The following is a 55784-nucleotide window of genomic DNA, read 5'->3' on the forward strand; positions in this document are numbered from 1 at the left end:
CGCATCCATGCGGCTCACGCCCCCGCAACCGGACCCACCCCGCCTTCGACAGATTCTCGCAATCTGTTCGCTCTTCTGTAGAGCCGAGCCATGCTCGGCTCAAATCGTTCCGATATCGAAATATTCGATTCCGATGGAGATTCATCCACGCATGCGTGGATCTACCGTGTCGACCAAGGTCGACAACTACCAACAGCCACCGGAATCTGTCAGAGGTGGGGCGGTGTGGTTGTGCAGGACCGTTGGCGCCATGGATGGCGCCATCGAGCCCCCATGGATGGGTTTACGGCATGTCCTGCCAACCCACATGGCCCCGCCCAACCAGCAGAAAGCCAGCTCCGGCTTTTGACGTTGCCGTTGCCGTTGCATTGAGCAGGTGCAGGGCTGCAAGCCCTGCACACAAAAAACCCCGCTTGCGCGGGGTTCTCTGTGTGTTGCGTGCAGCGGGTGCTTACGGGCGACGGGCCAGGGCCTCGATGTCCTTCGCCTTCGGCAGCAGGTCCTGCTTGCTGACGCGCAGGAAACCGATCGTCAGCATCGGCACCGCCACCAGGATCGAGGACAGCACCACGATCACCGCACCGATCATGTGCGTCTCGGCCAGGCCTTCCATCGAGCTGCCGCCGTACATGTACAGGGCAAGCGCCGACAGGAAGAACATCACCGCGGTGATCACCGTACGCGACAGCGTCTGGTTGATCGAACGGTTCAGCACTTCCATCGAGTCCACGCGCAGGCTGCGGAAGTTCTCACGGACGCGGTCGAAGACCACGATCAGATCGTTGATCGCAAAGCCCATCACCGACAGCAGGCCGGCCAGCACGGTCAGGTCGAACTCACGGCCCAGCAGGGACACGTAAGCGACCGTCACGATCAGATCGAACATCGCCACGATGCTGGCGGTGACCGCGAACTTCCATTCGAAGCGCACCGCGATGTAGATCAGGAAGCCGGCCAGCATGAAGATGGTGGCATACAGGCCGTTCATCGCCAGGTCCTTGCCGATCTGCGGGCCCACGAACTCGTTGCGGAGCACGGTGGCCTGGTTGTCGGCGGTGGACAGTGCCTTCACCACGGCGGCGGCGGTGGCCTTGTCCTCGTGCGCGGCGTCGCCGGTACCGGCAGCGTGCTCACCGTGCGGGGCCAGGCGGATCAGCAGATCGGTGTTGCCACCGACGCTCTGCACCTGGGCACCGTCGAAGCCACTTTCCTCGAGCTTGGTACGGACCTGCTCGACGTCCACGGCCTTGTCGAAGCGGGCTTCGATCAGGGTGCCGCCGGTGAAGTCCAGAGCGTAGTTGAAGCCCTTGAAGCCGATGATGGCAACCGAGGCCAGGAACACGATGACCGTGACGACCATCGCGACATGGCGCCAGCGCATGAAGTCGATCTTGGTGTCGTTCGGGAGGATGTGCAGCGGAAACAGTTTCATGTGCGTGTCGTCCCGTCAGATGGCCACGTTCTGGAGCTTCTTGCGGCGGCCGTAGATCAGCGTCGCCAGCGCACGCGACACGGTGATCGCGGTGAACATGGAGGCGAAAATACCGATGATCATGGTCAGCGCGAAGCCCTTCAGCGGACCGGTACCGAATGCGAACAGCGCCACACCGACGATCAGGCCGGTCAGGTTGGCGTCGAGGATGGTGCCGGAAGCACGCTCGTAACCGGTCACGATCGCGGTCTTGCCCGGCACGCCGGCACGCAGCTCTTCACGGATACGCTCGTTGATCAGCACGTTGGCGTCCACCGACAGGCCGACCGACAACGCCAGGCCGGCGAAGCCCGGCAGGGTCATGGTCGCGCCGAACAGCGACATCACCGCCACCACGATCAGCAGGTTGAACAGCATCGCGATCGAGGTGATCACGCCGAACATGCGGTAGTAGACGCTGAAGAACACCAGGGTGAACAGGAATGCGAACACCACCGCGCGCATACCGTTCTTGACGTTCTCGGCACCCAGGCTCGGGCCCACCACGCGCTCTTCGACGAAGTCCATCGGCGCGGCCAGCGAGCCGGACTTCAGCAGCTTGGCCAGGTCCTCGGCTTCCTTCTTCTGCAGGCCGGTGGTCTGGAAGTTCTTGCCGAACACGCCGTTGATGTTGGCCACCGAGATCACTTCCTCGTTGACCTTGAAGCCACGCACTTCCTGGCCGTCGACGACGGTCACGGTCGGCACGCGCTCGGTATAGACCACCGCCATCGGCTTGTTCACGTTGGCGCTGGTGAAGTCGAACATGCGCTGGCCGCCGACATTGTTCAGCGTCACGCTGACCGCCGGAGAGCCGCTGTTCGAATCGGTCACCGCCTGCGCGCCGACCATCTGGTCACCGGTGACGATCACGCGCTTGTTCAGCAGGACCGGACCACCGCCATCACGACGCTGATAGATCTTCGCCTCCGGCGGAATACGGCCACTCGCAATTTTGTCAGCGACACTTGTCGGATTACCGTCCACCACGGCCCGGTATTCCAGGGTAGCGGTGGCGCCGATCATGCGCTTGGCTTCGGCGGTGTCCTGCACGCCCGGCAGCTGCACCACCACGCGGTCGGCACCCTGGCGCTGGATGATCGGCTCGGCCACGCCGAGCTGGTTCACGCGGTTGCGCAGGGTGTTGATGTTCTGCTCGATGGCGCCGTTGGCGATCTGGGTGATCTCGGTTTCCGGCACGGTCACCGTGATGCGATTGCCACTGACGTCGTAGCCGAGGGTCGGCTGCGCCTTCACCAGGGCAGTGCGGGCACGCTGCGCGGCGTCGTCACCGGCGGACGGGCTCAGGTTCGCCACGATGCTGTTGTCAGCGCGGCGTTCCACCGACTGGTACGGGATGCGGGCGTCACGCAGCGTGCTGCGCACGTCTTCTGTGTAGGCGTCCAGGCGCTTGTCCAGGGCGGCCTTCTGGTCGACCTGCAGCACGAAGTGCACGCCACCCTGAAGGTCCAGGCCCAGCACCATCGGGCGACCGCCGAGGTTGGCCAGCCAGTCCGGCACGGTCGAGGCCAGGTTCAGGGCCACGGTGTACTTTTCACCGACCGTGTCACGCAGGGCGTCGCTGGCAGCGGACTGCGCCTTCAGGTCCGGCAGGCGGACAATCAGGCTTTCCCCTTCCTTCTCGACACCGATGGTGGTGACACCGGCCGTCTTCAGGTCGGCCAGCACACGGTCACGCAGCGCATCGTCGATCTGGCCGCCACGGTTGGCGGTGATCTGGAGGGCCGGGTCCTTCTGGTAGATGTTGGGCAGCGCGTACAGCGCGCTGAGCGCCAGTACGATCAGGATGACGACGTACTTCCAGCGTGGAAATTCGAGCATTGCTTGGGTCCCGCGCGGCGCCATCCCCGGCGCCGCGGTTGTGCATCGGAAAGGGAGTGGCTTACTTGGCCGAATCCAGGGTGCCGGTCGGCAGCACGCTGCCAACAGCGCCCTTCTGCACGCGGATGCGCACGTTCTCGGCCACTTCGATGGTGATGAAGTTGTCGCCGATGTCGGTGACCTTGCCGGCGATGCCGCCATTGGTCAGCACTTCGTCACCACGCTTGATCTTCTCCAGCATGGACTTGTGTTCCTTCTGCCGCTTCATCTGCGGGCGGATCATCAGGAAGTACATGATGGCGATCAGGATGACCGGGAACAGCAGCGTGGTCAGGCCCATGCCCTGCGGTTGGCCGCCGGCGGCCTGGGCGTGGGCGGCGGGAATCAGGAAGGCAAGCAGGTTCATCGTTGGTCCTTTGGTTGGGCGGCGCTCCGGCCCTTTCACGGGCACGGGGTGTCGACCGCGGATCTGGGTCAGCCTTGAAGTATGCCACGGCCCCGGGCGTTCGTCCTTGGGCCGTTTGGCAGGGGGTGTTCGGGTTACAGGGGCGGCGCGACCGCCCCGCGTGCCGCGTAGAAAGACTCACGGAAGGCCAGGAAGGTTCCCGCCTCGATGGCCGCACGGATGTCGGCCATGAGCTTTTCGTAATAGAACAGGTTGTGCAGGGTGCCCAGCATCGGCGCCAGCATCTCGTTGCAGCGGTCCAGGTGGCGCAGGTACGAACGCGTGTAACCGCCGGTGCAGGCCACGCAGCCGCAGCCGGGCTCGATCGGATCCATGTCCCGTGCGTACTGGGAATTGCGGATGCGGACGGTGCCGAACGAGGTGAAATAGTGACCGTTGCGCGCGTTGCGGGTCGGCATCACGCAGTCGAACATGTCCACGCCACGTGCGACACCCTCGACCAGGTCCTCCGGCCGGCCCACACCCATCAGGTAGCGCGGACGGTCGCCCGGCAGTTCCGGGTCCAGGTGGTCGAGCATGGCGTTGCGCTCGTGCTCCGGCTCGCCCACGGCCAGGCCACCGATGGCGTAACCGTCGAAGCCGATCGCCTGCAGGGCCTCGGCCGAGCGGCTGCGCAGGTCGGTGTGCACGCCGCCCTGGACGATGCCGAACAGGGCCGCGTCGTTGCCGAGCTCGTCATGCGCGTTGCGGCTGCGCTGGGCCCAGCGCAGGCTCAGCTCCATCGAGCGGCGCGCCACATCCTCGGTAGCCGGGTACGGGGTGCACTCGTCGAAGATCATCACCACGTCCGAATCGAGCACCTTCTGGATCTTCATGCTCTCTTCCGGGCCCAGGAACACGCGGGCACCGTCGGTGGGCGAGGCGAAGGTCACGCCCTGCTCGGTGATCTTGCGGCGGTGGGCCAGCGAGAACACCTGGAAGCCGCCGGAGTCGGTCAGGATCGGGCCATCCCAGCGGCAGAAGCCGTGCAGGCCGCCGTGGTCGGCGATGATGTCCAGGCCCGGGCGCAGGTACAGGTGGAACGTGTTGCCGAGGATGATCTCGGCGCCCAGCGCACGCACCTGGTCCGGCAGGATGCCCTTGACCGAGCCATAGGTCCCCACCGGCATGAAGGCCGGCGTTTCCACCGTGCCACGCGGGAAGGTCAGGCGGCCACGGCGGGCACGGCCGTCGCGGGTCTTGAGCTGGAACTGCAGTCGGGACATGGAGCGGTCGTTCAGGCAAATAGTCGCCCATTGTCTCCCAAAACCGGGGCGACCGCCCATTCAGGCCTGAACGGAACCAATGACCTGAGCGACGCGGCTGCTGGACTGTCGCATCTGGCCTTGGCCCTGACTGGTCGCCCCTCCAAGATGGGCGGACTACGTACTTCGCCAGGAAATCAGGCCCAAGATGAATAGAAGTGACCGCGAGGTACTAGAAGCAATTCTTGGGGGAAAAATCGAGCAACGAGCCGATCGAATCGCCCCGGGTATAAATCCTGTGGCCGGAGTGGAGTTCATCTATTACGAGGATTTCCATACCAGCAGCGCTTCAAGTCAGTTCCGCAAATTGCTGGCCTCTGCTGGCGAGTTCACCGCGAGCAGCGGTGGCATCGTATCGGACAGCTGCCGGATAACCCTACCCAACGGCCAGCGCTTCCTCGCCCTTTCCTTCCACGGCGATCTGGATGGATGGCGGAAGGCTGTGGAAGCCGGGGCACGCAACCTCGGCCTTAGCCTGGCCCGCATTGAAGATGACCACCTGATCATCTCCGACGGCCAGTCCGTTCCGCTCAGCGAATGCAAGGTGGATGTGGGCTGAGCAGCCCGGCGGAACCCACTTGCGGAAGGAATGATCCACGCATGGCGTGGATTTACTACAGCGCCGAAGACAGTAGAGCCACGCCATGTGTGGCTTCCCTGGCCTTCAGTCATCTGCAAGTGCGCACCAACGGTGCGCACCCACCACAAGCAGGCAGAGGTCAGCGCCCTACCCCGCCTGCGGGAACAGCAGCATCGCGTCGCCGTAGCTGAAGAACCGGTAGCGCTGTTCGATCGCGTGCTGGTAAGCCTCGAACACGCGCTCCTTGCCGGCAAACGCGGAAATCATCATCAGCAGCGTGCTTTCCGGCAGGTGGAAGTTGGTCACCATCGCGTCCACGCTGCGGATGCGGTAGCCCGGGGTGATGAAGATCTGCGTTTCACCCGCGAACGGCAGCAGCTCACCATTGCGCATCGCGCTTTCCAGCGCGCGCACCACAGTGGTGCCGACGCCGATCACCCGGCCGCCGGCGGCGCGCGTGCGCCGCACCTGCTGCACCAGTTCGGCACCGACGTTCAGCCACTCGCGGTGCATCACGTGGTCCTTCAGGTCATCGGCACGCACCGGCTGGAAGGTGCCCGCACCCACGTGCAGGGTGACGTGGCCGAAGTCCACGCCCTTGTCCTTCAATGCGGCCAGCAGCGGTTCGTCGAAATGCAGGCCGGCGGTCGGCGCGGCCACCGCGCCCACTTCGCGCGCGAACACGGTCTGGTAGCGCTCACGGTCGTCCAGGCCCGGCTCACGCTGGATATAGGGCGGCAGCGGCAGGCGGCCGGCATGCAGCAGCCACTGTTCCAGCGATTCCGGCACATGGAACTGCAGCACGTAGAACTCGCCATCGCGGCCCAGCACCTCGGCTTCGCCACCGGCATCCAGCGCGATGCGGCTGCCGGCCTTGGGCGACTTGCTGGCGCCCACCTGCGCGCGGGCCTGCTGGCCACCCAGCAGGCGCTCGATCAGAATCTCCACGCGGCCGCCACTGGCCTTCTGCCCGAACAGGCGCGCCGGGATCACCCGGGTGTCGTTGAACACCAGCAGGTCGCCGGGCTGCAGCAGCGACGGCAGGTCGCGCACCTGCAGGTCGGTGAAGGCATCGGGCGCCGGAGGCACCAGCAGCAGGCGGCTTGCGGAACGTTCGGCCAGGGGCGCCTGCGCGATCAGTTCAGCCGGCAGGTCGTAGTTGAAATCGGACTTCTTCAAGGCAGTAGGCGGCAACAGGTCGACAATGGCGCGCATTGTACGTCCAGCGTCTGCGAGCCGGCGTGCTTCGCGGCGAACGTCGCGCAAAATGCTGCTATGCAGCAGGTTTCTGCGGGGTTATCGCGCAAAAAAACAAGTGCTAGCATCGACTCGGAAGTCCGCTGCACGAGCCTGCCCCAAGCGCGCGTGATGACGCGCGTTTTGCTTTTGAAGACCCGTGCGACCCATTGTTTCAGGAGATCTGCAATGAGCTTCATCGAACGCCTCGCCCCCCTGCGCAACCAGCCCGGCACCCGCCTCACCTCCGGCCTGGACGACGCCACCCTGACCGCCCTGTCCGCCAACCACCCGCAGCTGATCGCCGCGGTGGACGCCGCCGCCGAGGAATTCGCGCGCGTGCAGGCCGACCTGGGGCCGCTGCTGGCGCAGGACGAACAGGCGCAGATCGACGCGATGCAGGACGGTTTCGTCAATTTCTATGCCGATGACGCGGTGACCCCGTATGTGGCCCTGGCTGCGCGCGGCCCGTGGGTGGTCACCCTGAAAGGCGCCGTGCTGTACGACGCCGGCGGCTACGGCATGCTCGGCTTCGGGCACACCCCGGAAGCCGTGCTGGAGGCGATGGCCCGCCCGCAGGTGATGGCCAACATCATGACCCCCAGCCTGTCGCAGCAGCGCTTCATCACCGCCCTGCGCGCCGAGATCGGCCACCGCCGTGGCGGCTGCCCGTTCGCCCGTTTCATGTGCCTGAATTCCGGTTCCGAGGCGGTCGGCCTGGCCGCGCGCATCGCCGACGTCAACGCCAAGCTGCAGACCGACCCGGGCGCACGCCACGCCGGTGCTGCGATCAAGCGCGTGGTGGTCAAGGGCAGCTTCCATGGCCGCACCGACCGCCCTGCCCTCTATTCGGATTCAAGCCGCAAGAGCTACATGCAGCACCTGGCCAGCTACCGTGGCGAGGATTCGGTGATCACCGTGGCGCCGTACGACGAAGCCGGCCTGCGCAAGGTGTTCGAGGATGCCGCGCGCAACCAGTGGTTCATCGAGGCAGTGTTCCTGGAACCGGTGATGGGCGAAGGCGACCCGGGCCGCTCGGTGCCGCCGTCGTTCTATGCCGTTGCCCGCGAACTGACCCGTGCCCATGGCAGCCTGCTGCTGCTCGACTCAATCCAGGCCGGCCTGCGTGCGCATGGCGTGCTCTCGGTGGTCGATTACCCGGGCTTCGAAGGCCTGGACCCGCCGGACATGGAGACCTACTCCAAGGCACTCAACGCCGCGCAGTACCCGCTGTCGGTGCTGGCGGTGACCGAGCATGCCGCGCAGCTGTACCGCAAGGGCATCTATGGCAACACGATGACCAGCAACCCGCGTGCGCTGGACGTGGCCTGCGCCACCCTGGCCCAGCTGACCCCGCAGGTGCGCGCCAACATCGCCGAGCGTGGTGCCGAGGCCGTGCGCAAGCTTGAACAGCTGAAGAACGAGCTGGGCGGACTGATCACCAAGGTGCAGGGCACCGGCCTGCTGTTCTCCTGCGAACTGGCGCCGCAGTTCAAGTGCTACGGCGCCAACTCCACCGAGGAATGGCTGCGCCAGCACGGCATCAACGTGATCCACGGTGGCGAGAACTCGCTGCGTTTCACTCCGCACTTCGGCATGGACAGCGAAGAGCTGGACCTGCTGGTGGGGATGGTCGGCCGCGCGCTGCGTGAAGGCCCGCGCCGCGAGCAGGCAGCGGCGGCGTAAGTCTCGTTCTTTGTAGAGTCGAGCTTGCTCGACTCAGCCGTAGCCGCGATCTGAACGAAGAGCAGCCGAGCATGGCTCGGCTCTACAGGGGCCCACCGCGGTCTGAACGAAGAGCAGCCGAGCGCGGCGCGGCTCTACAGAAGGCCCCTGAAGGCCTCATAATCCTTGGGCACCCCGTCCCTGACCGCCCTGCGGTCGGCGACGGGGCGTTTTCGTTTCCGGCCAAGAGACAGGAAGATCCATGAAATCGATCTGTGTGTACTGTGGTTCCAACGCTGGCAGCAAGCCGGCCTATACCGAGCGCGCCATTGCACTGGGCGACCGCATCGCCCGTGACGGTCTGCGCCTGGTGTACGGCGGCGGCAACGTCGGCCTGATGGGAACCGTGGCCAATGCCGTGCTCGCCGCCGGCGGTGAGGTGACCGGCGTGATCCCGCGCCAGCTGGCCGACTGGGAAGTGGCCCACCGCGGCCTGACCGAGCTGGAGATCGTCGGTTCGATGCATGAGCGCAAGTCGCGCATGTTCGACCTCGCCGATGGCTTCGTCACGCTGCCCGGCGGCTTCGGCACCATGGAAGAGATCTTCGAGATGCTGACCTGGCGCCAGCTTGGCATCGGCAACAAGCCGTGCGCCTTCCTCGACGTGGAAGGTTTCTACGCCCCGCTGATCGGCATGATCGACCGCATGGTGGAAGAGCGCTTCCTGCACCCGGACCAGCGCCAGGACCTGTGGTACGGCTCGGATATCGAAGAGATGCTGGAGTGGATGAAGAACTACAAGCCAGCGCAGGCCTCGAAGTGGATCGACGAAAAGCGTCGCGCCGCCCTGCGCTGATGCTTTCCTGCGCGGCGGCTCAGACCGCCGCGCAGCTCCACGGTGCGGGCCGCCCCAGCAGATAGCCCTGGCCGTAGTCGCAACCCAGTTCGCGCAGGGTCTGCCGCTGCGCCTCGGTTTCGATGCCCTCACCGATGGTCTCGATGCCCAGCGTACGCGCCAACGACAGCACGCCCTCGACCAGCGCCCGCGTGCTCTGCACTTCCGGCCCATGCAGGCCGGCGATGAAGCTCTGGTCGATCTTCAGCGTACTGATCGGGAAACGGTGCAGGTAGGACAGCGCCGAGAAGCCGGTACCGAAATCGTCCAGCTGCACCTGGATGCCGCGCTCGCGCAGGCCCTGCAGGATGCGCAGCGTGTGCGGGCCATCGTCCAGCAGCGCCACCTCGGTGATCTCCAGGCGCAGCCGACGCGGATCGGCACCACATGCATCCAGCAGGCCGAACAGGCGGCCGCTGAACCCGGCGGAGCGGAAATGGCGCGGTGATACGTTCACCGAGACGTAGCTCTGCCCGCCCTCGGCCAGGCCGGCAATCACCTGTTCGTAGATCAGCCAGTCGACCTGCTCGATCAGGCCGCTTTCCTCGCCCAGCTCCAGGAACGCCCCCGGCAGCAGCAGGCCGCGGCGCTCATGCTGCCAGCGCAGCAGCGCTTCGTGGCCCACCACCTCGCCATCGGACAGGCGCACGATCGGCTGGTAGAACGGGACGAAATCGCGGTTGTTGATCGCACGACGCAGGTCGGCTTCCAGATCGAGGCTGCGCATGGCCTGCTCGCGCATGTCTTCGTCGAAGATCGCACAGCGGTCATGGCCCTGCGCCTTGGCCCGGTACATTGCCGCGTCGGCATCACGCAGCAGCTCTTCGCCGGTGCGGTAGCGGGGGTTCCACAGCGCGATGCCCAGGCTGCCGGACGGAAACAGCTCGCGCCCGGCGATCCACATCGACTCCTGCAGCGCCAGCAGCAGGCGCTGGCCAAAGTCCAAGGCCTGGGCCAGGCCCTGCGGGCATTGCAGCAGCACCGCGAATTCGTCACCGCCCAGCCGGGCCACCACGTCCTCGGCGCCAGCCATCGATACGATGCGCTTGGCCACTTCCACCAGCATGCGGTCACCGGCAGCGTGGCCGATACTGTCGTTGACCAGCTTGAAGCGGTCCAGGTCGAGGAACAGCACGGCGAACACCGGGCCGCCCTCTCGCTTGGCCAGCGCCAGCGCATCCTGCAGGCGGTCCAGCAGGTGCAGGCGGTTGGGCAGGCCGGTCAGCGCATCGTGCATGGCCTGGTGGGTCAGGCGTTGCTCGGCCCGCAGGCGTTCACCAATCTGCCCGAGCAACTTCTCGTTGACCTCGGCCAGCTCGCGGGTACGTTCTTCCACGCGCTTTTCCAGCTCGGCATGCGCCGAGCGCAGCCGTTGCTGGTCGCGCTGACGGGCCAGGCCGGTACCGATGTTCTGCGCGACGAAGGTCAGCAGGCGCTGGTCATGCACGCTGAAAATGCTGTTCTCGCTGTAGCTCTGCACCACGATCGCGCCGACCACTTCGTCGTCGCGCAGCAGCGGTACGCCCAGCCAGCAGTGCGAGCGCGCACCGGATTCACGCACTTCGCCACTGGCCAACAGCGCATCGATCTGCGCGCGTGATGCCAACAGTGGCCGCCGGTTGCGCACGACGTACTCGGTCAGGCCCCGGCTGAACGGTCGCGGCGCGCGGCTGGCATTGTGCTCGTCCACCGAATAGACGAAGTCCAGGCCGTTGCCGGCCGGGTTGACCAAAGCGATGTAGAAATTGCGTGCGTCGAGCAGGCGCCCGACCACCCCATGCACCTGTCCGTAGAACTGCGCCAGGCTGTCGGCCGACATCGCCATCTCGGCGATGTTGTACAGGGCGGTCTGCAGCTGTTCGGCGCGTCGACGCTCGGCAACCTCGTCCTGCAGGCTGTGATTGGCGCGCTGCAGTTCCTGGGTGCGCCGCGCCACCTGCTGCTCCAGCCGCACCTGCGCCTGGCGCCGGTCCATCGCGGTCTGCACGTGCTGCGCAACGAAGCCCAGCAATGCGCGCTCGGCCTCGCCATAGCGGGCCGCCTGCTCATAGCTCTGGACCACGATGGCACCGCATACGCGGCCATCGCGCAGCATCGGCACCCCCAGCCAATCCAGGCTTTCGGGCCCGCGTTGCGGGTCGTGCTCCTGCTCCATCACCTGCGCCAGCAGTTCGCGCGAGGGACCACTGAGCGGCTTGCCATGACGCAGCAACGCCACGGTCAGGCTGCGCGGCATCTCGCTGGCGTCATGGCTCTGCGTGGGATCGGCAACGAAATCATCGACCTGATCGGCGAAGTACAGGAAACGGATCTGGTCGCGCACGTCGTCGTACTCCACGATGTAGCAGTTTTCCGCATACATCAGTGTGCCCAGCACGCCATGCACGTGGCGCAGCATCTCGCCCATCTCCAGGTCGGCACCGGCCAGGTCTGCGATCTGGAACAGCGCCTGCTGCAGCCGCTCGGCCTCTTCCAATGCCTTGATCTGCCCAGCCTGGCGGCCACGCTGCAGGGCCAGCTCCATCGCCTGCCGGGCCAGCCCCCACCAGGCCGACGAAGGCGCCGCCCCGGCTACCGACAACAGCAACCGCGCTCCGTCGTATTCCCAGCCATGCTGACCCTCGCCGATTCCCGGCTCCACGGCCACCTGGCCGGCACCCACTGGCGGCGGCCAGCCACCCTGGCCATGGCCCAGCTGCGGATCGTCCCAGCCAACGCGGACCACGGCCGACTCCGGCAACAGCGCATGCAACGCGCGCACCAGCGCCGTGCTCAGCACGGCCTCGTGTGGTGGCTCTTCCGCCGGTTCAGCATGCGTGGACAAATGACAATCTCTTGGCGCCGTCAGTGCGTCGCCTCCCCTGAGCCGCCGAGCATAGCGCGCCACCCGGGGGGCAATGGAAGCCCGTAAACCCCGAATCGTGCGCCCGTACGTTTTTCCTGCTGACCGTAGCCCCTTCCGAGTCATGACCCTCGCCCTGCCCGCCCTCGCCACCGGCTATGCGCCATCGCCTGCAGGCCTTACCCTGTACGCCGTGGAAGCCAGCGCACTGCCAACCGATGAAGCCTTGATGCTGGCCTGGGCCGGTGGCGACCTGCGCGCGTTTGAAAGCCTGTATGCGCGCCATCGCAAGCGCCTGTTCGGCTTCCTGCTGCGGCAACTGCGCGACAACGCGCTGGCCGAGGAGATCTTCCAGGACGTCTGGCAGCGGGTGATCAGCGCCCGTGCGGGGTGGCAACCGGACGCGGCGTTCAGCACCTGGCTGTTCCGCATCGCCCACAACCGCCTGAACGACCATTGGCGCGCCGCCCGCCACCGGCCGGCTGCCCCGGCCGATGCCGATCTGCGCCTGGCCGCGATCGAGGATGGACAGACCCCGGAAGGCGAGCTTTCCGAATTCGAACAACGTCGCCGCATCCAGCTGGCGATGGAACAACTGCCGCCCGAGCAGCGCGAAGTGCTGCAACTGCGGCTGGATCAGGAACTGAGCCTGGAGGAGATCGGCCAGATCACCGGCGTAGGCCGGGAAACCGTGAAATCGCGGCTGCGCTATGCGATGGACAAGCTGCGTGCGGGATTGAACGCATGAACCGAGACGAACCGCTGACGCCGGAAGAACGCGAGCTGGCCCGGCTGCTCGGCCGTCGCGCCGAACAGGCACCGCCCGCCGCACTGGACGCCGCCATCCTGGCCGCGGCCCGCGCTGCCGTGGACGCTCCGGCTGCCGATGCGGTCGCCTCTCCCGAAGCACCACGTACGCAGCGCACACGCCCGCGTTGGCCGGCGGTGTTCGGCATCGCCGCCTCGATGGTGTTCGCCATCGGCATCGCCTGGCAGCTGCGTCCGGAACCGCCACCGATTCCGGCGGGTGAGGCCGCTGTTGCGGCGGCACCGGCTGCGGCAGAAGACGTCGCGGCTGCCGATCAGGCCGCTGAGCGCAGTGCAGCCGACAGCGCGGTGGCGACTGCGGAACCGGCCGCTGCGCCCGCAGCACCCGAGGCAGCCCCGGTTGCCGCTGCCCCGGCACCGGCCATCGCGCGCGCAAGCAAGCCTGCGCCGGCCGGGACCGCTGAAGCGCCGGCCCAGGCTGCACGATCGATGGCTGCGGATGCGGCCGCCGATACCTCCTTTGCGGCCCTGCCGCCCGCTCCGGCCGCAGCGCCGGCAGCAGCCCCCCTTGCGCCTCCGGCTCCCACCGCCTACTCGGCACCCGCGCCGCTGATGGCGCCGGTTGTCGCCAGTGGTTCGCTGAAGGCGCGCTCGGCAGGCACGCCAGAGTCCAACAGCGTGCAGGCCGAACAGGCCCCGGCATTGGACCGGGTAGAAATCACCTCGATGAAGCGCGAGGCTCCCAGCCGTTCCGCACCTGGCATCATGCGCCGCGGCAGCGATGCGGGCCTGAGCGCGGATGCCGTGCAGGCCGAGGTGGACGCTGACGCACGACTGCCGCGCCGGCAGTGGCTGCAGAAGATCCGTACACGACGCGACGAGGGCCAGCGCGATCTGGCCCGTGCCAGCCTGGAGCGCTACATGCAGCAGTACCCGGAAGCACGCCTGCCGCGCGACCTGCGCCCGCTGCTGGACGACTGAAGCGGACGGGAATACCCGGCAACCCCGTAGAATGACGGGAATGCTCGATACTCTCGCCCAGCCGGTCAGCCACACGCTGGAAGTCAAACACAGCCGTTTCATCGCCCATGCCGCGCCGATCGATGGCGCCGCAGCGGCCATGGCGTTCCTGCAGCAGGTTGCGGTGGCCGATGCCACCCACAACTGCTGGGCCTACCGGCATGGGCAGGACTATCGCTCCAGCGACGATGGCGAGCCGGCCGGCACGGCTGGACGTCCGATCCTGGCGGCGATCGACGGCCAGGGTTTCGACCGGGTGATGGTGGTAGTGACGCGCTGGTTCGGCGGTATCAAGCTCGGTGCCGGTGGCCTTGTGCGCGCCTACGGCGGCGCCGCCGCCGAGTGCCTGCGCACCGCCCCGCGCCTGCCGCTGGTGGCGATGGCCCGGCTGCAGCTGCTGGCCGGCTTCGAGGACCTGGGTACCCTGCATGCCACCCTGCCCGCCTTCGGTGCCGAAAAGCGCGATGAACAGTTCGATGCCAATGGCGTGTGCCTGCGGATCGAATTGCCTGCCGATCAGGTCGACGCATTGAAAATCCGCCTGCGCGACGCCACCCGTGACCGTATCCGCATAGAAGACGACGACCAGGATGACTGACAAGGACGACGCCCCCGCTTCGACCCCGCCGCTGCGGCGCCTCGGCAGCCTGCGCACGCTGTGGCCGTTCGTGCGCCGCCACAGCGGCCTGTTCACCGCCTGGCTGCTGGCCCTGGCGGTGTCTTCTGCAGCCACGCTGAGCCTGCCTCCGGCGGTGAAGCAGATGATCGATCACGGTTTCAGCAGCGGCGGCCAGATCAACCGTGCCTTCGCCCTGCTGATGCTGGTGGCGGTCGTCATGGCGTTGGGCACGGCAGCGCGCTTCTACTTCGTATCGTTGCTGGGTGAAAAGGTCGTGGCCGACCTGCGCAGCCAGCTGTATGCCCACCTGATCCAGCTGGGTGCCGGCTTCCACGACCGCAGCCGCAGCGGAGAGCTGGTCTCGCGCCTGACCGCGGACACCGAACTGCTGCGCAGCGTGGTCGGCTCGACCATGTCCGTGGCGCTGCGCAGCACGGTCACCGTCATCGGCAGCCTGGCGATGCTGTTCGTCACCAGCCCACGGCTGGCCGCATGGTCGCTGCTCGGCATTCCGCTGGCGGTGCTGCCGATCATCATCGGCGCGCGCAAGCTGCGCACGGTCGCACGCAACAGCCAGGACCGCATCGCCGATGCCAACAGCCTGGCCAGTGAAACCCTGGGTGCGGTACGCACGGTGCAGGCACATGCACGCGAGCCGTACGAGCGCGGGCGCTTCGACAAGGCACTCGGTGATGCCATCGGCGCCGCCCGTCGCCGCATCGGCGCACAGTCGCTGGTCACCGCCAGCGCCATCCTGCTGGTGTTCGGCGCCATCGTCGGTGTGTTGTGGCTGGGCGCGCACGACGTCATCGACGGCCGCCTCAGCGCCGGTACGCTGGGCCAGTTCGTGCTGTATGCATTGATCGGTGGCGGCTCGGTGGGCGCACTGGCCGAAGTATGGAACGAGCTGCAGCGCGCGGCCGGCGGCATGGGCCGTATCGGCGAACTGCTGCAGGAAGACATCGAGATCCGCGCGCCGGCACAGCCGCACGCGCTGCCGCAGCCGCTGCGTGGCGAGATCCGGTTCGACGACGTGGTGTTCCACTACCCGCAGCGACCGGACCAGGCCGCACTGGACCACTTCAACCTGCACGTGCACCCCGGCGAGACCGTGGCGCTGGTGGGTCCGTCGGGGGCGGGCAAGAGCACGGTGCTTTCGATGCTGCTGCGCTTCCATGATCCAGCCAGCGGCCGCATCGACGTGGACGGCATCGACGTGCGCCAGGCCGACCCGGCCGAGCTGCGTGCGCAGCTGGCGCTGGTGCCGCAGCAGCCGACGCTGTTCGCTGCCAGTGCGCGCGACAACATCCGCTATGGCCGCCTGCAGGCCAGCGACGCCGAAGTCGAGGCTGCCGCCCGTGCCGCCGAGGCCGATGGCTTCCTGCGCGCGTTGCCGCAGGGCTATGACAGTGAGCTGGGCGAGCGCGGTGCCCGCCTGTCCGGTGGCCAGCAGCAGCGTGTGGCGATTGCCCGTGCGCTGCTGAAGGATGCGCCGATCCTGCTGCTGGACGAAGCGACCAGCGCGCTGGACGCGCAGAGCGAGCACAGCGTGCAGCAAGCGCTGGAGCGGCTGATGGCGGGCCGCACCACACTGGTCATTGCCCACCGCCTGGCCACCGTGCTCAAGGCCGACCGCATCGTGGTGATGGACCAGGGCCGCATCGTCGCCGAGGGCACGCACGCACAGCTGCTGGCCGAAGGTGGACTGTACGCTGAACTTGCGCGCCTGCAGTTCATCGATTGATGACGTCCGGCTAACATCGGCGCGGCCAAGCTGGCCGCGCAACAGCCCCATCCGCTGAAGGAGGTGCACGATGTCGTTCCGTCAGTTTCCCGCCGTCGACAGCAACGGCGAAAGCCACATCATCATCGAGTTCAAGCCCGAGGCGAATGGCAGCGGGCATCACTCTGAAGCCACGGCACGCTACGAACTGGATGACGGGCGGCCGCTGGTGCGCGATGGCCGCGAGTTCACCACCAGTGGCGGCGAGCTGCGACTGACGATCTGAGGTTCGCCGGACATGGCCCCGGCGCTACCGGATTTCGTATCGCCCCGCTCTGGCGGATGTCGACCTTGATCGACCCGCTTTCTTGCCTGTGGTAGGTGTCGACCTTGGTCGACACGCCTTTTGCCCAAGGCGGTCGAGCATGGCTCGACTCTACAAAAGGCGTGATCATTTTTTGGCCAGGTATCTTGACAGCCTTTGCTGCCAAGGCCTGAGCGAGGTTATCCACATCTTTGCTCAGAAACCATCCACACCGCCTGTGGATGAATTCAGCCTAGCACCCGCCCGATCCCACTGGCGTCCACGTCGGCTGCTGCCCGGGTGATCGCCGCAGCATCGCTGCCGGCCACGAACCCGATGCGGAAATGCACTTCGCCACCAGGCGTGCGCGAGGAATGGATTGAAGCCAGGCTGATGCGATGCTGCTCGAACACGTTCAGCAGCTCACGCAGCGAGCCGGGCCGGTCCTCCGGCAGGTGCACCGACAACGCATTACGCTCGGTCAGGTCAGCCAGCAGATAACCCACGCGTTCAAAGGTGTAGTTGCCGTCCGCCAGCGCCTGCTCGCCGAAGGCACTGCGGTTGGCCGAAAGCAGCTGCTCGCGGAATTCACCACGCGCACGGTCGTCGCCCTGCCCGACCTGCGCCTGCAGGGCCTGCAGCTGGCCGACCAGCCGTTCCAGCATCGGCGCCACGTACGGGTTACCGAACTGGATGTCTTCGTAGATCGCCGGGTTGAGCGACAGGATGCGCGAGATGATCGCGGTATCCAGCTCGAACGACGCCGAGCGGTACGGCATCATCGCGGCCAGATCACCCAGCTGCGGCTGGTACTGGCGCAGCACGCCGGCCTGGGCCAGGTGGGTGGCATGCACCATCGCCTGTACCAGCGCCATCATCTGGTCGTGATGCTGCGGCGTGGCCCGCACGCACTCGGCCTGCAGCGCCGTGCACAGCGTATCGACCCATGGCTGCCAGTGCTGCAGCCGCGCTTCGCAGACCACCATCACCCGGCCCTTCAGGGTCGGCGCCTTGGGTGGCGCGGTCATCGGGTGCAGGCCGACCACTTCGGCTTGAGAGGCCAGCATCGCCTGCACCGGCGCTTCCTTCACCGAGGTCACGTCCAGCCACAACCGGTCCTGCTCGCGGCCGGCCGACTGCTGGACGTACTGTGCGATCAACGCCGGCGTGTGCCGGATCGGTGCCGAGAACACCAGCACATCGGCCTGCGCCAGCAGCTGTTCCGGCGTGTGCGAGTCCGGATCAGCCGGATCGTGGCCGATCACCTGCAGCTGCATGTGCTGCTGGAAGAAGCGGCTCAGCCAGCGCCCATAGGCGCCGGCACTGCCGACGATGCCGACCGTGCGCGGCGTGCGTTCGAGCAAGCTGCTCATGCCACGCGTTCGGCGCGGAAGCGCGTGCCTTCGGCCAGTGCGGCAGGCGCCGCCGCGATCACGTCGAACTCTTCGAAGCCATTGTCCAGAGTCGCCTCCAGCGCCGCATGGGTACCGGCAATCGCACGCGAAATCGCCTGCTGCATCGATTCACCTCGCAACAGGAACGACACCACCAGCGACATCAGCACGTCACCGGTGCCGGCCACGTCCACCGGCAGCAGCGGCGAAGTCCAGCGCCAGGTTTCCTCACGACCGACCGCCAGGGTCACCAGCTCACCCGGGTTACCGCCCACGCTGTGCGCGATCACCCAGTGCGGGCCGCGATCCAGCAGCGTGCGCGCGGCAGCGATGGCATCAGCCTCGGCCAGTGCCGGCATGCCGGTCAGACGATTCAGTTCGAAGGCGTTCGGGGTCACCAACCAGGCATGCGGCAGCAATCGCTCGGCGAAGATCGCCTCCAGGCCCGGTTCCACGTAGGGGCCGGTGTGGGTGTCACCAATCACCGGATCCAGGCAGTAACGCAGCTGCGGACAGACCGGCAGGATGTTGTCCAGCCAGTCGGCGAAGGCGGCACCGTTGGCGGTGCTGCCGAAGTAGCCGGAAACCAGCATTTTCGCCCGCTGCGGCAGGCCGCGCTCGTGGGTGCCCAGCAGCAGGTCGGCGAACCAGTCGGCGGGCAGCACCCGACCGCGCGTGGTGTCGTAGAACGGCGCATTGCTCAGCAACACGGTCGGAATTTCCGCGACGCGCACACCGAGCGCACGCATCGGCGGTACGGCGGCGCTGTTGCCGGCGTGGCCGTAGACAAGTTGCGACTGGACCGAGATGACATCGATCGGCGACGGACCATCCGGCCGCTGGCGGCGGCCGTGGACCAGGTGGTTATCAAGGGATTCGCTCATGCCCGCATTCTACGCCCAAGGGAGTTTTCGGCAGGGCTTGCAGCCCTGCACCTGCTCAATGCAACGGCAACCGCAACGGCCGAAGCCAAAGCGGCATTCCGTGGGGTGGCGGGGCGGTGTCGGAGTGCGGGGACGCCGCAAGTACGTCCTTGTAGGCTTGGCAGCGGCATCCATGCCGCTGACACCCCGCAATCCGACACCGCCCCACCTTCGACAGGTTCACGCGGCTGTTGGTAACTGCGGCTGTTGTTCCGCGCGGCTGTTGGTAGGTGTCGACCTTGGTCGACACATCTGTCAGATATCGAACGAATTCATCCGTGTCGACCAAGGTCGACACCTACCAGGGCCGGACGCTGTTCCGACAGATCGCGGCCAACTGTCGAAGGCGGGGTGGGTCCGGTTGAGGGGGCGTGAGCCGCATGGGCCCGAGGCATGCCTCGGGCGGGTTGGGCAGGACGCCCAACCCCGGTCTTGCCGTGTGCGCAGGACTGCGCACACGAGCAAGCGGCGACCGAGCTTACATGGGTGAGGGCGCTTTGCTTGCGAAGCACTACTTCGCAAGCGCCCGAACGCACAGCCGCCAGCGGCTGGGCCGGGCCCCGGAGGGGGACTTGCAGCGTCCCCCTCAACCGGACCCACCCCGCCAACCCGCAGAATGCAGGCTTTTGACGTTGACGTTGCCTCTGCAGGTGCAGGGCTGCAAGCCCTGCAAACCCTGCAAACCCAAACCCCTCAGTGAGCAGCAGGCCGCGACGGTGGCAGCCACGCCGCCACGATACCCAACAGCGGCAGGAACGCGGTCAACTGGTAGACGTACTCAATGCTGGTCTTGTCCGCCAGCAGGCCCAGCACAGCCGCCCCAAGCCCGCCCATGCCGAAGGCGAAGCCGAAGAACAGGCCGGACACCATGCCGATGCGGTGCGGCATCATCTCCTGCGCATAGACCACGATCGCCGAGAACGCCGAGGACAGCACGAAGCCGATCAGCACCGCCAGCACGGTCGTCCACAGCAGATCAGCATGCGGCAGCATCAGCGCAAACGGCGCCACGCCCAGGATCGAGGTCCAGATGATCGGCTTGCGGCCGATGCGATCACCCAGCGGGCCGCCGAGGAAGCCGCCGGCGGCGGACGCCACCAGGAACGCGAACAGGTGCAGCTGGGCCTGCGCTACCGGAATGCCGAAGTGGTGGATCAGGTAGAAGGTGAAGTAGCTGCCGATGCTGGCCATGTAGAAGTACTTGCTGAAGATCAGCACCAGCAGGATCGCCAGTACCTTGGCCACAGTGCGCGGCGGATGCCGCGGCGCCATCGTAGCCGTACTGACCGGTCGTGGCGTGCCCAGATGCAACGCGTACCAGCGGCCGACATAGGTCAGCAGAGCGATGCCGATCAGAGCGGCGCCGGCAAACCACGATGCGGCGTGCTGGCCATACGGCACGATCACTGCGGCAGCGATCAACGGGCCCAGCGCTGTTCCGAAATTGCCACCCACCTGGAACACCGACTGCGCGAAACCATGACGACCGCCCGAGGCCAGTCGCGCGATGCGCGAGGCTTCCGGATGGAAGATGGCCGAGCCAATGCCGACCATCGCCGCAGCCATCAGCACCACCGCGTAGTTCGGTGCGAAGCCGAGCAGCAGCATGCCGCACAGGGTCGAGGCCATGCCGATCGGCAGCGAGTACGGGGCTGGGCGACGGTCGGTGGCCATGCCGATCAAGGGCTGGAAGATCGAGGCGGTGAGCTGGTAGGTCAGCGTGATCAGGCCGATCTGGGTGAAGCTGAGATTGAAGCAGCCCTTGATCACCGGATAGATGGCCAGGATCAGCGACTGCATCATGTCGTTGACGACATGCGAGGTGGAAATGGCGGCCAGCACGCCGGGGGCCACCGGGCGTGAGGTCGTTGCGGGAGAAGCCAGGGTCGACATGGACACAGTCAGGTTGGGGGCGAGCCACGCATGCTACGGTGGCCTCCCCCTCCCTTCTGCCGCGTTCGGGTCATGGCATATCGCAAAAAGGACACTCCCTGCCCGGTCCGCGAGACTGCACCGTGGAACGAGGTTCCGGTACACCGCCCGGTGACCTGCCGCGCCCGCCACTACAAACCCGGCACCCACATCGCGCCCCACCGGCATCGCCGTCACCAGCTGGTGTTCGCCATGTCCGGACTGATGGTGGTGCGTGCGGACGGCGGCCGCTGGGTGGTGCCCTCGACCCGCGCGATCTGGGTGCCGGCCGGCATGGCCCATGCGGTGGACTGCATCGCTGAGGTGCATATGCGCAGCCTGTATGTGGAACCGGACTTCGCGCCGCAGCTGCCGGACGAGGCGTTCGCGGTACAGGTAGCGCCGTTGCTGCGCGAGCTGCTGCTCGCCGCCAGCCTGATCGAGACCGCGCATGTGGATGACAGCCGCGACGGCCGCGTGGTGCGCCTGCTGCTGGACGAGCTGCACCGCATGGACGTGCTGCCGCTACACCTGCCCTCGCCCTCCGACCCGCGCCTGCAGCGGATCTGCCAGCACATCCAGAAACATCCCGGCGACGACGCCACCCTGCAGGACTGGGCGCAGGCGCTGCAGGTGGACGTGAAAACCATCCAGCGTCATTTCGCCAGTGAACTGGGCATGACCTTCGGGCAGTGGCGGCAGCAGGCGCGGCTGCTGGCCGCCCTGGAGCGACTGGCGATCGGCGACAAGGTCATCGATGTCGCGCTGGCGATGGGCTACGACAGCCCGAGTGCATTCACCAGCATGTTCAAGCGCCAGCTCGGGCAGACGCCGGCGGCGTTTTTCCGGTAGCGCCGGGCCATGCCCGGCGGCGGCAGTGCGGCACCACAAACGAAAACGCCGGGCATTGCCCGGCGCTGTCGTTCAACACATGCGTCGATGGATCAGGACGTCATCCGGTCCCAGAAGCCCTTCACGCCATCCATGAAGGTGGCCGACTTCGGCGAATGCTTGCGCGCTTCCTCACCGACGAAGGTGGCTTCGAACTGCTCCAGCAGCTTGCGCTGTTCGTTGGTGAGGTTGACCGGGGTCTCCACCACCACGCGGCAGTACAGGTCGCCTTCGCTGCGGCTGCGCACCGAACGCACGCCCTTGCCGCGCAGGCGGAACAGCTTGCCGGTCTGGGTCTCGGCCGGAATGCGGATCTCCGCTTCGCCGCCCAGGGTGGCCACGCGCACGGTGTCACCCAGTGCCGCCTGCGAGATGCGGATCGGCACTTCGCAGTGCAGGTCGTCGCCATCGCGCTGGAAGATCGCATGCTCGCGCACGCGCACTTCCACGTACAGGTCGCCCGGCGGCGTACCGGCCGGGCCGGCCTCGCCCTCGCCCTGCAGGCGGATGCGGTCGCCGGTATCGACGCCCGCCGGCACCTTCACCGACAGCACCTTGTCTTCCTCGACACGGCCATTGCCGTGGCAGGTCTTGCAGGGCTTGGCGATGATCTGGCCGCGGCCGCCGCAGTTGTGGCAGGCCTGCTGCATGGCGAAGATGCCGCGCTGGATGCGCACCTGGCCGCGGCCATGACACACATTGCAGGTCTCGACCTTGCCGTCTTCGGAGCCACTGCCATCGCAGTCGCCGCACTCGGCCAGGGTCGGGATCTCGATCCGGCGCTCGACGCCGCGCACGGCCTCTTCCAGGTCCAGTTCCATCACGTAGCCGATGTCGGCGCCGCGACGGGCCTGGCGCGGACCACCGCCACCACCGCCAAAGATGTTGCCGAAGATATCGCCGAAGATATCGTTCATGTCCGGGCCGCCCGGACCGCCACCGCCCATGCCGTGCTCGAACGCGGCGTGGCCATGGCTGTCGTACATGCGGCGCTTGTTGCCGTCGGACAGCACTTCGTAGGCTTCCTTGCACTCCTTGAAGGAGGCTTCGGCCGCCGCATCACCCGGGTTGCGGTCCGGGTGGAACTTCATCGCGCAGCGACGGTAGGCCTTCTTCAGCTCTTCGTCGTTGGCGGTGCGGGCAACGCCCAGCACTTCGTAGTAATCGCGCTTGCTCATATCGTGAATCGGGTTCCGGAAAGTCGGGATTCGTCAAAGCGGAAGAGCGGAACCAGGTCCGCTCTTGCGTCGGGCGCCCCGACACGCCGGTGGGCGGTCAGGACCCTGATGCGACAACGGGACGCTGATGGCCAGCGTCCCGTGTCGGTCCGGATCAGGACTTCTTGTCGTCCTTGACTTCGGTGAACTCGGCGTCCACCACGTCATCCTGCGGCTTGCCCGCATTGCCAGCGTCGGCACCCGGGGCGGCACCGCCCTGGTCGGCCGATGCGGCGGCGAACAGCGACTGGCCGGCTTCTTCCAGTGCCTTCGACTTGGCTTCGATCTGTGCCTTGTCGTCACCCTTCATCGCGGTTTCCAGGTCGGCCAGCGCCGCCTCGACCTTGCCGATGACATCGCCGCCGACCTTGCTGCCGTGCTCGGTGATGGCGCTGCGGGTGCCGTGGATCAGGGCGTCGGCCTGGTTGCGGGCCTGCACCAGCTCCTGGAACTTCTTGTCTTCTTCGCGGTTGGCTTCCGCGTCGGCGACCATGCGTGCGATCTCCTCCTCGGACAGGCCCGAACCGGCCTTGATCTCGACCTTCTGTTCCTTGTTGGTCTTCTTGTCCTTGGCCGACACGTGCAGGATGCCGTTGGCGTCGATGTCGAAGGACACTTCCACCTGCGGCAGGCCGCGCGGGGCCGGCTCGATGCCGGACAGGTCGAACTTGGCCAGCGACTTGTTGAAGCGGGCCTGTTCGCGCTCACCCTGCAGCACGTGCACGGTCACGGCCGACTGGTTGTCCTCGGCGGTGGAGAACACCTGCGAAGCCTTGGTCGGGATGGTGGTGTTCTTCTCGATGATCTTGGTGAACACGCCGCCCATGGTTTCGATACCCAGCGACAGCGGGGTCACGTCCAGCAGCAGCACGTCCTTGACGTCGCCGCCCAGCACGCCGCCCTGGATCGCAGCACCCAGTGCCACGGCTTCGTCCGGGTTGACGTCCTTGCGCGGTTCCTTGCCGAAGAACTCGGTCACCGCCTGCTGCACCTTCGGCATGCGGGTCTGGCCACCGACCAGGATCACTTCGCTGATGTCGCTCGAACGCAGGCCGGCATCGTTCAGGGCGACGCGGCACGGCTCGATCGACTTCTTGATCAGGTCTTCCACCAGCGCTTCCAGCTTGGCGCGGGTCAGCTTGATGTTCAGGTGCTTCGGACCCGAGGCGTCAGCGGTGACGTACGGCAGGTTCACTTCGGTCTGCTGGGCGCTGGACAGCTCGATCTTGGCGCGCTCGGCGGCGTCCTTCAGGCGCTGCAGGGCCAGCGGATCCTTGCGCAGGTCGATGCCCTGGTCCTTGTTGAACTCTTCAACCAGGTACTCGATGACGCGGTTGTCGAAGTCTTCGCCGCCCAGGAAGGTGTCGCCGTTGGTGGCCAGCACTTCGAACTGCTTCTCGCCGTCGACGTTGGCGATCTCGATCACCGAGACGTCGAAGGTGCCGCCGCCCAGGTCGTACACCACGATCTTGCGATCCTTGTTGTCACCCTTGTCCAGGCCATAGGCCAGCGCAGCCGCAGTCGGCTCGTTGATGATGCGCTTGACGTCCAGGCCGGCAATGCGGCCGGCGTCCTTGGTCGCCTGGCGCTGGCTGTCGTTGAAGTAGGCCGGCACGGTGATGACCGCTTCGGTGACCTTCTCACCGAGGAAGTCCTCGGCGGTCTTCTTCATCTTTTCCAGCACCTTGGCCGAGATTTCCTGCGGGGCCATCTTCTTGCCGTCGCTGGTCGACACCCAGGCGTCGCCATTGTCATGGGCCAGGATGCCGTACGGGACGTGGGCGATGTCCTTCTGCACTTCGGCGTCGGTGAACTTGCGGCCGATCAGGCGCTTCACCGCATAGAAGGTGTTCTTCGGGTTGGTCACGGCCTGGCGCTTGGCCGAGGCGCCGACCAGGACTTCGCCGTCCTTGGTGTAGGCGACGATCGACGGGGTGGTGCGATCGCCTTCCGAATTCTCGATGACGCGGGCCTTGCCGCCGTCCATGATCGCCACGCACGAGTTGGTGGTGCCGAGGTCGATACCAATGATCTTGCCCATGGGGGAGACTCCTGAGGATGCTTGTTGGGGTCAGTCCGGCCGCTCGGCCGGTGGATGAATACGATGTGGGGGAGGCTCGTGGAACATTCAAGCCATCTCCCGAACGCTGTGTTCAGCGCCTGGAAAACCTTGCCAGGCATGGCCTGGCACGACCGGGACCGGGCATGGCCCGGCCCGGCCGATCAATCGGCGGCCACCACCACCAGCGCCGGCCGCAGCAGGCGCTCGTTGAGCAGGTAGCCCTTCTGGAACACGGTCACCACGCTGCCCGGGGCGGCGCCCGGGGTCGGCACCTGGCTGATCGCCTGGTGGTGTTCCGGGTTGAACGGCTGGCCGATCGGGTCCAGCAGGACCAGGCCGTTGTCGGCAGCGACCTTCAGCAGCTGCTTGTAGGTCAGCTCCAGGCCTTCGCGCAGCGGATGCGGGTCGTCGCCGGCGGCCTTCAGGCCGGCATCCAGGCTGTCGAATACCGGCAGCAGCTCGCCAAGCAGCTTCTCGTTGGCGAACTTGCGGGCCTGCTCGATGTCACGGGCAACACGCTTGCGCTGGTTCTCGAGGTCGGCGCGCTCACGCAGCGCATCGGCCTTGATCTGCTCGACTTCGGCGCGCAGGCGCTCCACTTCGTCGTTGACGCCGGCGGCGGCGGCCGCATCGGCGGCAGTCTGCTGGGATTCGATATCTGGATGTTCGTGGTTCATGTCTGGGTCCCTGGCGGTCAATCTCCGCCTCCACCCACCCTAGTGTGGGCGGGATGCTGCGTTTCAAGCGTCGGATGTTCCGGGAGTGCGCCCGGCCGGTGAAAAGGCCGCGCCGAGCACATCGGCAGTGGCCTGGACCAGCGGAATCATGCGGTCGTAGGCCATCCGCTTGGGGCCGATCACGCCCAGCACGCCCAGTACCTGGCCATTGGCGGTGTACGGGGCGGTGACCAGCGAGACCCCCTGCAGCGGCATCATCCCGGTCTCTTCGCCGATGAAGATGCGCACGCCTGGGGCCTGGATGGTCCGCTCCAGCAGCTGCAGGATCTCGCGCTTGCTGGAGAACAGCTCGAACAGTTCGCGCAGGCGCTCCAGGTCGGACAGGTCCTGCACCCCCATCAGGCGGGTCTGGCCGGCCACCAGCATGTCGTCGGCGGCCGGCTGCAGGGCCTGCTCGGCCAGTTCAATGCTGTGCGCCAGCAGCTGCTCCAGCTCGGAACGGGCATCGCGCAGCTCCAGCAGCAGGCGGGTGCGGATCTCGGCCATCGGCAGGCCGGCGAAATGCGCATTGAGGTAGTTGGCCACCTGCTCCAGCTGGCCCGGCGCGAACTCCTGCCGGGTCTCGATGACGCGGTTCTGCACCTCGTTGTCGGCAAACACCAGGATCGCCAGCACCCGGCGCCCGTCCAGCGCCACGAAATCGATCTGGCGGAAGGCGAACTGCTCGCGCCGTGGCGCGCTGACCACGCCGACGAAGTGACTCATCGCCGACAGCAGCTCCGAGGCGCTGCCGAGCAGGGCCTGGGTGCTACCGCCGCTGGCCAGCTCCTGGCGCAACCGGGCCAGCTCGCCCTCGCCCGGCGGCTGCATCTGCAGCAGGCTGTCGACGAACACCCGATAGCCATGCGCGGTCGGGATGCGCCCGGCCGAGGTGTGCGGCGAGGCCAGCAGCCCCAGGTCTTCCAGGTCGCCAAGGATGTTGCGGATGGTGGCCGGGCTGACCTCCAGGCCGGCCACGCGCGCCAGCGTCTGCGAGCCGACCGGCTCACCGTCCTGGATGTAACGCGCGATCAGCGTGCGCAGCAGATGGCGCGCACGCGGGGCAAGCTGGTCGGGAGAACCGTGCATGGAATCAACCTGTGAGACACGGACACTAGATAATGGCGGCGCATCACCTTGGCAAGTCATTGGACCTCCCTCCCCCGCGTGCTAGCGTTGCGCGGCTGCCGATACCCCTTACCCATGCTCAGACATCTTTCGATCAAGGATTTCGCCGTCGTCCGCGCCACCGAACTGGAGTTCGGGCCGGGCATGACCGTGGTTTCAGGCGAGACCGGCGCCGGCAAGTCGCTGATGGTCGACGCGCTGGGCTTCCTGTCCGGCCTGCGCGCCGACAGCGGCGTGGTCCGCCACGGCGCCGCCCGCGCCGAGCTTTCCGCCGAGTTCGCGCTGGACCAGCTGCAGGCCGCGCGCCAGTGGCTGGCCGACAACGAGCTGGACGATGAGGAACAGTGCCAGCTGCGCCGCGTGATCCGCGCCGACGGCGGATCGCGATCCTGGATCAATGGCCGTCCGGTCACCCTCGCACAGCTGGCCGACCTGGCCGCGCTGCTGGTGGAGATCCATGGCCAGCATGAGCAACAGGCGCTGCTGACCCGTCCGTCGCAGCTGGCCCTGCTCGACGCCTATGCCGGCAACGAGGCGGCGCGCCGCCAGGTGCGCCGCGCCGCCGCCGCGTGGCAGGCGCTGGTCGACGAATCGCTGGCGCTGTCGCAACAGGGCGACGTGAGTGACCGGATCGGCTTCCTGGAGCACCAGCTGCGCGAACTGGACCGCGAGGACCTGGAACCGGAGTCGATCGCCGCGCTCGGCGCCAGCCACCGCCGCCAGGCCCATGCCAGCGCCCTGCTGAGCGCCTGCCAGGCGGCCAGCAACCAGCTCAACGGCGACGACGGCAGTTCCGCGCTGGACCTGCTGCAGCAGGTGCGCCACGAGCTGTCGCGCCTGATCGAACATGACCCGCGCCTGGGCGAGGTGGACGGCCTGATCGAGAATGCCTCGATCCAGCTGCACGAAGCCCTGTCGCTGCTGGACCGGGTGCACGACGACCTTGATGCCGACCCGGAGCAGTTCGAGGAGAACGAGCGTCGCCTCGGCCGCCTGCACGACCTGGCCCGCAAGCACCGCGTGCCGATGGACGAGCTGGGCGCGCAGCGCGAGCGCATGCATGCCGAAGTGGAACAGCTGCGCGGCGCCGACGAACGCCTGCAGCGCCTGGCCGGCGAGATCGACAAGGCCGCCGCCGCCTGGTGCGTACAGGCCGAGGTGCTGACCGCCAGCCGTCGCAGCGCCGCTGCCGAACTGTCGGCCACCACCACCGGCATCATCGCCGAGCTGGGCATGGGCGGTGGCCAGTTCCTGATCGAGCTGGAGCCGCAGGATTCCGGCAAGCCCGATCCGCAGGGTGCCGAACGCGTGGAATTCCTGGTCGCCGCCAACGCCGGCCAGCCACCGCGCGCCCTGCGCAAGGTGGCCTCGGGCGGTGAACTGTCGCGCATTTCACTGGCCATCGAAGTGGCCGCGCTGGACCTGGATGCGGTGCCGACCATGGTATTCGACGAGGTCGACTCCGGCATCGGCGGCGCGGTGGCGGACATCGTCGGCCAGAAGCTGCGCGCCCTTGGCGAGAAGCGCCAGGTGCTGTGCGTGACCCACCTGCCGCAGGTCGCCTCCAAGGGCCATGCCCACTACCGGGTCAGCAAGGCCCCGGTGGAAGGCATGACCCAGAGCGCAGTGGAGAAGCTGGACAGCAAGGCACGCGAGGAAGAACTGGCGCGCATGCTCGGTGGCGTGGAAGTGAGCAAGGAAGCGCGCGCCGCCGCCCGCAAGCTGCTGCAGGTCTGAGGCCTGTTCGCGGTTATCCACGCATGGCGTGGATCTACAACGCGCGAGGTAGTGCCGGCCGCTGGCCGGCAACCCAACACAGGTGAACGAAGATCATGAAGTTGCCGGCCAGCGGCCGGCACTACCCCCGTGGCCGCGCCAGATCCACCGTTTCCACCAGGAAATCGAGGAAGGCGCGCACTCGCAGCGGCAGGTAGCCACCCTGCCCCAGGAACACCGCATGGACCTCTTCCAGGTCACCGGGATTGGCCTCTTCCAGCACCGGCAGCAGGCGTCCGGCGGCGATGTCCTCCTGCACCTGGTAAGTCGCCAGCCGCGCCAGGCCCAACCCGCCCAGCACCAGCTGCCGCAGCGCGTTGCCATTGCTGGCGCGGGCATTGCCACTGGGCAGCACCATCCGCTCGCGTCCGTCCTGCAGCAGCGGCCAGCCCTGCATCGCACGCGCATGGCCGATGTCCAGACGGTTGTGCGACTGCAGCTCCTCTGCGTTGCGCGGCAAGCCGTGCCGCTGCGCATAGGCCGGCGCGGCCACGATCATCATCCGCGTCGCGCCCAGCCGTCGCGCCACCAGACTGGAGCTCTTCAGCGGGCCGGCCCGCATCGCCACGTCGGTGCGCTGCTCAAGCAGGTCGATCACCTCGTCGTTCAAGGTCAGATCCACGCCCACCTGCGGGTTGCGTTCGAGGAACGCCGGCAGCAGCGGCAACAGAAAATGCTGGCCGAATGGCACGTTGGAATTGACCCGCAGGCGTCCGCGCGGCTCGGCATGGGCGCTGGCGCAGCGCTCGGCCTCCTCCAGGTCGGCCAGCACGCGCAGGCCGCGCTCGTAGAACGCGCAGCCTTCCGGGGTCAGCTGCAGCTGGCGGGTGGAGCGCTGCAGCAGGCGCGTACCCAGCCGTTGCTCCAGCCGGGCCACCAGCTTGCTGACTGCCGACGGCGTCATGTCCAGGGTGCGGGCGGCGGCAGAGAAGCCACCGGTCTCGATCACCCGCACGAACACTTCCAGTTCGCCGGATCGGTTGATGTCGGGTCGCGCCATGGCGATGAATCCAGTTCACAGATGATTATCCATGCGCAGTCTAGTTCACAGATCGACGGAGAATCACCATGGCCCTCCCTCCTCCCGGGATTGCCCGATGAACCGCCTCAGCCAGCTCACCGCGACCGCCTTGATCGCCCTCTCCAGCGCAGCCAGTGCCGCCCCGGCCCCGCACTGGGTCGCCAGCTGGCAGGCCAGTCCGCAACCGGTCTGGGGCGCCGATTTCCTGTTCCCGACCCTGGTCCCGGCCACGCTGCAGGACCAGACCTTCCGCCAGACCGCGCGCATCAGCCTGGGCGGGCCCCGGCTGCGGGTGCGGCTGAGCAATGCCTACAGCACCCAGCCGCTGCGGATCGGGGCGGCCAGCGTGGCCGCACACGCGGGTGCCGCCCCGCAGCCGCTCAGCTTCGACGGCCAGCCCGGGGTGCTGATCGGCCCAGGTCAGGAACGGCTGAGCGATCCACTAGCGGTGGCCACGGATGACCGCCAGGCGTTGCAGATCAGTGTCTTTGTGCCGGGACCGACTCCAGTCCAGACGTTCCACTGGGAGGGTCGCCAGACCAGTTGGATTGCGCCAGGCGACCAGAGTCAGGCCCAGGCTCTGATCGGGGCCAGCAGCACCACTGCCCGCCTGTTCCTGGCTGGCATCGAGGTCGAGGCGGCGGCCAGCGCACGCAGCGTGGTGGTGATCGGCGACTCGATCACCGACGGTGCCACCGCCAGCCTCGACCAGGATCAGCGCTGGACCGACCATCTGGCGGCGCGCCTGGCACCGCGGGGCGTTGCCGTGGTCAACGCCGGCATTTCCGGGGGGCGGCTGCTGCGCGATGGCATGGGCGAATCCGCCCTGGCCCGCTTCCGGCGTGACGTGCTGGATCAACCAGGCGTGGTCAGCGTAGTCGTGCTGATCGGCATCAATGACATCAGCTGGCCCGGCACCGCCTTCGCCCGGAACCAGGCCCGGCCCACGCTGGCCGAACTGCAGGCGGGGTATCGCACCCTGGCCGAACAGGCCCATCGGCGGGGTCTACGCATCCTCGGCGCCACCCTGACGCCGTTCGCCGGCGCCCTGCCCGGCACGCCGCTGGACGACTACTACCACCCGGACAAGGACGCCCTGCGCCGGCAGCTCAACGCCTGGCTGCGCACGGACAGCCCGTTTGACGCGGTGATTGACCTGGACGCGGCGCTGCGCGACCCGGCCGATCCGTCACGGATGGCTGCCGCCTACGACTCCGGCGATCACCTGCATCCGGGCGATGCGGGCAACCGGGCAATGGCCGAGGCGGTGGATCTGGAGGTGCTGATAGGGCCCCTCACGCATGGCGTGGATCTGCCGTAAGCAACGAAAAACCCCGGGAAGGCCCGGGGTTTCGTCGCATCCAGCTGGCCGGAACGGCTTACTTGCGCTTCTTGCGCACGTACAGCACCAGCGAGTGCTCTTCCAGCTCATAGCCGTGGTCTGCGGCGATCTTGCGCTGCAGCTCCTCGATCTCGTGGCTTTCGAACTCGATGATCTTGCCGCTGTCCACGTCGACCATATGGTCGTGGTGGCCGCCACGGTCCAGCTCGTAGACGGCCTGGCCGCCTTCGAAATTGTGCTTGAGCACGAGGCCGGCAGCCTCGAACTGGGTCAGCACCCGGTAGACCGTCGCCAGGCCGATCTCGTCGCCATGCTCGAGCAGCTGGCGGTAGATGTCTTCGGCGGTCATGTGGTGCTGGGCATTGCGCTGTTCAAGCAGCGCCAGGATCCGCATCCGTGGATGGGTCACCTTCAGGCCGACTTTTCGCAGGTCGTGGGTTTCCATAGGTCTCCGTTCATTGGCGATTTAGCGCCAGCTGCCTCGGATTGGGTCGCGGTGGCACGCCGGGAGTGTATCATCGGTTTGATTTCCCCAACCGCCAGTCCCGATGCGCAATCTCCTGTTGGTCGCCGCCGTCGCCCTGTCCACCACCGGGTGCGGCATCATCTACAAGCAACCCATCTATCAGGGCAACCTGATCCGGGAAGATGCCGTGGCCAAGCTGCAGGTCGGGCAGAGCAAGCAGCAGGTCACTGCGCTGCTGGGCACCCCGTCCATTCCGGACCCGTTCCACGCCCAGCGCTGGGACTACACCTCCAGCCAGCGCGTGAACCGCCTGGGCCGTACCGAGGTGAAGAACTTCACCGTGTTCTTCGACAATGACAACGTGACCCGCTGGGAAGGCGATTACTTCCCGGGTAACGACAAGGCCCTGGCCCAGCAGACCGTGCGCCAGTTCGGCCGCAATCTGCCGAAGGACAAGAAGAAGAAGGGTCGCTGACGCCCCCTGCCCGTCCTCGCGGACGGGCGACAGGAATCAACCGCCGAGCGCGCGCCGCCGGCGGTTGTCCTTGGGGTCGGCCTGCAACGGGCGTAGCAGCTCGATGCGGTCGCCATCCAGCAGCACCTGCTGCGGGCGCGCCAGCAGCCCATGCACGGCCGCCGCCGGGCAGTCGGCACTGCCTTCCAGCGCAGCAGCGGCAATGGCCTCGGCCACGGTCGCGCCCTCGTCCAGCTGCAACCGGCGCGAAAGCACCCGCTGCGGCCAGGCCAGCACCACCTCGACCTCGATCATCGCTCAGGCCTCGTCGGCAACGCGGATGAAGTCGTTGACCATGCGGTCGGCCAGGCTCTGGAAGCCCAATGCCAGCGCCGGACCGAGCAGGCGCGAACTGGGCTCGAAGTCCAGGGTCAGGGTGACCTTGCAGGCATCTTCGGCCAGCGCATGGAACTCCCAGCGGCCGTGCAGCTGCTTGAACGGGCCATCGCGCAGCTGCATATCGATGCTGTGCGGGCGCTGCAGTGTGTTTTCAGTCTGGAACCAGGTGCTGAACGAGCCCAGGCCCAGGTCCAGGCGCGCTACCAGCCGGTCCTCGCCCTGCTCCAGGATCTGGGCAGCCGAACACCAGCGGAAACGGCGCGGATAGGCCTGGACATCATTGACCAGGTCGAACATGCGCGCGGCCGAATGTTCGACCAGGGCGCTGCGGCGGATAGTAGGCATGAATACAGGACGTTTCGGCAATCGACCGGGCGGGCCCGAATCGGAGACAATACGGAAATGAGCAAGAACAGCGGCAAGGATAAAGCAAAGAGCGCGACGGCCAACAAAACCATCGCGTTGAACAAGCGTGCCCGCCACGAGTACCACATCGAAGACCGCTTCGAAGCCGGCCTGGCCCTGCAGGGCTGGGAGGTGAAATCGATCCGTGCTGGCCGCGGCAACATCGTCGACGCCTACGCCTACGTGAAGGATGGTGAGATCTTCCTGATCGGCGCGCAGATCACTCCGTTGATCCAGGCCTCGACCCATGTCGTGGCCAACGACCGGCGCGATCGCAAGCTGCTGCTGCACCGGAGCGAGATCGACAAGCTGGTCGGCAAGGTCGAGCGCGATGGCTACACGATCGTGCCCACCGCGATGTACTGGAGCAAGAACAAGATCAAGCTCGAAGTCGCGCTGGCCAAGGGCAAGCAGACCCACGACAAGCGCGATGCCGCCAAGGACCGCGACTGGGCGATCGAGAAGCAGCGCGTGATGCGTCGCGGTAACCGCGACGCGTAAGGCGTCTGCGCATCACCCTGTAGAGTCGAGCCATGCTCGACTGCCTTGGCTTCTGTAGAGCCGAGCCATGCTCGGCTTCCGTAAGAAAAGCAGTCGAGCATGGCTCGACTCTACAAAAGGCGGGTCACCCCGCCAGCATGCCCTGCCTGCGCATCCGCGGCGACAGCGCCGCGTGCATCACCGCCAGGTGCATCACTACCGCCAGCTCCGGTGCGTAACGGTCATCGCCCAAGCGCCACTGTTGGGCCAGGTTCGCGGCATCAGCCGGCAGCAACGCCAGCAACTGGGCGTCGTCCAGTGCATCGGCCGCGCCCTGCAGCTGGCGCGCCATCTGTCGCGACTGCCAGACATGCACACCGATGCTGAGGCTGGCCAGCGACATCAGGACCACGGCCAGCCCGTGCTCGAACCACTGCGACAGCACCTCCGGCCCCCACAGCAGGGCAGCCAGCACCGCCAGGCTCGGCAGGCGCCACCCCAGCCAATGGATGCGGCCGCGCTGCGACCAGTGCACCACCACCGCGCTGGCGACCAGTGCCGCAGCTGCCGTGGCCGGCAACTCCGTCACCCAGGTGGCCGCCAGCAGCACCGCCAGCACCGCCCAGACCCAGCCCGGCGGCAACGCACGCCGCTGGTAGTCGGCACCGACCGGCCCGATCAGCTGCCGCAGGCTGCGTTGTTGGCTTGCATCGGTCACCCATAGTCTCCGTGTCTGTCCTGGCTCGGATGGTCATCGCCAGTGTGTCGCAAATTCGTGCCCACGAAGTTAGCAATCCGCTATGACAGACGCTCTACAACAAGTTGCGGATTGACAGGACACGCGGCTCGCCCGCAGCGCTCACCCCGCCGACAGATCCTTGCTGAGGAACACCCTGCATGTGCCGACCGGATCGCATGGCACACGGCCGAACACGACCCATCCATGCTTCACATAGAAGTCGGGCGCCTGGAAGCTGAGGGTGTACAGCACGCCGGAACGGCAACCGCGACGCCGCGCTTCATCCTCTGCGGCCTTCAGCACACGCGACCCCAGCCCGTTGCCGCGATGGGCCGCTGGCAGATGGAACAGATCCACGAACCACAGGCCCAGTGAGGTTCGCCCGGTAAGGCCCCCCACCACCTCGCCACTGGCCGGATTGGTGACCAGCACCGCCAGTGTGCGCCGATCGGCGTAACCGGCAGCGTCAAGATTGAACTGATCCAAGCCAGTGCCAATCACCTCCAGCGCTTCGTCGCTGGGTTCATCTGTTACTGCAACGTCTAGCGTCATGGCGTCCTTCCACTGGCTCAACTTCAGGGATCTGGATGCTATCAAGCCTGATCGCACCTACGCCGGCCCGGTTCAGCGTTTGGCGCTATTGCGGCCCGTCTTGAGCACAGACCGATGCCACTGCCTTCAACAACAGATAGGCCTGCAGCCCTGATGCAGGACCTGTTGCCGGAAACGCTGCCGCGAGGGCCTTCGCCGCCCGATCTGCGTGTGGCTGGATGGACCAGGACGATTCAGCCGACAGCATGCCACCGCGCACCTCTTGCCCGATCCGATACTGTCCCCAGTTGCCGGGGCTGACGGAAATGGCCATGAGCCCCCCCGTGGAGTGATGTCCGGAAATTCGAGCTCGGCGCCCCAAGGGATCGCAACGTGCCAAACAGCTGGGGGCCGGACGCTCACCCGCGTGACTGTTCAGGAAGATTGCCGTAAGATCCGTCTCGTTGGGCAGGGTCAGTGTCAGTTTTTATGACGGCACTGACCCCAAAGCCTTGCAATGCTTGAAGAAACCGGGGGTGCATTGGTTTCGACGGGGGTTGTGAAGTCGCCTGGCGCATGCCGAGGGGGTAGCTTTCCTCGTAAATCCAGCTGCAAAACTCTAGTTGCCAACGACGACAACTACGCTCCGGTCGCTCTCGCAGCCTAAAAACTGCGGTGCGTGACCTTCTGCCGACTTAGGCGGAGCCTCGAAACTGCTTGTGTCCATGCTCGCAGCGTAGAGTCATTATCATGGAATCGCGCTGGGCGGCTGCCTGTCAGTCCGGCACTAGAACACAACAGGCTGGTTCCCGGGTGCGCTTTGCACACCGTGCTGCTCGGGGATGAGATTCAACGGTGAGCTAAGCATGTAGTGCTGGGGATGGAGTGCCTTCGGACGGCGGTTCAATTCCGCCCACCTCCACCAACGAACGGTTCGTCAAGGACCGGAGAAGCCCGGAAATTCCACCAGCGTGGGTTTCCGGGCTTTTTTATTGGCTGCTCTACGCCGCTGCGAAGTTCGACGCCCCGGCGCAATCGCGGTCCGATGCCGTCAAGCAATGTCGGCAACCGCCATCTTCTCTCGCTTTCGACATCACTAAACCACTTCAGAAATTTCCCACCCTCTCCTTGGGGGGGATGTGTCCGCGAAGCCGTTCGTCCTTGGTCGCCATCAAAAGGAGACCACGGGACACCTGCACCCTTCACATCCAAGCCGAGCCCGTAGGGCACGGCCTGTTCGACACATCTTCCACAAAGGAACTGTATCCATGCGTACGTCGCTTCGGGTTTCCCTTGCCAGCGCCATCACCCTGGTCCTGGCCAGCGCCCCCGCCTTCGCCCAACCCACCGAACGGGTATGGACGCGAGGCATGGCCAGCAACGAGCAGTACAGCAGTTTCATCGTCAAGTACCGGGACGGCAGCAGCAAGCGCGTCTCCGCCACCACCGCGCAGGATGCGCTGAAGAAGCGCCTCGGCGTCCAGCAGCGCAGCAAGCGTTCGATCGGCAACGCACCGCCAGCAGCCGCGTCCGTAACCCATCAACGCCGCATGGGCGGCGGGGCCGACGTGGTCACCACGGACAAGCCACTGGACCTCCCGGAAGCGCAGATCCTGATGCAGCGCATCGCCGACGATCCGGATGTGGAGTATGTGCAGCCGAACTACATGATGAGCGCATTCGCCACACCGAACGACCCACGCTACGGCGAGCAGTGGCACTACAGCAATCCGACCAGTGGCGCGCGCCTGCCCGGCGCGTGGGATCGCTCCACTGGCCAGGGCGTGGTGGTGGCTGTGGTCGATTCGGGCTACCTCAACAACAACGACCTGCAGGCCAACCTGCTGCCGGGCTACGACATGATTTCGTCGACCCGTCCGTTCAGTGATTGGCAGTGCATCATCGGCGGAATGAATCCCGGCTGTGGCGGATCCGACGATGGCGATGGACGCGACGCGGATGCCTTCGATGCCTCGGGCATCGCACACGGCACCCACGTCGCTGGAACAGTCGCTGCGGTGACCAACAACCAGATCGGCGTGGCCGGCGTGGCCTACAACGCGAAGGTCGTGCCGGTGCGCGTACTCGGCAACCAGGGCAATGGCGGTTCCGCCGACATCATCGATGGCATGCTCTGGAGTGCCGGCATCAACGTGCCCAACGTCCCGGCCAATGCGAACCCGGCCGAAGTCATCAATCTCAGCCTGGGCGGCCGCCGCGCCTGCTCGCCGGCCGAGCAGGATGCAATCGACGACATCACCGCGCAGGGCACGATCGTGGTGGTCGCCGCCGGCAACAGCAATCTGGATGTGTCCGAGTTTGCTCCGGCGAACTGCAAGGGCGTGATCGCAGTGGCTGCCAACGATCAGGGCGGGCGACGCGCGTTCTACTCCAACTATGGCGCAGGCATCCATATCACCGCACCCGGTGGTGAAACCTGGTCCTGCCGCGCGTCCGTCGGCGAGTTCCTGCCGCTGGCCACGCCGCCTAGCCAGGCCAACTGCGCCCCGACCCGTCAGCATCCGGCGCAGGGCATCCTGTCCACGGTGGGTAACAACGCCTTCGACTTCATGTCCGGCACCTCGATGGCGGCGCCTCACGTCGCTGGCATCGTCGCGCTGATGCAAGCGGTGGCGCCGGTGCCAAAGACCACCGACCAGGTCAAGGACATCCTGCGTCGCACTGCGCACCCGATCGCCGCAGCGAACTGCCCGGGTGGCTGCGGGCCAGGCATCATTGACGCGGCCGAAGCCGTGAAGGCAGCCAGCAACTGATGGCATGGCGCAGTGGCCCGGCAAGGTCGCTGCGCCCTCTTCCGTTGCTCAGTTCATGTCCGCCGGCAAGCGGCATCGCTTCACCAGCAGCATGCCCAGCATCGGCGCCAGCGCGAAGGTGGCAAACAGCCACCGGGCCGCACGCGCGGTTCCCTCGGCCCCGCCCGGCTCGATCAGTCCCGCTGCATTGGCAACCATCCCGGCAAGCGCAGCCCCGGCCGCGGTGGCGAACAGCTGGACGGTGGTGATCGACGCGCTGGCGCGCTCCTGCTCCTCCGGCGGTGCAGAGGTCAGAACGCGTGTCAGCAGGTGAGGCCAGGCCAGGCCCACGCCGATCCCGATGACGGCCAGCGCCACGCAGATCGGGACCATCTGCAACCACGTACCGCTGCCGGCAGCCGGCACCCACAGCACCAGCCCGATCATGCCCAGCCATCCCAGCGCCGGGCCGATCATCAACGCCCGGTCAACGCCGCGCCCGCTCAAGCCGGAGCCGACCAACGACCCGAGCGTCCAACCGGCCGCTATCAACGCCGCGAGATAGCCCGCAGCAAGCGGTGATTGTTGATGCAGCACCTGCAGGAACTGCCAAGGGAGACGCTGATGACGGCCAGGGTCAGCAGCAGGATCTGCAGCCACGGGACCGAGGACCTGGCCGCAGCTGAAGACGATGCCTCCCTCTGCGGAAGGACGTTCGACGCCAGCAGCGCGAACAACACGGCAACCGCGGTGACCGACCAGAATGCGGCCCGCCATACGCCCCATTCGGCGAAGACGCCGCCCACCGCAGGCCCGATCAACGTCGCCACGCCCCACATCCCCGAAACCAGGGCCATCGCGCGGGGCCAGAGCGGCTCTTCGAACGCGAGCCGGATCATGGCGTAGGCCAGTGCGAACAGGAAGCCGCCGCCGACACCCTGCACCAGTCGCCCCACCAGCATCATCGGCATCGAGGTCGCGAGCGCGCAGATCACGGCACCGGCTGCGAAGATGAGCGTCGCCAGTGCATAGCTTCCACGAGGCCCGGCACGTTCAAGCAGCTTGATCGACAATGCCGACCCCAGGATGGACGCGACCACGAAGAGCGTGGTGTTCCATGCGTAGAGATCCAGGCCACCGATGTCCTGCACCACGGTTGGCAACATGGTGGTGGCGATGTAGACGTTGACCGCATGCAGTGCGACCCCGCCCGCCAGGGCAAGTGAGCGCACTGCATTGCGGCCGGACAGGAGATCGCCCCAGCGGGTGCCGGGGACGGCGATGCCTTGCTGTTCCACTTTCGTTCAAACCTATGATTCATGACCTGCAGCCCAGGGTTCACATGCAGGAAAAAGGGAACTGCCTTATAAAACCTCATGTATTGATTAGGTCAAGGAACCCCGGCCATGAAGATCGATGTCAGCGTTCCGCTTTCCGTGGGCGAAGTCGCGCGTCGCAGCGGGGTCAGCATTGCCACCGTGCACTTCTATGAAGCCAAGGGACTGATCCATGGCTGGCGCAACAACGGCAACCAGCGCCGCTACCGCCGCGACGTGCTGCGGCGCATTGCCGTGATCAAGGTCGCACAGCGTGCAGGCGTTCCCTTGGCCACGATCAAGATCGCGCTGGATGATCTTCCAGCCGAACGGGCGCCCAGTTCGAAGGACTGGGCAAGGCTGTCCAGCAACTGGCGCGACATGCTGAACGAGCGCATCCGCAGCCTGGTCCAGCTGCGCGACCAGCTTGACGGCTGCATCGGCTGTGGTTGCCTGTCACTGAAGGACTGTCCGTTGCGAAACCCTGGCGACCAGTTGTCACAACGCGGCGACGGCGCCGTCTTGCTTGAATCGGGCGACGGCGACCGGGGCGTGCCATGATCCGTTGCTGCACGCGGCACTGACTGGAACATCGCACAATGAGGCGGCATCCTCCGTCCGCGTTGCTGCCCAATACCTACAGAAGGACCTGCGATGAGAACTGTGATCATCACCTCTGCCCTGCTCCTGGCTGCTTGTGCCGCGACCCCGGCTGCGCACGCGGTTGCACCCGCCATCGCGCCGCCCGGCACCGCAACACTCGAAGCCCTGCTGGCCTGCAAGGCAGGCTCGACCTTCAGCGAAGCCGAGGCCATCGATGCCCTGCAGGCAGCCGGCCTGGCCAGGAAACCTGGTGGCACGTTCGAGCCGGAAACCACGCCGGTCGCCCTGTTCGGCGGTACCGTCACCCATGCCGACGTGAATGTCGCCGAGGGCGAGAAGAGCATCTTCGTCTACTTGAACGGTGTCGACCCAAAGCGCCTGGCCAAGACCTGGTCGGTGACCACGGTCAACGAATACGCCAACACCGAAGCACCGTCCTACGTGAAGCGCATCGACAAGCACCACACCCTGCACGTGATTGCCGGTGACGATTACGAAGGTTATTCCGCTGCCGTGAAATGCCAGATCACACCGTGACGGCCTGACCCGCGCTAGAGCCAGCGCCGTACGCCTGGCGGAAGGCTGCGTATGCCTCCGGAAAGCGGGCCGACAGTGCCCGCTCTTCCGGCATGATCTGCCATCGGCTGATGTACAGCACGAACAGCGGCACGGCCAGTAGTGCGGTCAGATTCTGCAGGTACAGCATCGCACCTGCCAGGACAGTGGCCTGGCCCAGGTACATCGGGTTGCGCGTGTAGCGGTACACGCCGTGCGTGACCAGCACGCTCGACGTCGCTGGCCGCAGGGGGTTGACCGTGGTGCCCACGCGCCGGAAGGCCAGCTTCGGCAGCAGGTTCAATACCACGCCGAAGGCCATCACCAGACCCGCAAGCACCTCCAGCACGGGTAGCTGCAGCGCCGCGCCCGGCTGCCATCGGCTGCCCATATAGCCGATGGCGGCGCACAACAGCATCACAAGAGGCGGAGGAACACGGGTCTCAAGCCATCGCATCGCAGCCCCGCATTCATCCTGTTCACCCCAGTGTCACACGGGAATGCCTGAATCGCCCGGTTGGCGGCATTTCCGCGCTCCAAACCGACCGCCCGGTATCTTCCGCTTTGACATGCCGACCGCTAGAGTGGCGCCACCGCGCAGGAGGATCGTATGGCAACCACGGGCTTGGGCTTCATCGGCCGCACGACCCTCATCATCACCGTGCTGCTCACCCTGGGCGGCTGCGCGACGTTGCGCCAGTTCGGGCCGTCGGTGCAGGTGGCCTCGGTCACCCCCGGCCAGTACATCGCCCTGAAACGCGGCGACATCCTGACCACCGGCAAGCTCAGTTCGGCCACCATGGAGACGCTGCGCGTCGCCGGCCTCGACGAAGGCGTCTGCGCCAAGCCAGGCCTGCCCTGCATCGAGGCCATGGAAGGCAGCATCGTGGTGCGCGAGGAGGACAAGCGCTCAAGCCTGGCCGAGCTGTGGCTGCAGTATGCGATGACCTTGCCCGCGCCCAAGCGCGAGTACTCCACGTCAGGCCGCGCCAAGAGCGCGATCACCGAACTGGATGCGGACTTCCAGCCGCGCCTGGACGCGTGGATGCAGGTCGCGCGGCAGGCCTACGCCTACCTGTTCTTCACCGAGCGCACGGCCAACCAGCGCGGTTTCGAAGACCGCCAGACCCAGGTGCGCGACTACTACAACCTGGCCGTGCAGGAAGCCTCGGTACAGTTGTACAACGCCTATGCCACCGGGCGCGTGCATGGTGAAGCCAGCCACTTCCAGCTGGGCCGCTGGACGTTCGTGCTGGCGCCGTCGGGCCAAGCATCACCGCTGGATACGCGTACGCCCACCGAACTGGTACCGGCAGCCTCGCTGTCGTTCACCGGCACGCTGCGCAGCGTGCATCGCCGCGATGGCTTCGGTGCCGAACTGGTGGCCGTGATGGATGATCCAGCCGCCACTACGGCCACCACGCCGCCGGCCACCACAGCCGCCGCGCAGGCCACCACGCCCATCACGCAGAGCTGGAGCGAGATGCCGTCGCCATCGATGACGGTGCTGCTGCGCTTCTCCGGAAAGAACCTGTGGGAAGTACTGCACGACGACGAGCCGGAACTGGAGATCCACGATCCCTACCAGATCACGGAAGTCACCCTGCATGGGCAGCAGGTGCCATTGGCCGCGAACTTCACCGCAGGCTACGCACTGTGGCTGGCGCGCTCCAATTTCAGCCACCAATCGCTGCGTTCGCTGTTCGGTGGCAAGGGCGGCATCGACACGCCGCATCTGTACATGATGCAGCCCTACGACCCGAACCGCCGCGTGCTGCTGATGATCCATGGCCTGGCCAGCAGCCCGGAAGCCTGGGTCAACGTCGCCAACGAGCTGATGCGCGACGACGAGATCCGCCAGGACTTCCAGGTCTGGCAGTTCTACTACCCGACCAACATGCCCATCGCGATGAGCCACGATGCGATGCGCCACACGCTGGATGAGGTGTTCAAGCACTTCGACCCCAGCGGCAAGGCGCAGGCCTCGCATGACATGGTGCTGGTCGGGCACAGCATGGGTGGGGTGATCTCACGGCTGATGGTGTCTTCTTCCGGCGACCACCTGGTAGAGACCCTGCTGGCGACCGCACAGATGACGCCTGCGCAGCAGGAGCTGCTGCGCACCAAGGGCGCGCCGGTGCTGACCTTCCTGCCGGAACCGGAAGTATCGCGCGTGGTATTCATTGCCACGCCGCACCGCGGTACCGATGTGGCGAGCACCCGCCTCGGCCGCTGGATCGGCCGCCTGGTACGGCTGCCACTGACCGTCCTGGAGGACGTGGCCACCATCGCCAACGACGGCAAGATCGATCGCAACGACGGCAAGCACGGCTACCAGATGAACAGCATCCAGAACCTGGACAAGGACGATCCCTTCGTGCGCGCCGTGGCCGACCTGCCGATGGCACCGAAGGTGCGTTACCACTCGATCATCGCGCGCGCCAAGGCAGATGGTCCGCTGGAAAAGACCGACGACGGGCTGGTGCCCTACTGGAGCTCGCACCTTCCGCACGCGGATTCGGAGAAGGTGATCGTGTCCGGGCACAGCGTGCAGGAAGCCACGCCGGCCATCGTCGAACTGCGGCGGATCCTGCATGAAGACATGCAGGAGCACGACCGGCAGAACAAGTAACGCAAGCGTGGCGGCATCTCGGCAGCAGTGCTCTGGCAGGCCGGGACACCGCCACTGAGGCATGACCGGCGTACTCAGCCTTGTCCGTGGGCCGCAGCGTCGGTGATCAGTTCGGCCACCGCTACCGGCTGCGATGCCAACGAAGCATGACTGGCGTCCAGCGTAATGCTGGCACGTGGCTGCATGCGGGCCGCCATGCGCCGCTGGTTGTCAGGGTGGATCATGTGGTCAGCGCTGGAGACCTGGTACCAGCTCGGCTTGTGTCGCCACGCCGGGTCACTGACGGCATCACCGAACGTGCTCGCCATCGGCGCCTTCTGCGTGACCGCCATCACCCGCGCCTCGTCGGCCTGCAGGTCCTGGCAGAAACTCTCGTGAAATTTGCCGGGCTGCAGCCACAGATAGCCGTCGCTGTCCGCCGCCAGATTGGCCGCCGCCTGCGGCAGCTGTTGCTCGGTAATGCCACCGGGACTCTCACCCGCATCCGGCGCGAACGCGGCGATGAACACCAGGCCGGTCACGTTGGGTTCGTTTCCGGCTTCGGAGATCACCGCGCCACCATAGGAATGACCGACCAGCAGCACCGGCCCCGGGATCTGGCGGATCATGCGCCGGGTTCGCTCTGCGTCGTCGGCCAGCGACATCAATGGCAGTTCCACGGCATGCAGGTCGTGGAAACCCCGGCGATCGAGCTCCAGGATCACCTTGGACCAGTGCGCGGCGCCACCCCAGAAACCATGAACCAGAACGATGCTTGGCTTGCTCATCTTGCAGAACTCCTCACTTGGATGGGATCGTTGCCCGACAGCCACCAGCGCTGCCTGAAGCCACCCGACCAGACTACGGATCGCCACTGCCAGCGGCGATGCACGGACTCCTGAAAACCATGCCAAGGCTCCACACCACCGAATCGCTCCAGGCCGGATCCGATGCCTTGTTTGCGATCTTCCAGTCCTCGCGCATGCACGGCGGCGACATCACCCGCCACGTCGTGCAGCCCGATGGAACCCGCATCATTGCCGAGGGGCGCGGCTGCTTCCATTTCATAGAACAGGGCACGGCACGTCTGCATGCGGATGCAGCGGTCGTGCCACTGCAGGCCGGCGAGCTGCTGTTGATGCCGCATGGCCGGACACATCGCATCGACTGTGCCGGCGAAGCTCTGCAGCCCGTCCATCTGACCACGGCATCCTTTGGATTTGACGGCCCAGGCAGCCAGTTGCTGCTTGATGCCCTGCCCGGCTGGCTGCATGTCCCCGAGGTGGACCGGATGCCAAACGGATTTCCCGCCAGCTCGGCCGATTGGGTGGCGGTTACCCTGGGCGCGATCCAGGTTGAAGCGGCCCGGCCCACCCTGGGCAGTGGGCTTATGCTGTCACGCCTGCTCGACCTGTTGTTTGTCTGGACGCTGCGCTACTGGCTGGGAACCTCCAGTCCACACAACTGCCAGCGTCTGCATGCGCTGGCCGACCCATTGATCGGGCGGGCACTGGCGTTGATGCAGGCACACCCCGCACAGGCATGGACGGTCGAGTCTCTGGCGGCAAGCCTGAATCAATCGCGCTCGAATTTCGCGCAGCGGTTCAGCCTGGCCACTGGCATGTCACCCATGCGCTATCTCGCTGGATCGCGGCTGCAACTGGCCGCAGAGCTGCTGCGCAGCGGAAACCGGCGGGTTTCTCAGATCGCCGGAGACGTCGGGTATCTCTCCGAACCGGCATTCAGTCGCGCTTTCCGCCGCGCCTTCGGTATGAGCCCGAATGCCTGGCGCCAACAGGTGGCAACGTCGCGCGAATGAGAGGAAAACCCTCATCGCCTGTACGCATCCGCCCTTCTATGCTGGCTCCACTACCCCACTGGAGGTCCGCATGAACACGCAAGAGCCCAGCCGCCACCCCAGCCCCGATCCGGCCGAGCGCGACGCCTTCTTCCCGTCGCCGTACTCGCTGTCACAGTTCACATCGGCGAAGAGCGACCTGTCCGGCGCCGACTATCCCGACGCGCGCCGCGATGGCCGCTGGAAGGTGCTGATGATCGCTGCGGACGAACGCTATCTGCCCACCGCCAACGGCCACCTGTTCTCCACCGGCAACCATCCGGTGGAAACCCTGCTGCCGATGTACCACCTGGACAAGGCCGGCTTCGACATCGATGTGGCCACGCTGTCCGGCAACGCCGCCAAGTTCGAGTGGTGGGCATTCCCGCATGAGGACAAGGAGATCGGCGGACTGTACGACCGCTACGAAGCCCGCTTCCGCCAGCCACTGCCGTTGGATGAGGTGGTGGCAGGCCTCGATGCCGCGTCGGACTATGCAGCCGTGTTCATTCCCGGTGGCCACGGCGCCCTCATCGGACTGCCGCAGAGTCGCGCGGTAAAGGCGGCCCTGCACTGGGCGATGGCCGAGCAACGTCACATCATCACCCTCTGCCACGGCCCGGCCGCATTGCTGGCCACAGGCGTTGACGAGGCCGACGGTGGTTCGCTGTTCCGCGGCTACCGCATCTGTGCCTTCCCCGATGCGATGGACCGGCAGACGCCGGAGATCGGCTACATGCCCGGGCAGCTGCCGTGGTTCTTCGGTGAGCGCCTGGCGCAGCAGGGCGTGCAGATCGTCAACGACGGCATCGATGGCAGCGTGCTGCAGGACCGCCTGTTGCTGACCGGCGACAGCCCGCTGGCCGGCAATGCGCTGGGCAAGCTGGCCGCGCGCACGCTGCTCGACGCATTGGCCCGGCGCTGACTGGCGTGAGCGATCTGGTGCAGGCGTTGCTGGAACTGGAACGCGCCCGCTCACTGAGTGCGGTGGGCGCGGTACTACGCGGCATCTCTGCACCGCTGGGCTACGACCGCGTGCTGGTGTTCGCCACCGGCACGGGGTTGGAACGCGGTACCCAGCGCGTGTACTGGATCGAGGGCGACTGGTTCGGCGACGGCAGCACTACCGACCTCGCGCGCTACCTGCACGCCTGTCCGGTCAATCGCCACGTTCTGGACAGTGACGCGCCGTTCTTCTGGAGCAAGCGCCAGGGCGTTCGCGGCGAACGCTATCAGGTGGTAAAGCAGCCACGTGGTGAAGGCCTGCACGGTCTGCAGGTGCCGGTGTTCGGCACCACAGGGCTGGAAGGCGCGATCAGTTTTGCCGGGACAGCGATCGATGCATCGGCCAGCGCGCGACTGCTGCTGGATGCTGCTGCAGCTGCAGCATTCCGTGCCGCACGCCGGCTTTCCGAGACGCCCACCGAGCTTTCCGGAAGTGCGTTGAGCACGCGCGAACGCGAGGTGCTGCGCTGGGTCGCCGCCGGCCGTCGCCAGGCGGAAATCGCGGCCACGCTGGGGCTTTCCGCCCGTACGGTGGAGAATCATCTGCGACGCGCGCGCCAGCGCCTGGGCGTGGCAACCACCGCGCAGGCGGTGCGTGCTGCCAGTCGGCGCGGCGAGATCGAGGACTGATCCGGGCAAGACACTTCCGGCGCTCTGATTCGCGTGTTACACACGCCATGCGCATGTGCGCGATTGCAGAAAGCAAGGACGATGCTTATGAAACTGCAACTGGCCGCGATGGCCGCGTTGGTGATGGCAACGGCAACCCTGGCTCCGGTGGCGGACGCCAATGCCGGGGGACCGAAAGAGAATGTTTCGTGCGTGCCGGTGAAAGTGGACCACAACCGGGTCCACCAGCACTGCACGGAAACCTACACCGATGAGTTCGGCAACGTGTACGAAGCCGAGTACTGGATCGACGAGTACGGCAACCCTTACCTGCGCGACTGAGCCGGCAGGGGACTGCGCCGGGCCGCCCGCCGGACCGGCGCGCATGCAGCAGCTGCCGCTCGGGTGCATGCTCTACCCGGGGGTAGTTGCACGACACCGCGCAGATGCGCGATTGCAGACACAAGGATGATGCCCATGAAACTGCACCTGGCCTCGATGGCCGCACTGGCCGTGGCCTTCGCTGGAATGATGTCGAGCGGCAACGCCAATGCCGGGGTTACCAGCCCACCCGGCAGCGTGACGCGCTGCGAACCATTTGAAGTGGAGCGCTACCGCATCCACCAGCATTGCATCGTGACCATGCCCGATGCGGACGGCGAGATTTTCCTCACCGAGTACTGGATCGACGAATACGGCAACCCGTATCTGATGTAATCCTCATCGACAAGGAGTGTGGGAATGAGACTGCATAAAGGCGTATCGATGTGTTCGCTTGCCACCGTGCTGGCCGTGCTGATGCTGGCCCCCGTCGCCACCACAACGGCTGCCGAGGTCATCGAGGTCCAGGAAGAGTGTGTGCCCTTCCGCATCGCTGGCAACGTGTTCCACCAGCGCTGCACGTCGTACGTGGTCTACGACGACGGCACCCGCGAAGTCACCAGTCATTACAACCGTGACGAGAACGGGATGATCTACGACCCCTGATCGCGCCCGCGCGATCCGCCGGGCGGGACCTTCACCGCCCGCCTGGCATCTCCATCCGCCCATCCCGGCATATCGCCGACCCCACCGTCCATGGCATGCTTCATGAAACCGTTTTCATGGAATGGAGGGATTCCACGATGTTGTCGCGTTTCCGTCGCCCTGCGCTGTGTGCGCTGCTGGCGCTTGCTCTGCCTGCCGTCTCCTGGGCTGCTGCGCCGGTGCCACTGAAAGTGATGTCGTTCAATGTCCGTACCCCGGCCGATACCGAACCGGGCAAGCGCTGGCCGGACCGTCGCGATGCCATGGTCAAGGTCATCCTCGATGCACACCCGGCCGTGATTGGCACGCAGGAGCTGGTGAAGGAACAGGCCGACTTCCTGTCCGGGCATCTGCCCGGCTACCGCTGGTTCGGTGAAGGCCGCCGCGGTGGCAGCGGCGATGAACACATGGGCGTGTTCTACGACAGCAAGGTGCTGGCCATCGAGGAATCCGGCAACTTCTGGTTATCCGATACGCCCGAAGTACCCGGCAGCATCAGCTGGGGCAACCTGTACCCGCGCATGGTCACCTGGGCCCTGTTCCGGCGCCTGGACGATGGCCGCCGTTTCTACTTCATGAATACCCACCTGCCCTATCGCGACGAGGACGAACCGCGCCGGGTGAAGGGTGCCGAGCTGATCGGCAAGCGCCTGCAAGCCCTGCCTGCCGACCTGCCGGTGGTCCTGACCGGTGACTTCAACAGCGAGCCCGGCGGTGACACCTACAAGGCGTTCACCCGCCTGCTGCAGGACACACGCACGCAGGTGAAGGCACCGCAGGGACCACGCCTGACCTTCCACGACTTCACCGGCAAGGCCACCGTGCAGCTGGACTGGGTGCTGGTGCGCGGCTTCCATGCCCACAGTTTCCTCACCGATGACCGCCGCATCGACGGCGTGCTGCCGTCGGATCACTTCCCGCTGGTGGTCGAGCTGGACTGGCCGACGCACTGAATCTCTGCGGCAGCCGTGGCTACCGCGGCGGCTGCCGCGACAACAGCCGGTACAATGCCAGGTGCTGGTTGCGCGCCTGGCAGATGCGGGCGCCGACAGCAAGGAACACGGCAACGCCGATCAGGCCCAGCCCCAGCATCGGATCAGGCAGTCGCAGGAAACCGATCGCAGCGGCCATCGTCGCCAGCACCAGCAGCACAACGACCGCCACCGAAAGGCCCGCGCCGGGTGGCCCCGGGTCGCCAAACAGCATGCGCTGGGTATCCCGCCTGTCATCACTCATCGTCTGTACTCCCTGGAATCTGCCCCACTAGTTACACGGCGGACACGGCTTCCGGCAGAGTCAGAAACGTCACGACTGTGACAACGTCCACAGCACACACCGCGCTACCCTGCCCCCGTTCCCGAACTGTGGAGAAAGGCATGGCACACCAGAGTCGCCTGGCCGGTTTCATCATCGATTGCGAGGGCATTCCCGCCGACGAAGGCGCCAGCTTCTGGTCCGCCGCGCTCGGCCTGCAGGCGCAGCCCGCCTATGCCGAAGACGGCGCCGAGTACGCCGACCTGCAGGGCGCGCCCGCAGGCCTGAACGTGGAGGTGCAACGCGTCAATCATCCTTCACGGGTGCACCTGGACATCGAGAGCGACGACATCGACGCCGAGGCCGACCGCCTGGAGAAGCTCGGCGCGCGGCGGATAGGCTTCGTCAAACGCTGGTGGGTGATGGAAGCACCGACCGGCCATCGCTTCTGCATCGTGCGCATGCGCGAGCGCGAGGTACCGGCCAATCGCTGGCCCTGAAAGAAGAAAGGGACGGAAGCCACTGCTTCCGTCCCCTGCGGTTACTGCACCTGCGCCACACTCGCCGGCTGCGGTGATTGACCCCAACCACCCAGCGCCTTGTACACCCCCACCACGCTGACGTTGACCTCGGACTCGGCCGCGGCCAACGCATCATCGGCTGCCAGCTGCGTACGCTGCGCATCCAGCAGGGTCAGGAAGTCCTCCGAGCCCTCGCGATAGCGGATCTGCGCCAGCGACTCGGCACGGCGTGCCGCCTGCGCCTGCTCGACCACGATCGCCAGCCGCGCCTGCTGCTTGGAATAGCGGGTCAGCGCGTTCTCGGTGTCTTCCAGTGCCAGCAGCACCGTCTGCTCATACTGTGCTGCCACGCCTTCGGCCTCGGCCTTGCTGGCACGCAGGCGTGCACGTACGGTGCCGAAATCGAAGGCCGCCCAGCTCAGCGACGGCGTCAGCGACCAGGCCTTGTTGTTGCCATTGACCAGGCCACTGGCATCGCCACCGAGGAAGCCGACGAATCCGGACAGCGACAGCCGCGGGAACAGATCCGCCGTGGCCACGCCCACCCGCGCGGTAGCGGCGGCAAGACGACGCTCGGCCACGCGCACGTCGGCGCGTTGGCGCAGCAGCTCGCGGGTATCGCCCAGCGGCAGCGCCTTGGCGAATGCCGGCACTTCGTGCGGCGCAAGCATGGCGGTCAGCGTTTCCGGACGCTGGCCCAGCAGAACCGCCAGGCGGTTGCGCGACTGCGTTTCGGCCACTTCCAGCAGCGGAATGTCGGCCTCGATCGCCTTCAGCCGCGCACGACTGCTCTGCACGTCCAGCTCGCTGCCGGCGCCCAGCTCCCAGCGTGCCTCGGTCAGCTTCTGCGTCTCGCGCAGATTGACCAGGGTGTGCTGGGCCACGGCGATGCGCTTCTGCGTGCCGCGCAGCTCGAAGTAGTTGCGTGCCACTTCGGCGGCGACCAGTACCTGTGCGTCGGCCAGGTTGGCCTGCTCGGCGTCGAGGTCGGCGCGTGCGGCTTCTGCAGCACGGCGCTTGCGGCCGAACAGATCCAGCTCCCAGCCCGCATCGAAGCCGAGCTGGTAGCTTTCACTGAACACCCGCTGCCCACCCAGCTGCGGATCGGGTTGCTTGCGGCGATCGTAGCTGCCGCCTGCGGTGACATGCGGCGCCTGGTCGAAGCGGCTCTCGACGAACACCGCACGGGCCTGGCTGACGCGGGCCACGGCCACGCGCAGGTCCAGGTTGTCCGACAGTGCGCCGTGCACCAGCTCTTCCAGCACCGGATCATCGAACTGCGCCCACCAGCTGGCCACCGGCGAGGTGGTGCTGAACACCGGCTGCTGCGCACCCTGCAGCACCACCGGATCCTGCACCGGCGCCTTGTAGTTCGGGCCGACGCTGACACAACCTGCCAGCACCAGGCTGGAGACGGCCATCGCCAACGTGCGGATCACCATGGCAGCACCTCGCCCAGGTAGGTGAAGCTGCCGTTCGGACCTTCATGGCCGATCAGTGCCATCTGCACGCTGGAGCGCGCGCCTTCGCTGATCTCAATCTCGCCGTGGCCGCCGTTCATATCGGTTTTCACGTAACCCGGATGCACGGTATTGACCTTGATCTGGGTGCTGCGCAGTTCATGCGCCAGCGCCAGCGTCCAGCTGTTCACCGCTGCCTTGGAGGCGTTGTACGCGGGAATCTTGAAATCGTAGATGCCCGAGGTCGGATCAGCATGCAGGGTCTGCGAGCCGAGCATGCTCGAAACGTTGACGATCCGCCCGGACTTGGCCTGCCTGACCAGTGGCAGGAAGGCCTGGGTCACCGCAACCAGTGCGTACACGTTGGTGTCGAAAGTGCGCTTCCAGGTATCCAGCGACTGTTCGGACGGCGCCTGCGCCGGGTTCTCGATCATGATGCCGGCGTTGTTGACCAGGATGTCCAGGCGCCCATGGCGCTGGCGTACCTGCTCGACCGCTTCGGCGATGCTGGCGGCATCGGTCACGTCCAGCTGGATGGCTTCCACCGGCAGGCCCTCGGCCTGCAGCTTCAGCGCCTGCTCTACGGCGGTCTCGCGCTTGCGGCCGGCCAGCAGCGTATGCACGCCGGCCTGGGCCAGCTGGCGCACGGTCTCGGCGCCGATGCCGCGGGTGGCGCCGGTGACCAGCGCGATCTTGTTCTGATGAGAGTTCATGGATTCTTGCCTCGTGAGGGGGAAGCCGCCCCCCGCCAGCGACCGGCGGCGACGGGGTTCCATGTCAGTGGTGGATGGTCGGCTCGCCGTGCTGCACCAGCTGGCCACCACCGTTGCGGGTGACGAACTTGCGCAGGGCCACGTAGAACACCGGGGTGAGGAACAGGCCGAACAGGGTCACGCCCAGCATGCCGGCGAACACGGTGATACCGGTCACCGAGCGCACCTCGGCACCTGCACCGTGCGACAGCACCAGCGGTACGGTGCCGGCGATGAACGCGATGGAGGTCATCACGATCGGGCGCAGGCGCAGGCGGCAGGCTTCCAGCGCAGCTTCAACGATACCCTTGCCGCCCATCTCCAGCTCTCTGGCAAATTCGACGATCAGGATCGCGTTCTTGCACGCCAGGCCCATCAGCACCACCAAGCCGACCTGCACGAACACGTTGTTGTCACCACCGGTCAGCCACACGCCGAACAGCGCGGACAGCAGGGTCATCGGCACGATCAGGATCACCGCCAGCGGCAGCGACCAGCTCTCGTACAGCGCGGCCAGCACCAGGAAGGCCAGCATGATCGCCACCGGGAACACGATGAAGGCGGCCTTGCCCTGGGTTGCCTGCTGGTAGCTCAGGTCGGTCCATTCGGTGGTCATGCCCACCGGCAGCACCTTGCCGGCGATCTCGGTCAGCTTGTTCATCGCCTCGGCCGAAGACAGCAGGCGCGGGTCAGCTTCACCGGCCAGATCCGCCGCCGGATAGCCATTGAAGCGCAGCACCGGGTCCGGGCCGAAGGTCTGCTTGATGGTGACCATCGAACCGATCGGCACCATCTCGCCGCGGTCATTGCGGGTACGCAGCTTGCCGATGTCCTCGACCGTTTCGCGGTACGGACCGTCCGCCTGCGCGATGACCTGCCAGGTACGGCCGAACTGGTTGAAGTCGTTGACGTAGGCCGAGCCGAGGTAGGTCTGCAGCGTGTCGAACAGTTCGGTGAGCTGCACGCCCTGTGCCTTGGCCTTGACGCGGTCGACCTCGGCATCCAGCTGCGGCACATTGGCCTGGTAGCTGGAAATCGGGAAGGCCATGCCCGGCGTCTGCGCAACGGTGCCCTGCATTGCCTGTACAGCATTCTGCAGCGCGCCGTAACCCAGGTTGCCACGGTCCTCGATGAACATCTGGTAGCCGTTGCCGTTGCCCAGGCCGAGGATCGGCGGCGGCATCATCGAGAAGGCGAAGCCTTCCTGCAGGCCGGCGATCTTCTGGTTGATCTCGGCGTTGATCTGCGCGGCGGTACGGCCATGACGCTCGGCGAACGGCTTGAGCGGAATGAACGCCACACCGGTGTTCGGCGTGTTGGTGAACTGCAGCGCGTTCAAACCCGGGAACGAGATGGTGTGGGCCACGCCATCGGTTTCCTGGGCGATCTTGGCGACCTTGCGCAGCATTTCATCGGTACGCGCGATCGACGAACCTTCCGGCAGCTTCACACCGGCAATCAGGTACAGCTTGTCCTGGGTCGGGATGAAGCCCGGCGGCACCAGCTTGAAGATCACACCGGTACCGACCAGCAGGATCGCGTAGACCACGAACACCGCACCACGACGGCCGAGGATGCGGGCCACGCCACGCTCGTACTTCTCCGAACTGGACTTGAAGAAGCGGTTGAACGGACGGAACACCCAGCCGAACAGGCGGTCGATCAAGCGGCTCGGGCCGTCCTTCGGCGCACCATGGGCCTTCAGCAGGCGCGCGGCCAGGGCCGGCGACAGGGTCAGCGAGTTGATTGCCGAGATCACCGTGGAGATGGCGATGGTGACCGCGAACTGCTTGTAGAACTGGCCAGTGACACCCGACAGGAAGGCCATCGGCACGAACACGGCACACAGCACCAGCGCGATCGCGATGATCGGGCCGGACACCTCACGCATGGCCTGGTGGGCCGCGGCGGTGGGCGACAGGCCTTCTTCGATGTTGCGCTCGACGTTCTCCACCACCACGATCGCGTCATCGACCACGATGCCGATCGCCAGCACCAGGCCGAACAGGCTCAGCGTGTTGATCGAGAAGCCCAGCAGGTACAGCGCGGCGAAAGTACCGACCACCGACACCGGCACCGCGATCAGCGGAATGATCGACGCACGCCAGGTCTGCAGGAACAGGATCACCACCAGCACCACCAGCGCGATGGCTTCCAGAAGCGTGGAGACCACGGCCTTGATCGAGTCGCGCACGAAGATGGTGGTGTCATACACGGCTTCGTACTTCACGTCGGCCGGCATGGTCTTCTGCATCTCGTCCATCGTCGAGATGACCTGGTCACGGATCTCCAGTGCATTGGCACCCGGCGACTGGAAGATACCGATACCCACCGCGTTCTTGCCGTCCAGCTGCGAACGCAGGGTGTAGTCACCGGCACCCAGTTCCAGGCGGGCCACATCGGCCAGGCGCACGATCTCGCCATCAACACCGCTCTTGAGCACGATGTCGCCGAATTCCTTTTCAGTCTTCAAGCGGCCCTGGGCATTGATCAGGGTCAGGAACTGGCTGTTCGGCAGCGGTTCGGCGCCGAGCTGGCCGGCCGAGACCTGCACGTTCTGCTCACGCATGGCGCGCACTACGTCACTGGCGGTCAGGCCGCGCGAGGCGACCTTGTCCGGGTCCAGCCAGGCGCGCATGGCGTAGTCACCACCACCGAAGATCTGCGCGTCACCCACGCCCGGAATACGCGCCAGCGCATCCTTGACGTGCAGACGGGCATAGTTGCGCAGGTACAGGGTGTCGTACTTGCCGTTCGGCGAGGTCAGGTGCACCACCATCAGGAAGGTCGGCGACTGCTTCTGCGTGGTCACGCCCTGCCGGCGCACGTCCTCGGGCAGGCGCGCCTGCGCCTGCGCCACGCGGTTCTGCACCTTCACTGCCGCCGCGTCCGGGTCGGTGCCCGGGCGGAAGGTGACGGTCATCTGCAGCACACCGTCCGAGCCGGCCACCGACTTCAGGTACATCATGCCTTCGACGCCGTTGATGGCCTCTTCAAGCGGGGTGGCGACGGTCTCGGCGATGACCTTGGGGTTGGCGCCCGGATACACCGTGCGCACGACCACCGACGGCGGCACCACTTCGGGGTACTCGCTGATCGGCAGGATCGGAATCGTGATCAGGCCTGCGGCGAAGATCACGATCGACAGCACCGCCGCGAAGATCGGCCTGTCGATGAAGAAACGGGAAAAGTCCATGGAGGAATTCCTGGGAAAGGCGTTCGGCGGGCAACAGCCTCCCCGCCCCTCGCCGAGGTGACGAAGGCAGGGAAGGCTGCTGCTAGCGCCGGCAGCTAAGCGGGGACGCGGATCAGGAGACGGCGGATCAGTGGTTCAGCGCGGCGGTGGCATCGCGGCCCGGTGCCGGCGGCGCAGCCTGCGGCTGCATCGCCACGGCCTTGGCCTGCACGGGCATGCCCGGCATGAAGACCTTCTGCACGCCGTCGATGATCACCTTGTCGCCGGCCGCCAGGCCATGCTCGACAATACGCAGGCCGTCGGCGGTGCGGCCGAGCTGGATGTCACGGCGCTGGGCCTTGCCATCCTTGTCGACCACGTACACGTACTTGCGATCCTGGTCGGTCAGTACAGCCTTTTCGTCGATCAGCAGGGCCTGGAACTGGCCGCTGCCGAGCAGCTGCACGCGGGCGAACAGGCCCGGCGTGAACTGGCGATCGGCGTTGTCCAGCAGCGCGCGGACGCGGATGGTGCCGGTGCTGCGGGCCACCTGGTTGTCGAGGAAGTCGACCTTGCCCGAATGCGGGTAGCCCTCTTCGCCGGACAGGCCGACCTTCACCGGCAGATCGCTGTCACGTTCGCTCGGGCGCTCACCCTTGCGTGCCATCTGTGCATAGCGAAGGAAAGTGCTTTCATCGGCATCGAAATAGACGAACACGGTGTCCAGCGAGACCAGCGTGGTCAGCACGCTGGCGCTGTCGCCGGCGGTGACCAGGTTGCCGGCGGTGACCATCGCGCGGCCGGCACGGCCGTCGATCGGCGCACGCACCTTGGTGAACTCCAGGTTGAGGCGGGCCGCATCCAGCGCAGCCTGGGCCGCCTGTACGGCGGCACCGGACTGGTCAGCCGCAGCGCGACGCTGTTCGGCCGTCTCGGTGGAAATGGCCTGCTGCTCCGACAAGCGCTTGGCGCGCTCGGATTCACTGCGGGCCAGCGTGGCCTGGGTGCGGGCGCGGGCCAGTTCGGCAGCGGCGCGATCGTACTCGGCCTGGTAGCTGCGCGCGTCGATGGTGAAGAGCACTTCGCCCTTCTTCACTTCCTGGCCTTCGACGTAGTTGACCTTGTCGATGTAGCCGGACACGCGCGGGCGCAGTTCAACGCTCTGTACCGCTTCGACGCGGCCGCTGAACTCGTCCCACTGGCTGACCTGCTTGACCAGCACCGGTGCAGCACTGACCTGCGGCGGCGGCGGAGCACCGGCTTCTTCGGCGTGGCCGCCGCTGCAGGCCGCCAGCACGGCTGCGGCGAGGATCGACACGCCGACCATCGCGATGCGATGGCCGAAACGATGTGGGGTGGAATTGGGGGAAGTCATGGCATGCATCCGTACGGAGGGGTGGTACAGCTAGATGAGAACGTGTTGCAAAAACAGGCGGCGTATCCTGCGACCTCAACCATGGTCGAGGTCAAGCGACGCCTGCGGTATCGCGCCACAGGGGAGGAACGTCCAGGTGCAGCAGGCCGCGCGGCAGTTCGGCATCACTGCTGTCGCAGCGGACGATGGCGCGGTTGTCGCGGCAGCCGTCGAGCAGGGAGACCACGCGACGGCCGACCAGCAGTGAGCTGGGCCACTCGATGCAGGCATTGGCCGCGTTGGCCGGCGTACACACCGGGCTGCAGACTTCCAGCATCTGCGCGCGCACGCCCAATGCCTGGGCTTCCTGGTGCACCACCTGCGCGTACATACGCAGCGCCGCAGTGGTGATCGAGGTTTCGC

The 55784-nt window shown here is 66.3% G+C and carries 53 protein-coding genes, 1 other RNA gene and 1 pseudogene (1 of these 55 running past the window's edge); 26 read left to right on the plus strand and 29 right to left on the minus strand.

What is annotated here, in order from left to right; all coding sequences use genetic code 11:
- Positions 1 to 451: 451 nt before the first annotated feature.
- From secF to tgt, 4 genes are all read right to left on the minus strand, one after another.
- Positions 452 to 1432: a protein translocase subunit SecF gene (gene secF, locus R1L06_RS11375; RefSeq protein ID WP_071228983.1), complete on the minus strand. Its 981-nt coding sequence runs from the start codon at positions 1430 to 1432 to the stop codon at positions 452 to 454.
- Positions 1433 to 1447: 15 nt separating this feature from the next.
- On the minus strand, positions 1448 to 3313 hold the full coding sequence (gene secD, locus R1L06_RS11380) for a protein translocase subunit SecD (RefSeq protein ID WP_317217754.1): 1866 nt from the start codon (positions 3311 to 3313) through the stop codon (positions 1448 to 1450).
- A gap of 61 nt (positions 3314 to 3374) precedes the next feature.
- The gene (gene yajC, locus R1L06_RS11385; RefSeq protein ID WP_046430173.1) at positions 3375 to 3719 is read right to left on the minus strand and encodes a preprotein translocase subunit YajC; all 345 of its coding nucleotides are present in this window, start codon (positions 3717 to 3719) and stop codon (positions 3375 to 3377) included.
- Positions 3720 to 3853: 134 nt separating this feature from the next.
- Positions 3854 to 4984 carry a tRNA guanosine(34) transglycosylase Tgt gene (gene tgt, locus R1L06_RS11390; protein WP_006434331.1) on the minus strand — a complete coding sequence of 377 codons (1131 nt, stop codon included), beginning with the start codon at positions 4982 to 4984 and terminating at the stop codon, positions 3854 to 3856.
- A 187-nt stretch (positions 4985 to 5171) separates the two neighbouring features.
- Between tgt and R1L06_RS11395 the strand changes: the two genes are divergently transcribed.
- Positions 5172 to 5582 carry a hypothetical protein gene (locus R1L06_RS11395; protein WP_317217755.1) on the plus strand — a complete coding sequence of 137 codons (411 nt, stop codon included), beginning with the start codon at positions 5172 to 5174 and terminating at the stop codon, positions 5580 to 5582.
- A gap of 168 nt (positions 5583 to 5750) precedes the next feature.
- Here R1L06_RS11395 and queA read toward each other — a convergent pair whose 3' ends face one another.
- On the minus strand, positions 5751 to 6818 hold the full coding sequence (queA, locus tag R1L06_RS11400) for a tRNA preQ1(34) S-adenosylmethionine ribosyltransferase-isomerase QueA (protein ID WP_317217756.1): 1068 nt from the start codon (positions 6816 to 6818) through the stop codon (positions 5751 to 5753).
- 210 nt (positions 6819 to 7028) lie between these two features.
- Between queA and R1L06_RS11405 the strand changes: the two genes are divergently transcribed.
- Complete coding sequence (locus tag R1L06_RS11405; RefSeq protein ID WP_317217757.1) at positions 7029 to 8525, plus strand: aminotransferase class III-fold pyridoxal phosphate-dependent enzyme; 1497 nt, start codon at positions 7029 to 7031, stop codon at positions 8523 to 8525.
- Positions 8526 to 8766: 241 nt separating this feature from the next.
- Positions 8767 to 9360: an LOG family protein gene (locus tag R1L06_RS11410; RefSeq protein ID WP_317217758.1), complete on the plus strand. Its 594-nt coding sequence runs from the start codon at positions 8767 to 8769 to the stop codon at positions 9358 to 9360.
- A 19-nt stretch (positions 9361 to 9379) separates the two neighbouring features.
- Here R1L06_RS11410 and R1L06_RS11415 read toward each other — a convergent pair whose 3' ends face one another.
- On the minus strand, positions 9380 to 12223 hold the full coding sequence (locus R1L06_RS11415) for a bifunctional diguanylate cyclase/phosphodiesterase (RefSeq protein ID WP_317217759.1): 2844 nt from the start codon (positions 12221 to 12223) through the stop codon (positions 9380 to 9382).
- 247 nt (positions 12224 to 12470) lie between these two features.
- Between R1L06_RS11415 and R1L06_RS11420 the strand changes: the two genes are divergently transcribed.
- From R1L06_RS11420 to R1L06_RS11440, 5 genes are all read left to right on the plus strand, one after another.
- Positions 12471 to 12989, plus strand: a complete 519-nt coding sequence (locus R1L06_RS11420; protein ID WP_229301232.1) for an RNA polymerase sigma factor — start codon at positions 12471 to 12473, stop codon at positions 12987 to 12989.
- Positions 12986 to 13990, plus strand: coding sequence for a hypothetical protein (locus tag R1L06_RS11425; protein WP_317217760.1), 1005 nt, complete (start codon positions 12986 to 12988; stop codon positions 13988 to 13990). The genes R1L06_RS11420 and R1L06_RS11425 overlap by 4 nt, the downstream gene beginning before the upstream one ends.
- Positions 13991 to 14030: 40 nt before the next feature.
- Positions 14031 to 14627, plus strand: coding sequence for an IMPACT family protein (locus R1L06_RS11430; RefSeq protein ID WP_049400110.1), 597 nt, complete (start codon positions 14031 to 14033; stop codon positions 14625 to 14627).
- Entirely contained in the window at positions 14620 to 16392 is a 1773-nt protein-coding gene (locus R1L06_RS11435) for an ABC transporter transmembrane domain-containing protein (protein WP_049400111.1), read from the plus strand. The genes R1L06_RS11430 and R1L06_RS11435 overlap by 8 nt, the downstream gene beginning before the upstream one ends.
- 70 nt (positions 16393 to 16462) lie before the next feature.
- Positions 16463 to 16657: a hypothetical protein gene (locus R1L06_RS11440; RefSeq protein ID WP_317217761.1), complete on the plus strand. Its 195-nt coding sequence runs from the start codon at positions 16463 to 16465 to the stop codon at positions 16655 to 16657.
- A 266-nt stretch (positions 16658 to 16923) separates the two neighbouring features.
- Here the strand turns inward: R1L06_RS11440 and R1L06_RS11445 are convergent, their stop codons facing one another.
- The 3 genes from R1L06_RS11445 to R1L06_RS11455 form a co-directional block, all read right to left on the minus strand.
- Positions 16924 to 18048 carry a prephenate dehydrogenase gene (locus R1L06_RS11445; RefSeq protein WP_317217762.1) on the minus strand — a complete coding sequence of 375 codons (1125 nt, stop codon included), beginning with the start codon at positions 18046 to 18048 and terminating at the stop codon, positions 16924 to 16926.
- Complete coding sequence (pdxY, locus tag R1L06_RS11450; RefSeq protein ID WP_032128295.1) at positions 18045 to 18953, minus strand: pyridoxal kinase; 909 nt, start codon at positions 18951 to 18953, stop codon at positions 18045 to 18047. The genes R1L06_RS11445 and pdxY overlap by 4 nt, the downstream gene beginning before the upstream one ends.
- Positions 18954 to 19685: 732 nt before the next feature.
- Positions 19686 to 20885 carry an MFS transporter gene (locus tag R1L06_RS11455; protein WP_317217763.1) on the minus strand — a complete coding sequence of 400 codons (1200 nt, stop codon included), beginning with the start codon at positions 20883 to 20885 and terminating at the stop codon, positions 19686 to 19688.
- A gap of 72 nt (positions 20886 to 20957) precedes the next feature.
- Between R1L06_RS11455 and R1L06_RS11460 the strand changes: the two genes are divergently transcribed.
- Positions 20958 to 21755: an AraC family transcriptional regulator gene (locus R1L06_RS11460; RefSeq protein WP_197615260.1), complete on the plus strand. Its 798-nt coding sequence runs from the start codon at positions 20958 to 20960 to the stop codon at positions 21753 to 21755.
- 92 nt (positions 21756 to 21847) lie between these two features.
- Here the strand turns inward: R1L06_RS11460 and dnaJ are convergent, their stop codons facing one another.
- From dnaJ to hrcA, 4 genes are all read right to left on the minus strand, one after another.
- Positions 21848 to 22972 (minus strand): molecular chaperone DnaJ, encoded by a 1125-nt coding sequence (gene dnaJ / locus R1L06_RS11465; RefSeq protein WP_032128292.1) that lies wholly within the window; start codon positions 22970 to 22972, stop codon positions 21848 to 21850.
- Between the two features lie 154 nt (positions 22973 to 23126).
- Positions 23127 to 25052: a molecular chaperone DnaK gene (gene dnaK, locus R1L06_RS11470; RefSeq protein WP_032128291.1), complete on the minus strand. Its 1926-nt coding sequence runs from the start codon at positions 25050 to 25052 to the stop codon at positions 23127 to 23129.
- A 182-nt stretch (positions 25053 to 25234) separates the two neighbouring features.
- Positions 25235 to 25750, minus strand: coding sequence for a nucleotide exchange factor GrpE (gene grpE, locus R1L06_RS11475; protein ID WP_032128290.1), 516 nt, complete (start codon positions 25748 to 25750; stop codon positions 25235 to 25237).
- Between the two features lie 63 nt (positions 25751 to 25813).
- Complete coding sequence (gene hrcA / locus R1L06_RS11480) at positions 25814 to 26878, minus strand: heat-inducible transcriptional repressor HrcA (RefSeq protein WP_107432375.1); 1065 nt, start codon at positions 26876 to 26878, stop codon at positions 25814 to 25816.
- Positions 26879 to 26992: 114 nt separating this feature from the next.
- On the opposite strand from hrcA, the gene recN reads away from it, so the two are divergent.
- Complete coding sequence (gene recN / locus R1L06_RS11485; protein WP_317217764.1) at positions 26993 to 28654, plus strand: DNA repair protein RecN; 1662 nt, start codon at positions 26993 to 26995, stop codon at positions 28652 to 28654.
- Between the two features lie 121 nt (positions 28655 to 28775).
- Here the strand turns inward: recN and R1L06_RS11490 are convergent, their stop codons facing one another.
- Positions 28776 to 29693, minus strand: coding sequence for a LysR family transcriptional regulator (locus tag R1L06_RS11490; protein WP_317217765.1), 918 nt, complete (start codon positions 29691 to 29693; stop codon positions 28776 to 28778).
- A gap of 97 nt (positions 29694 to 29790) precedes the next feature.
- Between R1L06_RS11490 and R1L06_RS11495 the strand changes: the two genes are divergently transcribed.
- On the plus strand, positions 29791 to 31035 hold the full coding sequence (locus R1L06_RS11495; RefSeq protein WP_317217766.1) for an SGNH/GDSL hydrolase family protein: 1245 nt from the start codon (positions 29791 to 29793) through the stop codon (positions 31033 to 31035).
- Between the two features lie 58 nt (positions 31036 to 31093).
- On the opposite strand, the gene fur is transcribed toward R1L06_RS11495, so the two are convergent.
- Entirely contained in the window at positions 31094 to 31501 is a 408-nt protein-coding gene (gene fur, locus R1L06_RS11500) for a ferric iron uptake transcriptional regulator (RefSeq protein ID WP_005409235.1), read from the minus strand.
- A gap of 103 nt (positions 31502 to 31604) precedes the next feature.
- Between fur and R1L06_RS11505 the strand changes: the two genes are divergently transcribed.
- A complete protein-coding gene (locus tag R1L06_RS11505) occupies positions 31605 to 31997 on the plus strand; it encodes an outer membrane protein assembly factor BamE (RefSeq protein ID WP_010484453.1) in 393 nt (130 codons plus the stop codon).
- 36 nt (positions 31998 to 32033) lie between these two features.
- Here R1L06_RS11505 and R1L06_RS11510 read toward each other — a convergent pair whose 3' ends face one another.
- A complete protein-coding gene (locus R1L06_RS11510; RefSeq protein ID WP_032128285.1) occupies positions 32034 to 32291 on the minus strand; it encodes an RnfH family protein in 258 nt (85 codons plus the stop codon).
- 3 nt (positions 32292 to 32294) lie between these two features.
- Entirely contained in the window at positions 32295 to 32720 is a 426-nt protein-coding gene (locus R1L06_RS11515; RefSeq protein WP_010484449.1) for a type II toxin-antitoxin system RatA family toxin, read from the minus strand.
- A 57-nt stretch (positions 32721 to 32777) separates the two neighbouring features.
- On the opposite strand from R1L06_RS11515, the gene smpB reads away from it, so the two are divergent.
- Positions 32778 to 33281 carry an SsrA-binding protein SmpB gene (gene smpB / locus R1L06_RS11520; RefSeq protein WP_010484447.1) on the plus strand — a complete coding sequence of 168 codons (504 nt, stop codon included), beginning with the start codon at positions 32778 to 32780 and terminating at the stop codon, positions 33279 to 33281.
- A gap of 124 nt (positions 33282 to 33405) precedes the next feature.
- On the opposite strand, the gene R1L06_RS11525 is transcribed toward smpB, so the two are convergent.
- A complete protein-coding gene (locus R1L06_RS11525; protein WP_317217767.1) occupies positions 33406 to 33978 on the minus strand; it encodes a hypothetical protein in 573 nt (190 codons plus the stop codon).
- A gap of 141 nt (positions 33979 to 34119) precedes the next feature.
- The gene (locus R1L06_RS11530; protein WP_317217768.1) at positions 34120 to 34551 is read right to left on the minus strand and encodes a GNAT family N-acetyltransferase; all 432 of its coding nucleotides are present in this window, start codon (positions 34549 to 34551) and stop codon (positions 34120 to 34122) included.
- Between the two features lie 511 nt (positions 34552 to 35062).
- Between R1L06_RS11530 and ssrA the strand changes: the two genes are divergently transcribed.
- Both ssrA and R1L06_RS11540 read left to right on the plus strand, forming a co-directional pair.
- Positions 35063 to 35455: a transfer-messenger RNA gene (gene ssrA, locus R1L06_RS11535) on the plus strand.
- A 343-nt stretch (positions 35456 to 35798) separates the two neighbouring features.
- Positions 35799 to 37304, plus strand: coding sequence for a S8 family serine peptidase (locus R1L06_RS11540; protein ID WP_223224726.1), 1506 nt, complete (start codon positions 35799 to 35801; stop codon positions 37302 to 37304).
- A 48-nt stretch (positions 37305 to 37352) separates the two neighbouring features.
- Here the strand turns inward: R1L06_RS11540 and R1L06_RS11545 are convergent, their stop codons facing one another.
- Positions 37353 to 37880, minus strand: a complete 528-nt coding sequence (locus R1L06_RS11545) for an MFS transporter (protein ID WP_317217769.1) — start codon at positions 37878 to 37880, stop codon at positions 37353 to 37355.
- Positions 37832 to 38581: an MFS transporter gene (locus R1L06_RS11550; RefSeq protein WP_317217770.1), complete on the minus strand. Its 750-nt coding sequence runs from the start codon at positions 38579 to 38581 to the stop codon at positions 37832 to 37834. The genes R1L06_RS11545 and R1L06_RS11550 overlap by 49 nt, the downstream gene beginning before the upstream one ends.
- Positions 38582 to 38689: 108 nt before the next feature.
- Here R1L06_RS11550 and soxR point away from each other — a divergent pair, with 108 nt between their 5' ends.
- Together soxR and R1L06_RS11560 are read left to right on the plus strand one after the other, a co-directional pair.
- Positions 38690 to 39160: a redox-sensitive transcriptional activator SoxR gene (gene soxR, locus R1L06_RS11555; protein ID WP_317217771.1), complete on the plus strand. Its 471-nt coding sequence runs from the start codon at positions 38690 to 38692 to the stop codon at positions 39158 to 39160.
- 93 nt (positions 39161 to 39253) lie between these two features.
- Positions 39254 to 39739 (plus strand): hypothetical protein, encoded by a 486-nt coding sequence (locus R1L06_RS11560; RefSeq protein WP_317217772.1) that lies wholly within the window; start codon positions 39254 to 39256, stop codon positions 39737 to 39739.
- 14 nt (positions 39740 to 39753) lie between these two features.
- Here R1L06_RS11560 and R1L06_RS11565 read toward each other — a convergent pair.
- Positions 39754 to 40214, minus strand: a pseudogene (locus R1L06_RS11565) (methyltransferase family protein).
- Between the two features lie 153 nt (positions 40215 to 40367).
- Between R1L06_RS11565 and R1L06_RS11570 the strand changes: the two are divergent.
- Entirely contained in the window at positions 40368 to 42389 is a 2022-nt protein-coding gene (locus tag R1L06_RS11570) for an esterase/lipase family protein (RefSeq protein WP_317217773.1), read from the plus strand.
- Positions 42390 to 42463: 74 nt separating this feature from the next.
- On the opposite strand, the gene R1L06_RS11575 is transcribed toward R1L06_RS11570, so the two are convergent.
- Positions 42464 to 43156: an alpha/beta hydrolase gene (locus tag R1L06_RS11575; protein WP_317217774.1), complete on the minus strand. Its 693-nt coding sequence runs from the start codon at positions 43154 to 43156 to the stop codon at positions 42464 to 42466.
- 98 nt (positions 43157 to 43254) lie between these two features.
- Here R1L06_RS11575 and R1L06_RS11580 point away from each other — a divergent pair, with 98 nt between their 5' ends.
- The 7 genes from R1L06_RS11580 to R1L06_RS11610 all read left to right on the plus strand — a co-directional run bounded on the left by R1L06_RS11580 (position 43255) and on the right by R1L06_RS11610 (position 47798).
- On the plus strand, positions 43255 to 44187 hold the full coding sequence (locus tag R1L06_RS11580) for an AraC family transcriptional regulator (protein WP_317217775.1): 933 nt from the start codon (positions 43255 to 43257) through the stop codon (positions 44185 to 44187).
- Between the two features lie 70 nt (positions 44188 to 44257).
- Complete coding sequence (gene hchA, locus R1L06_RS11585) at positions 44258 to 45130, plus strand: glyoxalase III HchA (RefSeq protein WP_317217776.1); 873 nt, start codon at positions 44258 to 44260, stop codon at positions 45128 to 45130.
- A 5-nt stretch (positions 45131 to 45135) separates the two neighbouring features.
- A complete protein-coding gene (locus tag R1L06_RS11590) occupies positions 45136 to 45840 on the plus strand; it encodes a PA1136 family autoinducer-binding transcriptional regulator (RefSeq protein ID WP_049423583.1) in 705 nt (234 codons plus the stop codon).
- A gap of 87 nt (positions 45841 to 45927) precedes the next feature.
- Positions 45928 to 46161 (plus strand): hypothetical protein, encoded by a 234-nt coding sequence (locus R1L06_RS11595; RefSeq protein ID WP_032128272.1) that lies wholly within the window; start codon positions 45928 to 45930, stop codon positions 46159 to 46161.
- A 135-nt stretch (positions 46162 to 46296) separates the two neighbouring features.
- Positions 46297 to 46536 (plus strand): hypothetical protein, encoded by a 240-nt coding sequence (locus R1L06_RS11600; protein WP_317217777.1) that lies wholly within the window; start codon positions 46297 to 46299, stop codon positions 46534 to 46536.
- 24 nt (positions 46537 to 46560) lie between these two features.
- Entirely contained in the window at positions 46561 to 46806 is a 246-nt protein-coding gene (locus R1L06_RS11605) for a hypothetical protein (RefSeq protein WP_032128270.1), read from the plus strand.
- A 137-nt stretch (positions 46807 to 46943) separates the two neighbouring features.
- Complete coding sequence (locus R1L06_RS11610) at positions 46944 to 47798, plus strand: endonuclease/exonuclease/phosphatase family protein (protein ID WP_317217778.1); 855 nt, start codon at positions 46944 to 46946, stop codon at positions 47796 to 47798.
- A 19-nt stretch (positions 47799 to 47817) separates the two neighbouring features.
- Here the strand turns inward: R1L06_RS11610 and R1L06_RS11615 are convergent, their stop codons facing one another.
- On the minus strand, positions 47818 to 48081 hold the full coding sequence (locus R1L06_RS11615; protein WP_049423576.1) for a hypothetical protein: 264 nt from the start codon (positions 48079 to 48081) through the stop codon (positions 47818 to 47820).
- 140 nt (positions 48082 to 48221) lie between these two features.
- On the opposite strand from R1L06_RS11615, the gene R1L06_RS11620 reads away from it, so the two are divergent.
- Positions 48222 to 48599 (plus strand): VOC family protein, encoded by a 378-nt coding sequence (locus R1L06_RS11620; protein ID WP_317217779.1) that lies wholly within the window; start codon positions 48222 to 48224, stop codon positions 48597 to 48599.
- Between the two features lie 41 nt (positions 48600 to 48640).
- On the opposite strand, the gene R1L06_RS11625 is transcribed toward R1L06_RS11620, so the two are convergent.
- The 5 genes from R1L06_RS11625 to R1L06_RS11645 all read right to left on the minus strand — a co-directional run.
- Positions 48641 to 50062: an efflux transporter outer membrane subunit gene (locus R1L06_RS11625; RefSeq protein ID WP_071229461.1), complete on the minus strand. Its 1422-nt coding sequence runs from the start codon at positions 50060 to 50062 to the stop codon at positions 48641 to 48643.
- On the minus strand, positions 50056 to 50793 hold the full coding sequence (locus R1L06_RS11630; RefSeq protein ID WP_012510730.1) for an SDR family oxidoreductase: 738 nt from the start codon (positions 50791 to 50793) through the stop codon (positions 50056 to 50058). The genes R1L06_RS11625 and R1L06_RS11630 overlap by 7 nt, the downstream gene beginning before the upstream one ends.
- A 64-nt stretch (positions 50794 to 50857) precedes the next feature.
- Positions 50858 to 54028, minus strand: coding sequence for an efflux RND transporter permease subunit (locus tag R1L06_RS11635; RefSeq protein ID WP_032128264.1), 3171 nt, complete (start codon positions 54026 to 54028; stop codon positions 50858 to 50860).
- A gap of 127 nt (positions 54029 to 54155) precedes the next feature.
- Positions 54156 to 55382: an efflux RND transporter periplasmic adaptor subunit gene (locus tag R1L06_RS11640; protein ID WP_032128263.1), complete on the minus strand. Its 1227-nt coding sequence runs from the start codon at positions 55380 to 55382 to the stop codon at positions 54156 to 54158.
- A 91-nt stretch (positions 55383 to 55473) separates the two neighbouring features.
- Positions 55474 to 55784, minus strand: partial view of an SDR family NAD(P)-dependent oxidoreductase gene (locus R1L06_RS11645; protein ID WP_049423570.1) — the 3' end only. 460 nt of this gene lie beyond the right edge of the window; the window shows 311 of its 771 coding nt (coding positions 461–771); the start codon falls outside the window, past its right edge; it ends in the stop codon at positions 55474 to 55476.

The organism is Stenotrophomonas mexicanensis, from assembly GCF_032911605.1.
Classification (GTDB): domain Bacteria; phylum Pseudomonadota; class Gammaproteobacteria; order Xanthomonadales; family Xanthomonadaceae; genus Stenotrophomonas; species Stenotrophomonas maltophilia_A.

What these genes read in the sequence shown, in the direction of transcription:
- R1L06_RS11405 (WP_317217757.1), top strand. Translation starts at nt 7,029, where the DNA reads ATGAGCTTCATCGAACGCCTCGCCCCCCTGCGCAACCAGCCCGGCACC.
- R1L06_RS11605 (WP_032128270.1), top strand. Translation starts at nt 46,561, where the DNA reads ATGAGACTGCATAAAGGCGTATCGATGTGTTCGCTTGCCACCGTGCTG.
- queA (WP_317217756.1), bottom strand. Translation starts at nt 6,818, where the DNA reads ATGCGCGCCATTGTCGACCTGTTGCCGCCTACTGCCTTGAAGAAGTCC.
- R1L06_RS11460 (WP_197615260.1), top strand. Translation starts at nt 20,958, where the DNA reads ATGGCATATCGCAAAAAGGACACTCCCTGCCCGGTCCGCGAGACTGCA.
- grpE (WP_032128290.1), bottom strand. Translation starts at nt 25,750, where the DNA reads ATGAACCACGAACATCCAGATATCGAATCCCAGCAGACTGCCGCCGAT.
- R1L06_RS11620 (WP_317217779.1), top strand. Translation starts at nt 48,222, where the DNA reads ATGGCACACCAGAGTCGCCTGGCCGGTTTCATCATCGATTGCGAGGGC.
- tgt (WP_006434331.1), bottom strand. Translation starts at nt 4,984, where the DNA reads ATGTCCCGACTGCAGTTCCAGCTCAAGACCCGCGACGGCCGTGCCCGC.
- R1L06_RS11410 (WP_317217758.1), top strand. Translation starts at nt 8,767, where the DNA reads ATGAAATCGATCTGTGTGTACTGTGGTTCCAACGCTGGCAGCAAGCCG.
- R1L06_RS11610 (WP_317217778.1), top strand. Translation starts at nt 46,944, where the DNA reads ATGTTGTCGCGTTTCCGTCGCCCTGCGCTGTGTGCGCTGCTGGCGCTT.
- R1L06_RS11505 (WP_010484453.1), top strand. Translation starts at nt 31,605, where the DNA reads ATGCGCAATCTCCTGTTGGTCGCCGCCGTCGCCCTGTCCACCACCGGG.
- R1L06_RS11595 (WP_032128272.1), top strand. Translation starts at nt 45,928, where the DNA reads ATGAAACTGCAACTGGCCGCGATGGCCGCGTTGGTGATGGCAACGGCA.
- R1L06_RS11530 (WP_317217768.1), bottom strand. Translation starts at nt 34,551, where the DNA reads ATGACGCTAGACGTTGCAGTAACAGATGAACCCAGCGACGAAGCGCTG.
- R1L06_RS11440 (WP_317217761.1), top strand. Translation starts at nt 16,463, where the DNA reads ATGTCGTTCCGTCAGTTTCCCGCCGTCGACAGCAACGGCGAAAGCCAC.
- R1L06_RS11495 (WP_317217766.1), top strand. Translation starts at nt 29,791, where the DNA reads ATGAACCGCCTCAGCCAGCTCACCGCGACCGCCTTGATCGCCCTCTCC.
- secD (WP_317217754.1), bottom strand. Translation starts at nt 3,313, where the DNA reads ATGCTCGAATTTCCACGCTGGAAGTACGTCGTCATCCTGATCGTACTG.
- R1L06_RS11600 (WP_317217777.1), top strand. Translation starts at nt 46,297, where the DNA reads ATGAAACTGCACCTGGCCTCGATGGCCGCACTGGCCGTGGCCTTCGCT.
- dnaJ (WP_032128292.1), bottom strand. Translation starts at nt 22,972, where the DNA reads ATGAGCAAGCGCGATTACTACGAAGTGCTGGGCGTTGCCCGCACCGCC.
- R1L06_RS11635 (WP_032128264.1), bottom strand. Translation starts at nt 54,028, where the DNA reads ATGGACTTTTCCCGTTTCTTCATCGACAGGCCGATCTTCGCGGCGGTG.
- R1L06_RS11615 (WP_049423576.1), bottom strand. Translation starts at nt 48,081, where the DNA reads ATGAGTGATGACAGGCGGGATACCCAGCGCATGCTGTTTGGCGACCCG.
- R1L06_RS11625 (WP_071229461.1), bottom strand. Translation starts at nt 50,062, where the DNA reads ATGGTGATCCGCACGTTGGCGATGGCCGTCTCCAGCCTGGTGCTGGCA.
- yajC (WP_046430173.1), bottom strand. Translation starts at nt 3,719, where the DNA reads ATGAACCTGCTTGCCTTCCTGATTCCCGCCGCCCACGCCCAGGCCGCC.
- smpB (WP_010484447.1), top strand. Translation starts at nt 32,778, where the DNA reads ATGAGCAAGAACAGCGGCAAGGATAAAGCAAAGAGCGCGACGGCCAAC.
- R1L06_RS11490 (WP_317217765.1), bottom strand. Translation starts at nt 29,693, where the DNA reads ATGGCGCGACCCGACATCAACCGATCCGGCGAACTGGAAGTGTTCGTG.
- R1L06_RS11430 (WP_049400110.1), top strand. Translation starts at nt 14,031, where the DNA reads ATGCTCGATACTCTCGCCCAGCCGGTCAGCCACACGCTGGAAGTCAAA.
- R1L06_RS11640 (WP_032128263.1), bottom strand. Translation starts at nt 55,382, where the DNA reads ATGACTTCCCCCAATTCCACCCCACATCGTTTCGGCCATCGCATCGCG.
- R1L06_RS11395 (WP_317217755.1), top strand. Translation starts at nt 5,172, where the DNA reads ATGAATAGAAGTGACCGCGAGGTACTAGAAGCAATTCTTGGGGGAAAA.
- R1L06_RS11455 (WP_317217763.1), bottom strand. Translation starts at nt 20,885, where the DNA reads ATGTCGACCCTGGCTTCTCCCGCAACGACCTCACGCCCGGTGGCCCCC.
- R1L06_RS11630 (WP_012510730.1), bottom strand. Translation starts at nt 50,793, where the DNA reads ATGAACTCTCATCAGAACAAGATCGCGCTGGTCACCGGCGCCACCCGC.
- R1L06_RS11580 (WP_317217775.1), top strand. Translation starts at nt 43,255, where the DNA reads ATGCACGGACTCCTGAAAACCATGCCAAGGCTCCACACCACCGAATCG.
- fur (WP_005409235.1), bottom strand. Translation starts at nt 31,501, where the DNA reads ATGGAAACCCACGACCTGCGAAAAGTCGGCCTGAAGGTGACCCATCCA.
- R1L06_RS11515 (WP_010484449.1), bottom strand. Translation starts at nt 32,720, where the DNA reads ATGCCTACTATCCGCCGCAGCGCCCTGGTCGAACATTCGGCCGCGCGC.
- recN (WP_317217764.1), top strand. Translation starts at nt 26,993, where the DNA reads ATGCTCAGACATCTTTCGATCAAGGATTTCGCCGTCGTCCGCGCCACC.
- R1L06_RS11570 (WP_317217773.1), top strand. Translation starts at nt 40,368, where the DNA reads ATGGCAACCACGGGCTTGGGCTTCATCGGCCGCACGACCCTCATCATC.
- hchA (WP_317217776.1), top strand. Translation starts at nt 44,258, where the DNA reads ATGAACACGCAAGAGCCCAGCCGCCACCCCAGCCCCGATCCGGCCGAG.
- R1L06_RS11420 (WP_229301232.1), top strand. Translation starts at nt 12,471, where the DNA reads ATGCTGGCCTGGGCCGGTGGCGACCTGCGCGCGTTTGAAAGCCTGTAT.
- R1L06_RS11435 (WP_049400111.1), top strand. Translation starts at nt 14,620, where the DNA reads ATGACTGACAAGGACGACGCCCCCGCTTCGACCCCGCCGCTGCGGCGC.
- soxR (WP_317217771.1), top strand. Translation starts at nt 38,690, where the DNA reads ATGAAGATCGATGTCAGCGTTCCGCTTTCCGTGGGCGAAGTCGCGCGT.
- R1L06_RS11425 (WP_317217760.1), top strand. Translation starts at nt 12,986, where the DNA reads ATGAACCGAGACGAACCGCTGACGCCGGAAGAACGCGAGCTGGCCCGG.
- R1L06_RS11540 (WP_223224726.1), top strand. Translation starts at nt 35,799, where the DNA reads ATGCGTACGTCGCTTCGGGTTTCCCTTGCCAGCGCCATCACCCTGGTC.
- R1L06_RS11445 (WP_317217762.1), bottom strand. Translation starts at nt 18,048, where the DNA reads ATGAGCAGCTTGCTCGAACGCACGCCGCGCACGGTCGGCATCGTCGGC.
- R1L06_RS11560 (WP_317217772.1), top strand. Translation starts at nt 39,254, where the DNA reads ATGAGAACTGTGATCATCACCTCTGCCCTGCTCCTGGCTGCTTGTGCC.
- hrcA (WP_107432375.1), bottom strand. Translation starts at nt 26,878, where the DNA reads ATGCACGGTTCTCCCGACCAGCTTGCCCCGCGTGCGCGCCATCTGCTG.
- pdxY (WP_032128295.1), bottom strand. Translation starts at nt 18,953, where the DNA reads ATGAGCGAATCCCTTGATAACCACCTGGTCCACGGCCGCCGCCAGCGG.
- R1L06_RS11510 (WP_032128285.1), bottom strand. Translation starts at nt 32,291, where the DNA reads ATGATCGAGGTCGAGGTGGTGCTGGCCTGGCCGCAGCGGGTGCTTTCG.
- R1L06_RS11575 (WP_317217774.1), bottom strand. Translation starts at nt 43,156, where the DNA reads ATGAGCAAGCCAAGCATCGTTCTGGTTCATGGTTTCTGGGGTGGCGCC.
- secF (WP_071228983.1), bottom strand. Translation starts at nt 1,432, where the DNA reads ATGAAACTGTTTCCGCTGCACATCCTCCCGAACGACACCAAGATCGAC.
- dnaK (WP_032128291.1), bottom strand. Translation starts at nt 25,052, where the DNA reads ATGGGCAAGATCATTGGTATCGACCTCGGCACCACCAACTCGTGCGTG.